General features: G+C 62.1%; 55 protein-coding genes and 1 other RNA gene (2 of these 56 cut by a window edge). 28 read left to right on the top strand and 28 right to left on the bottom strand.

From position 1 onward, the window contains the following. Window positions 1-1,110 carry the 3' portion of a prolyl oligopeptidase family protein gene (locus SJY33_RS01890; protein ID WP_379920821.1) on the top strand. It extends 987 nt beyond the left edge of the window, so the window shows 1,110 of its 2,097 coding nt (coding positions 988-2,097); its start codon lies off the left edge, out of view; the stop codon is at window positions 1,108-1,110. A gap of 249 nt (window positions 1,111-1,359) precedes the next feature. Continuing rightward, the gene (locus SJY33_RS01885) at window positions 1,360-1,602 is read left to right on the top strand and encodes a DUF1153 domain-containing protein (RefSeq protein WP_379920820.1); all 243 of its coding nucleotides are present in this window, start codon (window positions 1,360-1,362) and stop codon (window positions 1,600-1,602) included. A gap of 194 nt (window positions 1,603-1,796) precedes the next feature. On the opposite strand, the gene SJY33_RS01880 is transcribed toward SJY33_RS01885, so the two are convergent. Both SJY33_RS01880 and glmU read right to left on the bottom strand, forming a co-directional pair. Then, on the bottom strand, window positions 1,797-2,063 hold the full coding sequence (locus SJY33_RS01880) for an HNH endonuclease (protein ID WP_379920818.1): 267 nt from the start codon (window positions 2,061-2,063) through the stop codon (window positions 1,797-1,799). Continuing rightward, window positions 2,060-3,436 carry a bifunctional UDP-N-acetylglucosamine diphosphorylase/glucosamine-1-phosphate N-acetyltransferase GlmU gene (glmU, locus tag SJY33_RS01875; RefSeq protein ID WP_379920817.1) on the bottom strand — a complete coding sequence of 459 codons (1,377 nt, stop codon included), beginning with the start codon at window positions 3,434-3,436 and terminating at the stop codon, window positions 2,060-2,062. Before glmU ends, SJY33_RS01880 begins: the two co-directional genes overlap by 4 nt. Window positions 3,437-3,511: 75 nt before the next feature. Here glmU and SJY33_RS01870 point away from each other — a divergent pair, with 75 nt between their 5' ends. Then, window positions 3,512-4,207, top strand: coding sequence for an HAD-IA family hydrolase (locus SJY33_RS01870; protein WP_379920816.1), 696 nt, complete (start codon window positions 3,512-3,514; stop codon window positions 4,205-4,207). A gap of 125 nt (window positions 4,208-4,332) precedes the next feature. Beyond that, window positions 4,333-5,262, top strand: a complete 930-nt coding sequence (locus SJY33_RS01865) for an SDR family NAD(P)-dependent oxidoreductase (protein WP_379920815.1) — start codon at window positions 4,333-4,335, stop codon at window positions 5,260-5,262. Between the two features lie 63 nt (window positions 5,263-5,325). Here SJY33_RS01865 and SJY33_RS01860 read toward each other — a convergent pair whose 3' ends face one another. The 4 genes from SJY33_RS01860 to SJY33_RS01845 are packed head-to-tail and all read right to left on the bottom strand — an operon-like array spanning window position 5,326 to window position 8,492. Further along, entirely contained in the window at window positions 5,326-5,694 is a 369-nt protein-coding gene (locus SJY33_RS01860; protein ID WP_379920814.1) for a DUF2794 domain-containing protein, read from the bottom strand. Between the two features lie 4 nt (window positions 5,695-5,698). After that, window positions 5,699-6,442: a serine O-acetyltransferase EpsC gene (gene epsC, locus SJY33_RS01855; protein ID WP_379920812.1), complete on the bottom strand. Its 744-nt coding sequence runs from the start codon at window positions 6,440-6,442 to the stop codon at window positions 5,699-5,701. A gap of 47 nt (window positions 6,443-6,489) precedes the next feature. Continuing rightward, window positions 6,490-7,146: an ATPase gene (locus SJY33_RS01850; RefSeq protein ID WP_379920811.1), complete on the bottom strand. Its 657-nt coding sequence runs from the start codon at window positions 7,144-7,146 to the stop codon at window positions 6,490-6,492. A gap of 11 nt (window positions 7,147-7,157) precedes the next feature. Beyond that, entirely contained in the window at window positions 7,158-8,492 is a 1,335-nt protein-coding gene (locus SJY33_RS01845; protein WP_379920810.1) for a heavy-metal-associated domain-containing protein, read from the bottom strand. 55 nt (window positions 8,493-8,547) lie between these two features. On the opposite strand from SJY33_RS01845, the gene purM reads away from it, so the two are divergent. Genes purM through SJY33_RS01830 form a run of 3 tightly spaced genes read left to right on the top strand, consistent with a single transcriptional unit; the run spans window position 8,548 to window position 11,832 of the window. Next, window positions 8,548-9,669 (top strand): phosphoribosylformylglycinamidine cyclo-ligase, encoded by a 1,122-nt coding sequence (gene purM / locus SJY33_RS01840; protein WP_379920809.1) that lies wholly within the window; start codon window positions 8,548-8,550, stop codon window positions 9,667-9,669. After that, the gene (gene purN / locus SJY33_RS01835; protein ID WP_379920807.1) at window positions 9,662-10,627 is read left to right on the top strand and encodes a phosphoribosylglycinamide formyltransferase; all 966 of its coding nucleotides are present in this window, start codon (window positions 9,662-9,664) and stop codon (window positions 10,625-10,627) included. Before purM ends, purN begins: the two co-directional genes overlap by 8 nt. Further along, window positions 10,627-11,832, top strand: a complete 1,206-nt coding sequence (locus SJY33_RS01830) for a sulfotransferase (RefSeq protein WP_379920806.1) — start codon at window positions 10,627-10,629, stop codon at window positions 11,830-11,832. Before purN ends, SJY33_RS01830 begins: the two co-directional genes overlap by 1 nt. Before the next feature lie 57 nt (window positions 11,833-11,889). Here SJY33_RS01830 and ndk read toward each other — a convergent pair whose 3' ends face one another. The 5 genes from ndk to SJY33_RS01805 form a co-directional block, all read right to left on the bottom strand. Further along, the gene (gene ndk, locus SJY33_RS01825; RefSeq protein WP_379920805.1) at window positions 11,890-12,312 is read right to left on the bottom strand and encodes a nucleoside-diphosphate kinase; all 423 of its coding nucleotides are present in this window, start codon (window positions 12,310-12,312) and stop codon (window positions 11,890-11,892) included. 153 nt (window positions 12,313-12,465) lie between these two features. Then, window positions 12,466-12,978: a hypothetical protein gene (locus SJY33_RS01820; RefSeq protein ID WP_379920804.1), complete on the bottom strand. Its 513-nt coding sequence runs from the start codon at window positions 12,976-12,978 to the stop codon at window positions 12,466-12,468. A gap of 62 nt (window positions 12,979-13,040) precedes the next feature. After that, on the bottom strand, window positions 13,041-13,475 hold the full coding sequence (locus tag SJY33_RS01815) for a DNA polymerase III subunit chi (RefSeq protein WP_379920803.1): 435 nt from the start codon (window positions 13,473-13,475) through the stop codon (window positions 13,041-13,043). Then, window positions 13,472-13,621 (bottom strand): DUF2256 domain-containing protein, encoded by a 150-nt coding sequence (locus SJY33_RS01810; RefSeq protein ID WP_379920802.1) that lies wholly within the window; start codon window positions 13,619-13,621, stop codon window positions 13,472-13,474. The genes SJY33_RS01815 and SJY33_RS01810 overlap by 4 nt, the downstream gene beginning before the upstream one ends. A 44-nt stretch (window positions 13,622-13,665) precedes the next feature. Continuing rightward, window positions 13,666-15,126 carry a leucyl aminopeptidase gene (locus tag SJY33_RS01805; protein WP_379920801.1) on the bottom strand — a complete coding sequence of 487 codons (1,461 nt, stop codon included), beginning with the start codon at window positions 15,124-15,126 and terminating at the stop codon, window positions 13,666-13,668. A 122-nt stretch (window positions 15,127-15,248) separates the two neighbouring features. Here SJY33_RS01805 and SJY33_RS01800 point away from each other — a divergent pair, with 122 nt between their 5' ends. From SJY33_RS01800 to rsmA, 4 genes are all read left to right on the top strand, one after another. Further along, a complete protein-coding gene (locus SJY33_RS01800; protein ID WP_379920799.1) occupies window positions 15,249-17,555 on the top strand; it encodes an LPS-assembly protein LptD in 2,307 nt (768 codons plus the stop codon). Between the two features lie 177 nt (window positions 17,556-17,732). Further along, window positions 17,733-19,106: a peptidylprolyl isomerase gene (locus SJY33_RS01795; protein WP_379920798.1), complete on the top strand. Its 1,374-nt coding sequence runs from the start codon at window positions 17,733-17,735 to the stop codon at window positions 19,104-19,106. Then, entirely contained in the window at window positions 19,103-20,134 is a 1,032-nt protein-coding gene (gene pdxA, locus SJY33_RS01790) for a 4-hydroxythreonine-4-phosphate dehydrogenase PdxA (protein WP_379920797.1), read from the top strand. The genes SJY33_RS01795 and pdxA overlap by 4 nt, the downstream gene beginning before the upstream one ends. Then, window positions 20,127-20,951, top strand: coding sequence for a 16S rRNA (adenine(1518)-N(6)/adenine(1519)-N(6))-dimethyltransferase RsmA (rsmA, locus tag SJY33_RS01785; protein ID WP_379920796.1), 825 nt, complete (start codon window positions 20,127-20,129; stop codon window positions 20,949-20,951). The genes pdxA and rsmA overlap by 8 nt, the downstream gene beginning before the upstream one ends. Before the next feature lie 169 nt (window positions 20,952-21,120). Here rsmA and SJY33_RS01780 read toward each other — a convergent pair whose 3' ends face one another. Beyond that, a complete protein-coding gene (locus tag SJY33_RS01780; protein WP_379920795.1) occupies window positions 21,121-23,220 on the bottom strand; it encodes a malate synthase G in 2,100 nt (699 codons plus the stop codon). Between the two features lie 124 nt (window positions 23,221-23,344). Between SJY33_RS01780 and SJY33_RS01775 the strand changes: the two genes are divergently transcribed. The 4 genes from SJY33_RS01775 (at window position 23,345) to SJY33_RS01760 (ending at window position 27,163) form a co-directional block, all read left to right on the top strand. Next, window positions 23,345-24,556 (top strand): hydrolase, encoded by a 1,212-nt coding sequence (locus tag SJY33_RS01775; protein ID WP_379920794.1) that lies wholly within the window; start codon window positions 23,345-23,347, stop codon window positions 24,554-24,556. Beyond that, the gene (locus tag SJY33_RS01770; RefSeq protein WP_379920792.1) at window positions 24,553-25,569 is read left to right on the top strand and encodes an arginine N-succinyltransferase; all 1,017 of its coding nucleotides are present in this window, start codon (window positions 24,553-24,555) and stop codon (window positions 25,567-25,569) included. The genes SJY33_RS01775 and SJY33_RS01770 overlap by 4 nt, the downstream gene beginning before the upstream one ends. Then, the gene (locus SJY33_RS01765) at window positions 25,566-26,816 is read left to right on the top strand and encodes an N-succinylarginine dihydrolase (protein WP_379920791.1); all 1,251 of its coding nucleotides are present in this window, start codon (window positions 25,566-25,568) and stop codon (window positions 26,814-26,816) included. The genes SJY33_RS01770 and SJY33_RS01765 overlap by 4 nt, the downstream gene beginning before the upstream one ends. A 95-nt stretch (window positions 26,817-26,911) precedes the next feature. Further along, window positions 26,912-27,163, top strand: a complete 252-nt coding sequence (locus tag SJY33_RS01760; protein WP_379923500.1) for a hypothetical protein — start codon at window positions 26,912-26,914, stop codon at window positions 27,161-27,163. 119 nt (window positions 27,164-27,282) lie between these two features. Here SJY33_RS01760 and ssrA read toward each other — a convergent pair. Both ssrA and mscL read right to left on the bottom strand, forming a co-directional pair. Further along, window positions 27,283-27,660: a transfer-messenger RNA gene (gene ssrA / locus SJY33_RS01755) on the bottom strand. A gap of 8 nt (window positions 27,661-27,668) precedes the next feature. Beyond that, window positions 27,669-28,091: a large conductance mechanosensitive channel protein MscL gene (mscL, locus tag SJY33_RS01750; RefSeq protein WP_379920790.1), complete on the bottom strand. Its 423-nt coding sequence runs from the start codon at window positions 28,089-28,091 to the stop codon at window positions 27,669-27,671. Window positions 28,092-28,271: 180 nt separating this feature from the next. Here mscL and SJY33_RS01745 point away from each other — a divergent pair, with 180 nt between their 5' ends. From SJY33_RS01745 to SJY33_RS01725, 5 genes are all read left to right on the top strand, one after another. Next, window positions 28,272-28,874, top strand: coding sequence for a LemA family protein (locus SJY33_RS01745; RefSeq protein ID WP_379920789.1), 603 nt, complete (start codon window positions 28,272-28,274; stop codon window positions 28,872-28,874). A 5-nt stretch (window positions 28,875-28,879) separates the two neighbouring features. Then, the gene (locus SJY33_RS01740; RefSeq protein WP_379920788.1) at window positions 28,880-29,710 is read left to right on the top strand and encodes a TPM domain-containing protein; all 831 of its coding nucleotides are present in this window, start codon (window positions 28,880-28,882) and stop codon (window positions 29,708-29,710) included. A 2-nt stretch (window positions 29,711-29,712) separates the two neighbouring features. After that, window positions 29,713-30,387 (top strand): TPM domain-containing protein, encoded by a 675-nt coding sequence (locus tag SJY33_RS01735; RefSeq protein WP_379920787.1) that lies wholly within the window; start codon window positions 29,713-29,715, stop codon window positions 30,385-30,387. 102 nt (window positions 30,388-30,489) lie between these two features. Next, the gene (locus tag SJY33_RS01730; protein ID WP_379923499.1) at window positions 30,490-31,011 is read left to right on the top strand and encodes an NUDIX hydrolase; all 522 of its coding nucleotides are present in this window, start codon (window positions 30,490-30,492) and stop codon (window positions 31,009-31,011) included. Between the two features lie 3 nt (window positions 31,012-31,014). Then, window positions 31,015-31,797, top strand: coding sequence for an SDR family oxidoreductase (locus SJY33_RS01725; protein ID WP_379920786.1), 783 nt, complete (start codon window positions 31,015-31,017; stop codon window positions 31,795-31,797). 88 nt (window positions 31,798-31,885) lie between these two features. On the opposite strand, the gene SJY33_RS01720 is transcribed toward SJY33_RS01725, so the two are convergent. The 3 genes from SJY33_RS01720 to SJY33_RS01710 are packed head-to-tail and all read right to left on the bottom strand — an operon-like array spanning window position 31,886 to window position 32,403. Beyond that, the gene (locus SJY33_RS01720) at window positions 31,886-32,101 is read right to left on the bottom strand and encodes a PspC domain-containing protein (RefSeq protein ID WP_379920785.1); all 216 of its coding nucleotides are present in this window, start codon (window positions 32,099-32,101) and stop codon (window positions 31,886-31,888) included. 33 nt (window positions 32,102-32,134) lie between these two features. After that, the gene (locus tag SJY33_RS01715; protein WP_379920784.1) at window positions 32,135-32,248 is read right to left on the bottom strand and encodes an enoyl-CoA hydratase; all 114 of its coding nucleotides are present in this window, start codon (window positions 32,246-32,248) and stop codon (window positions 32,135-32,137) included. A gap of 41 nt (window positions 32,249-32,289) precedes the next feature. Then, window positions 32,290-32,403: an enoyl-CoA hydratase gene (locus tag SJY33_RS01710; protein WP_379920783.1), complete on the bottom strand. Its 114-nt coding sequence runs from the start codon at window positions 32,401-32,403 to the stop codon at window positions 32,290-32,292. A 242-nt stretch (window positions 32,404-32,645) separates the two neighbouring features. Here SJY33_RS01710 and recF point away from each other — a divergent pair, with 242 nt between their 5' ends. Then, entirely contained in the window at window positions 32,646-33,734 is a 1,089-nt protein-coding gene (gene recF / locus SJY33_RS01705) for a DNA replication/repair protein RecF (RefSeq protein WP_379920782.1), read from the top strand. Here the strand turns inward: recF and SJY33_RS01700 are convergent. Continuing rightward, entirely contained in the window at window positions 33,731-34,486 is a 756-nt protein-coding gene (locus SJY33_RS01700; protein WP_379920781.1) for an arylesterase, read from the bottom strand. The two genes, recF and SJY33_RS01700, sit on opposite strands and share 4 nt — an antisense overlap. Window positions 34,487-34,545: 59 nt before the next feature. On the opposite strand from SJY33_RS01700, the gene SJY33_RS01695 reads away from it, so the two are divergent. Together SJY33_RS01695 and SJY33_RS01690 are read left to right on the top strand one after the other, a co-directional pair. After that, window positions 34,546-35,244 (top strand): ABC transporter ATP-binding protein, encoded by a 699-nt coding sequence (locus SJY33_RS01695; RefSeq protein WP_379920780.1) that lies wholly within the window; start codon window positions 34,546-34,548, stop codon window positions 35,242-35,244. Next, window positions 35,241-37,766: an ABC transporter permease gene (locus SJY33_RS01690; protein ID WP_379920779.1), complete on the top strand. Its 2,526-nt coding sequence runs from the start codon at window positions 35,241-35,243 to the stop codon at window positions 37,764-37,766. Before SJY33_RS01695 ends, SJY33_RS01690 begins: the two co-directional genes overlap by 4 nt. Here SJY33_RS01690 and SJY33_RS01685 read toward each other — a convergent pair. Both SJY33_RS01685 and SJY33_RS01680 read right to left on the bottom strand, forming a co-directional pair. Continuing rightward, the gene (locus tag SJY33_RS01685) at window positions 37,763-38,611 is read right to left on the bottom strand and encodes a hypothetical protein (RefSeq protein WP_379920778.1); all 849 of its coding nucleotides are present in this window, start codon (window positions 38,609-38,611) and stop codon (window positions 37,763-37,765) included. The two genes, SJY33_RS01690 and SJY33_RS01685, sit on opposite strands and share 4 nt — an antisense overlap. 259 nt (window positions 38,612-38,870) lie before the next feature. Next, window positions 38,871-41,546, bottom strand: coding sequence for a TonB-dependent receptor (locus SJY33_RS01680; RefSeq protein ID WP_379920776.1), 2,676 nt, complete (start codon window positions 41,544-41,546; stop codon window positions 38,871-38,873). A 415-nt stretch (window positions 41,547-41,961) separates the two neighbouring features. Between SJY33_RS01680 and typA the strand changes: the two genes are divergently transcribed. Continuing rightward, a complete protein-coding gene (typA, locus tag SJY33_RS01675; protein ID WP_379920775.1) occupies window positions 41,962-43,797 on the top strand; it encodes a translational GTPase TypA in 1,836 nt (611 codons plus the stop codon). Between the two features lie 126 nt (window positions 43,798-43,923). On the opposite strand, the gene SJY33_RS01670 is transcribed toward typA, so the two are convergent. Then, complete coding sequence (locus SJY33_RS01670; RefSeq protein ID WP_379920774.1) at window positions 43,924-44,769, bottom strand: outer membrane protein; 846 nt, start codon at window positions 44,767-44,769, stop codon at window positions 43,924-43,926. A 241-nt stretch (window positions 44,770-45,010) separates the two neighbouring features. Here SJY33_RS01670 and putP point away from each other — a divergent pair, with 241 nt between their 5' ends. Together putP and SJY33_RS01660 are read left to right on the top strand one after the other, a co-directional pair. Beyond that, window positions 45,011-46,480, top strand: coding sequence for a sodium/proline symporter PutP (gene putP / locus SJY33_RS01665; RefSeq protein ID WP_379920772.1), 1,470 nt, complete (start codon window positions 45,011-45,013; stop codon window positions 46,478-46,480). 96 nt (window positions 46,481-46,576) lie between these two features. Beyond that, window positions 46,577-47,296 (top strand): extensin family protein, encoded by a 720-nt coding sequence (locus SJY33_RS01660; protein WP_379920771.1) that lies wholly within the window; start codon window positions 46,577-46,579, stop codon window positions 47,294-47,296. Window positions 47,297-47,391: 95 nt separating this feature from the next. Here SJY33_RS01660 and SJY33_RS01655 read toward each other — a convergent pair whose 3' ends face one another. The 7 genes from SJY33_RS01655 to SJY33_RS01625 all read right to left on the bottom strand — a co-directional run bounded on the left by SJY33_RS01655 (window position 47,392) and on the right by SJY33_RS01625 (window position 53,793). Beyond that, window positions 47,392-48,012: a response regulator transcription factor gene (locus tag SJY33_RS01655; RefSeq protein WP_379920770.1), complete on the bottom strand. Its 621-nt coding sequence runs from the start codon at window positions 48,010-48,012 to the stop codon at window positions 47,392-47,394. Window positions 48,013-48,160: 148 nt separating this feature from the next. Further along, window positions 48,161-48,901, bottom strand: coding sequence for a peptidase (locus SJY33_RS01650; protein WP_379920769.1), 741 nt, complete (start codon window positions 48,899-48,901; stop codon window positions 48,161-48,163). Between the two features lie 88 nt (window positions 48,902-48,989). After that, window positions 48,990-49,865, bottom strand: coding sequence for a transglutaminase domain-containing protein (locus tag SJY33_RS01645; protein ID WP_379923498.1), 876 nt, complete (start codon window positions 49,863-49,865; stop codon window positions 48,990-48,992). Between the two features lie 5 nt (window positions 49,866-49,870). After that, window positions 49,871-50,815 carry an alpha-E domain-containing protein gene (locus SJY33_RS01640; protein ID WP_379920768.1) on the bottom strand — a complete coding sequence of 315 codons (945 nt, stop codon included), beginning with the start codon at window positions 50,813-50,815 and terminating at the stop codon, window positions 49,871-49,873. A gap of 1 nt (window position 50,816) precedes the next feature. Then, window positions 50,817-52,247 carry a circularly permuted type 2 ATP-grasp protein gene (locus tag SJY33_RS01635; RefSeq protein WP_379920767.1) on the bottom strand — a complete coding sequence of 477 codons (1,431 nt, stop codon included), beginning with the start codon at window positions 52,245-52,247 and terminating at the stop codon, window positions 50,817-50,819. Between the two features lie 98 nt (window positions 52,248-52,345). After that, window positions 52,346-53,170, bottom strand: coding sequence for an esterase/lipase family protein (locus tag SJY33_RS01630; RefSeq protein ID WP_379920766.1), 825 nt, complete (start codon window positions 53,168-53,170; stop codon window positions 52,346-52,348). Between the two features lie 89 nt (window positions 53,171-53,259). After that, on the bottom strand, window positions 53,260-53,793 hold the full coding sequence (locus SJY33_RS01625) for a DUF3617 domain-containing protein (RefSeq protein WP_379920765.1): 534 nt from the start codon (window positions 53,791-53,793) through the stop codon (window positions 53,260-53,262). 122 nt (window positions 53,794-53,915) lie between these two features. Between SJY33_RS01625 and uvrB the strand changes: the two genes are divergently transcribed. Further along, window positions 53,916-56,111, top strand: coding sequence for an excinuclease ABC subunit UvrB (gene uvrB / locus SJY33_RS01620; protein ID WP_379923497.1), 2,196 nt, complete (start codon window positions 53,916-53,918; stop codon window positions 56,109-56,111). Window positions 56,112-56,157: 46 nt separating this feature from the next. Beyond that, window positions 56,158-56,850, top strand: partial view of a S10 family peptidase gene (locus SJY33_RS01615; RefSeq protein WP_379920764.1) — the 5' portion only. 816 nt of this gene lie beyond the right edge of the window; 693 of the gene's 1,509 nt are visible here — the first part of the coding sequence; its start codon is at window positions 56,158-56,160; the stop codon falls past the right edge of the window.

The following is a 56,850-nucleotide window of genomic DNA, read 5'->3' as shown; positions in this document are numbered from 1 at the left end:
CCAGCTGACCGCCAGACCAAGCTTGGTGCGGCGACGACCAAAAACAGCCTGTTCGTCAACCTGCTGGACAATGTGCGCGGACGGGTGCTGAAGTTCGATTATGCGGATGGCCAGTGGACCAGCACCGCGCTGGCCCTGCCCGACAATGCCACTGTCGGCATAGCGGCATCGTCGGACGAGACAGACGAGATCATGTTCACGTCGACCGATTTCCTCAGCCCCGGCACCTGGTATTACGCCAAGGATGGCACCACGCTGGAACAGGTGAAGCGCGGGCCTGAGTATTTCGATCCCGCCGGCATGGAAGTCGAACAGCACGAGGCGACCAGCAAGGATGGGACCAAGATCCCGTACTTCATCGTCAAGCCCACGGGCATGGCGCTGGACGGTTCCACCGCCACGCTGCTGACCGGCTATGGCGGCTTCCAGGTGCCACGCCTGCCGGGCTATCTCGGTTCCACGGGCAAGCTGTGGGTCGAAAAGGGCGGCGCCTATGTGCTGGCCAACCTGCGCGGTGGGGGCGAATTTGGTCCCGGCTGGCATCAGACCGCGATCCGCGAGAACAAGCAGCGCACCTGGGACGATTTCATCGCGGTGGGCGCAGACCTTGTGAAGCGCGGCTTCACCTCGCCCGAGCATCTCGGCATCCAGGGCGGCTCGCAAGGGGGGCTTCTGGTCGGCACCTTCTTCACCCAGCGGCCCGACCTGCTGAACGCCGCGATCGTCCAGATCCCGCTGTTCGACATGCTGCGTTACCACCTGATCGGGCGCGGGGCTTCGTGGATCGGCGAATATGGCGATCCGCGCATTCCCGAACAGCGCGCATGGATTGAGGGCTATTCGCCGTATCAGAAGATCGTGGCAGGGGTTGAATACCCTGCACCCTTCCTGTGGGCGTCAACGGCCGATGACCGCACCCACCCCGCACATGCGCGAAAGGGTGCTGCCAAGCTGAAGGCGCTTGGCCAGCCCTATTACTACTTTGAAGACACCACCGGGGGCCACTCCGGCGGTGTGGACAACGACCAGCGCGCCAAGCTGCAGGCGTTGCAATTTGTCTACCTGATGCAGCGCCTGATGGGCGATGGCGCGGCCGATACGGCCGAATAAGCCACACGCTTTTTCGCGTTCGAACAACAGGGGCGGCTCCGGCAGGGGTCGCCCCTTCTTGCATCGGCGCACTGCAGATTACGCCGCAAGTTGTAAAACAGTCCGACACTATCGCTCGGCTCATCGCAGACGAGGCACGGGGCGTTTCATCAACCCCGGATTAAGGAACCGCGTTAGGATTTCGTTAACTATTGAGGGCAAGTGTTGGTGCATCGGGGGCGATGAGCACAACTGACAAGGAGCAAATTGATGGCCTACCCCAGAACGATTTCGATCGCCGATGCGATCAAGAGCTACAATGCCTTGCCCAAAACGCACCGCGTCCACTGGTCCAAAGCCCGCAAGGATGATGTCGTTCGCGCCGTGCATGACAAGTCGATCAGCTTTCACGAAGCCCGCAGCCGCTACCTGCTGAGCCGCAGCGAGTTTGAACAGTGGGAAGCCGATTATCTCGCCTCGGGCGGCAACAGCACACAGATGGCAGACGCCTGAAGTCGCTGCTCCAAGACCCTTTGGGCGCATGTTGGAGACACATGAGACACTGTCCAGAAGCCAAAACAATCTGACCCTGTCCGCTGCCTTGTGCGACACGGGGTCAGAAATGCCGATCGACTGGGTCATGTCCGCAACGCTGACACGGTGAGCCGCTGTAGGAAATCCCACCTTCTACCGGACGATGGCAGCGATCAGCGTGTAGGCGCGTCGAAATCGGCGGGTTTGTTCGCTACCCAGGCGACGAATTTTGCGATGGCGGGGTTGGCCCGCACCACATCCGGTTGATCCCCGATCCGCGCCAGTTCGTTGTTCGTGAAGTTTGCGTGAATTGTCTTGTGGCAGATCGGGTGGACAGGCACCTTGACCTTACCCTTCTTCGATTTGGGCACGGGATGGTGCCATTGCACGATCTCTCCCAAAGGACGCTCGCACAGCCAGCAGGTTTGGTGGTCGCTCACTTCTTGTCCGCCGCTTTCTTCTTCTTCATCGCATCGTGGAAGCGGTCGGCCCAGCCGTCCTTTACCAGCTGTTCGGCGCGCACCATCCTGAGTTCGCCGGGCGCGACATCGTGGCTCACCGCCGATCCAGCCGCGACAATCGCATCCGCGCCAATCGTGACAGGCGCGATCAGTGACGAGTTGGAACCGATGAAAGCGCGGTCGCCGATGGTGGTGCGATATTTGAAATAGCCGTCGTAATTGCAGGTGATAGTGCCCGCACCGATATTCGCGCCCGCGCCGACAGTGGCATCGCCCAGATAGGTCAGGTGGCTGGCCTTGGCCCCGGCGTGGAGCGTGGCGTTCTTCACTTCGACGAAGTTACCGATGAAGCTGCCCTCTTCCAGCACTGTGCCGGGACGCAAGCGGGCGAACGGGCCAACCTTCACCCCGGTTGCCAGCGATGCGCCTTCGATATGGCTGTTGGCGCGGATCAGCACCTTGTCCGCCACGGCGACGCCGGGGCCGAAGAAGACATTGGGTTCGATCGTCACGTCGCGGCCCAACCGGGTATCCCAGCTGAAGAACACCGTATCCGGCGCGATCAGCGTGGCGCCTTCGTCCATGGCCTGCTGACGCCGGGCCGCTTGCCAGCGCGCTTCGGCAACGGCCAGTTCGCTGCGGCTGTTGATTCCGGCCACTTCGTCCGCGCCGGTTTCAATCACCATCACGGTGTCGCCTCGTGCAATCGCATTGGTCGCAACATCGGGAAGGTAATATTCGCGCTGGGCGTTATCATTCCCCACCGCTTCGAGCAGCGGCCACATGTCATCCGAATGGGCGACGATCAGGCCCGAATTGCACAGGTCGGTCGCACGTTCTTCGGGGCTGGCGTCCTTGTATTCGACCATCTTGCGCACCCGCCCATCGGAATCGGCAATGATGCGGCCATAGGCAAGCGGATCAGCGGGACGGAAGCCCAGCACCGCAACCCTGGCACCGCCATCCAGCGCGGCGAACAGACGGCGCACGGTATCGGCCTTCACCATCGGGCAATCGCCAAAGCACACCAGCACAAGACCGGTAAAATCGGCAAGCGCATCCCGGGCTTGCAAAGCGGCGTGCGCGGTGCCGAGCTGCGGTTCCTGCAACGCCACCGTCACCTCGCGCCCAGACAAGGCCTTGTCCAGCTGTTCATGCCGGTCGCCCGCCACGACCACAGTTCGCGCAAGGTCGGCTTCGGTCAGACTGTCGAGCAGGTGCAGCAACATCGGCTTGCCCGCAATCGGGTGCAGCACCTTGTGCGTGTCGCTCTTCATCCGAGTACCCTTGCCCGCGGCAAGGATGATGGCAGCAAAGGCCTGAGCGGGAGAATGTATCGAAGTGCTGGTCATGATAGCCCCTGTAAGCAAACCATCGCCTGCCAGCAAATGCTTGCGGTTTGAAGAACCATCGGCCACCGATCCGGGATGAAAACCATTCCTTTTGACGCCATCGGCTTTGATCTTGACGGCACGTTGCTCGACACGTTCCACGATCTGGGGGCGGCAGTGAACCATGCGCTGGTGCTGGGCGGATTTGCCGCGGTGTCGGTGGAATCGTCAAAAGACCTGATCGGCGGCGGCGCAAAGATCATGCTGGCCCGCGCGCTTGATGCCCAAGGCGGCGTTGGCGATGATGAATTTCGCCGGCTGTACAAGGCGATGCTGGCTTTCTACGAACAGAACAACGCAGTCCACACCGCCCCCTATGCCGGCGTGCGCGAAGGGCTGGCAGCGTTTGCGGCGCAGGGAATCCGCATGGCGGTTGTGACCAACAAGTTCGAAGCCTTTGCCCGCAGCGTACTGACGCAGCTTGGCATGATCGATATTTTCGAAACCGTCATCGGCGGTGACAGCATGGGCAGGGGCGAAGACGGACAATACCTTGCCAAACCCCACCCCGCCCCGGTTCTTGCCGCTCACGCGGCGCTGGGCGGCAGGCGTTTCGTGTTTGTCGGCGATTCCACCTATGACGTGCGCAGCGCCAAGGCGGCTGGCGTCCCGGTGATCGCGGCGGCCTATGGCTATTGCGATATGCCTGCGCAGGCGATGGGCGCTAACGCGGTGATCGATTCGTTTGACGACCTTATCCCGGCGCTCAACGCGATTGCGCCATCTGTCTGACCCTACGGCATAGCCTCCTGTCAGTTCGGATGTTGCAACCGGCCTGCGAAAGTGCCACGCAGCGCCCGCGAAAAGGCTTTACGCAGGCGTAAACCGCGCCGCATGTTTGGACAGGAGAAACACCCATGACCATCAGCTTCAAGGACAAGGTTGCCATCGTCACCGGCGCAGGCGGCGGGCTTGGCAAGGCCTATGCACTCGAACTCGCCCGTCGCGGCGCCAAGGTTGTCGTCAACGACCTCGGCGGTTCGCGCGATGGCACCGGCACATCGGACGCAGCGGCGCAGGTCGTTGCCGAAATCGAGGCGATGGGCGGCGAAGCCATGGCGAATGGCGGCAGCGTGACCGAATTTGACCAGATGGAAAAGATGGTTGCCGACGCCAAACAGAAGTGGGGCGGCGTCCATGTCCTCATCAACAACGCCGGCGTGCTGCGCGACAAGACCTTCGTCAAGATGGACCCGGCCGACTTCGAATTCGTGGTCAAAGTCCACCTCACCGGTTCGGCCTTCGCCACCAAGGCGTGCTGGGAACTGATGCGCGAGCAGGGCTATGGCCGCATCCTGATGACCGCGTCCTCAACCGGGCTGTTCGGCAATTTCGGTCAGGCGAACTACGGCGCGGCCAAGCTGGGCCTGGCCGGGCTTACCAAGACGCTGGCATTGGAAGGCGCGAAGTACAACGTGCGCTGCAACACGCTGTCGCCGGTTGCAGGCACCCGCATGACCGAAGATCTGTTCCCCGAAGAAGCCTTCAAGCTGTTCGCACCGGAAAACGTGGTCCCGGCCGCGCTGTTCCTCGTCAGCGAAGATGCGCCGAGTAACGCCATCGTCGGCGCGGGCGCTGGCGGGTTCCACTCGTCGTGGACCGTGATGAACGATGCCGTGTGGCTGAAGGACGAAGACCGCACGGTCGAAGGCTTTGCTGCCCGCTGGGACGAAATCAACGCCTTCACCAACCTGATCGCGCCGCAGTCCGGTTCGGAGCAGTCGGGCAATATTCTGAAGGCGATGCAGAAAGTCACCGGCACCGGCCCGGACAGCGCCCGCGGTTAAGCCGCAGCGAACTGACAACAAAAAGGCTCGGTCCGGCAATCGGATCGGGCCTTTTTTTATGGGTTAATCGTCCACCGCTTTCAGCAGCCTGCGCTCCATCGGGGCCAGCACACCTGCCAGATCATGACCGCGCTTCAGTACTTGCCCATGCTCCCCAAACAAGGTCCACATGCCCTGCTTGGACCGCAATGCGGGGCGTTTTTCCAGCCGTGCCTGCGGGCGTTCCGCGGCGCGGCGGAAGGCAGCAAACGTGGCGGCGTTGGCATCGAAGTCCATCGCGTAGTCACGCCATTGTCCTGCCGCCACCATGCGGCCGTACAGATCGAGAATGCGCTGCAATTCGGCCCGTTCGAACCCGACCTGACCAGCCGCGCGTCCGGGAAACGACAGCACCTGTCCCGATACAGCGGGGGTCTGCGGACTGCCTTTCAAACGATTATTCCTCCGCCGAACGCTTGTGAAGATGCACAGGCTCGGGCGCGAGGGGCATCGGCGCGGCACGATCTGCCAGCATCGCCTTCATCTGCACCATTTCCTGGCGCATGATCGCCAGCTCAGCTTCCAGCCGTTCCACACAATCGCCCCGCGACCGGCCCTGATCGTCACACGGCGGTTCATCGCAGGGCGTGCCATAAGGGATGAATTCGCGCAGCCATTCTTCGGCGGGAACCAGCGTGGATCGGGCCTTCAATCCAATCATGGTCGCGCCTGCCGGGACATCGTCTGTCACCACCGCATTGGCGCCGACCCGCGCGCGTTCGCCCACCACGATCGGCCCGATGATCTGCGCCCCCGAACCGATGATGACGTTGTCCTGCAAGGTCGGGTGCCGTTTTCCCCCCTTGCCATTGGTCGGGTTCGATCCGCCCAGCGTGACACATTGATAGATCGTCACATTGTCGCCAATTTCGGCGGTCTCGCCAATCACGGTGAACCCGTGATCGATGAAGAAATTGCGGCCAATGGTCGCGCCGGGGTGAATGTCGATCGCGGTCAACACGCGCGAGACATGGTTGACAAGACGCGCAAGGAAATAGAGCCGCGCCTCGAACAGCCAATGCGCGACGCGGTGAAAGCCCAGCGCAAGCACGCCGGGATAAAGCAGGATTTCCCAGCGCGAGCGCGGCGCAGGATCGCGCGCGTGGACGGAATCAAGATAGCTGATCAGCCGTTCAAACATGGCCTGTCACATTCCCACCAAAACCTGCACGATGCAATGCACAGCGCCTAGAACAGTCGCTGCTGTTCGGGACCGTGCAAAGCCTCGAGCGCGGCGCGCCACACAGACATGGTGGCAGGCGCCTGACGTTCAAGGGAGATCCGGTCAATAGCCGCCACCAAAGCTTCGATCGCGGCAAAGCTGCGTTCGGTCCGCGGAACGAGATATTCGGCTGCCCCCGCCGCCAGGCTCAGCCCACGCTGTTCGGCATGGGCATGGATCAGTTCGGCGGCCATGTCATCATCGGGCGCGCCGATTGCGATCGGTAACGAGCCTCCGATCCGGGAGGCAAGGTCCGGCAGCGTGATACGCCAGCCCGCGTTGCCAGCACGATCGCGGTTGGCGATCAGAAGCAGCGCCCCGCCTTCGCGGCTGCCGCCTTGCTGCACCGCATTCCAGCGGTGAAACACCGCAGTTTCGTCCATCGTTTCAGCGTCGTCGATCACATCCAGCGCGCCATCACCGTGATAGCTGCGCGCCCAGCGGCCCAGCAGGCTCTTGCCGGATCGCGCCGGCCCGGTGAGCACCGCGACATGAAACGGCCAGCGCGCGGGGGCCTGCAAGGCTTCGATCGCGGCTGCGTTGGCGGCGCCGATGACGATTCGCTGCGATCCGGCAGGGGTGCGCGTCGCCAATGGCAAGGCGATCTGCGAAGGCTCGGCCACGGCCGGATGCCTTAGCGGCTGATGGCGAGCGCGTTCGCCCCGCGCCGCACCGCAAACCCGCGCGCTTCCAGGGCCCCGGCCAGTTCTTCGAGCGATCCGGCATAGGTGACAGCCATCACCGATGTGCCGCCGATAGCGGTGCTGGTCACGCCGACGCCGCGAACGCCGCCTGTTGCCCGCACCGCACCAAGCGCGCTGTCGAACGTGCCCGCATCGGGCGTTGCAAACTGGACGGTGATGACGCGCACCGCCGCTTCGCCAGGTTCGGCGCCGGTAAGAGGCGCAGCTTCGATCCGCGGATCTGCGCCGCTGGCCGCTGCCGCGGCGGCCGCAGCGGCGGCGGACTTGCGCTCCCGTGCCGCCCGGCCAATGTCGATCAATTGCTGAATGGCAGGATCGATTTGCCCCCCTGCCCCCAGCCGCAGACTGGGATCAGGCCGCAGCTTGCCGGAATTCAACGCTGCGGTGAAAACGCCGTCCATCCGCTCCACCGCCTGCGCCATCATCGCAGGAAGCGCATCGGGACTGTCGGCCTTCAAGGTGAATGTATCGAGTGTCAGGCTGTCGGGGCCATAAGCGGCGGTGAAGGTGCCAGCCACCGGGCCGCCGGGAAATTCATGATCCAGCCGCGCAAAGGCCATCAACACATCGGTTGCGCCATACTGGTCCAGCATGGAACGCCACCATGCGCGGCTGCGCCGGCCAGCCTGCCCGAAATTGACCAGCAACGAATCGCCCCCGCCGCCCGACAGGCGCACGTAATCGATCCGGCTGGCACCGGGATTGAATTCGGCCCAGGCGCGCTGCCACGGCGTGCGCTGTTCAAAGGTGATGTAGGCCCCGCCCGATTCCTGCACCGGAAGAAGCAGAAGCGGCGCCGATCGCGCCTGCTGCGCCGCACCGCCCAGATAACCGCTGGCCCGCTGACGATCGAACACTACGCCCAGTGTCGCGATATAGCGCCGGGGGCCCAACCGTTCGCGTTCGATAACAATGGCGGACACGATGCCCTGAAGCTGACTGTCGGACAGCTTGGGCCCTTTCAGCTTTTCCCACGCCTTGCGCTGCGCCTCACGCCAGCCGTTTGCGCGCGCATCTTCCGCGCTTTTGCCTTGGACATCGACCGTGATGCCTTTGACTTCGATATCGGAGCTGGCCGCGACCGGCGCGATGCCGCGTTCCCCGGCGACCTGCGCCACCAGCGCATAACCGCCGCCCAGCAATACTGCAGCAAGCACTGCCGCGCCCATACCGGCACGACCAAACACCCGCCGCAGCGGGGTTTGCAAGGGGGCCGCACCGCGGCCGGGAGGGGGAAGCAATACGCTCATGGGGAAAAAGTGCATGTCCTTTGCCCAAAGGCGAGTGGAATTCCAAGCGCGAAAGGCTAAAGCGACGTGCATGACTTCGGGGACAAATGACAAGAACGTGCCGCAGGGCACCGGTTACACCTACGCTGATGCGGGGGTGTCGATTGCTGCCGGCAATGCGCTGGTCAAGGCGATCGCACCGCTGGCGAAGGCGACCGCACGCCCCGGTGCGACCAGCGAACTGGGCGGTTTCGGCGGCTTTTTTGACCCCAGGGCCGCGGGCTACACGGATCCTTTGCTGGTTGCGGCAAATGATGGGGTCGGCACCAAACTGAAGCTGGCGATCGATCATGACCGGCACGATACGGTCGGGATCGATCTGGTGGCGATGTGCGTCAACGATTTGATCGTTCAGGGTGCAGAGCCCCTGTTCTTCCTCGATTATTTCGCAACCGGCAAACTGGAAAACGGCGTGGCGGAACGGGTGGTTGCCGGCATTGCAGAAGGTTGCAAGATCGCTGGCTGCGCGCTGATCGGCGGCGAGACCGCGGAAATGCCGGGAATGTATGCGCCGGGCGATTACGACCTTGCCGGTTTCTGCGTCGGTGCGGTCGAGCGCGGCGAGCAGTTGACGGGCGACAAGGTTGCGCCCGGCGATGTGCTGCTGGGGCTGGCGTCTTCGGGTGTGCATTCCAACGGGTATTCACTGGTGCGCCGTCTGGCGGCGGACAAGGGCTGGAAAATGAACCGCCCTGCGCTGTTCGATCAGGACCAATTGCTGATCGACGTCCTGATTGCGCCGACGCGCATTTATGTTTCAAGCCTGCTGCCCTTGATCCGCGAAGGCCATATCAACGCACTGGCCCATATCACCGGCGGCGGATTGCTCGAAAACATTCCGCGCATCCTTCCGCAAGGTGCACACGCCCATGTCAATGCCGACCTGTGGGCGCAGTCGCGCCTGATGGCGTTCCTGCAAGCGCAGGGGCATATCGAGCCTGAGGAAATGGCGCGCACCTTCAACTGCGGTGTCGGCATGGTGCTCGCCGTGAGTGCGGACAAGGTCGCAGATGTGACCGCGCGGCTCGAAGCGGCAGGCGAAACCGTGGTGACGGTCGGACGGATCGAAGCCGGTGACAAAGGCTGCACCGTGCGTGGATCGGCCGAGACATGGTCGGCCAAGAGCGACTGGAGCGCCACGCACCTTGGCTGAAAAGGCCAAAATCGCAGTTCTTATATCCGGCGCCGGGACCAATATGGCGGCGCTGACCTATGCTAGCCGGATCGGCGATTGCCCCTACGATATCGTGCTGGTTGCCAGCAACGACCCAAACGCTGCGGGATTGACGCTTGCCGCCGCTGAAGGGATTCCCACCTTCGCCCTGCCCCACCGCGGCATGAACCGCGAATCGCATGATGCCGCGATGGAAGCCGCCGTTATGGAGGCCAGCGCCGACTATATCGTGCTTGCTGGGTACATGCGCATCCTGTCGGACGGCTTTGTCAGCCGCTGGGCGGGCCGGATGCTTAACATCCATCCTTCGCTGCTTCCGAAATACAAGGGGCTCGACACGCACGCCCGCGCCATTGCAGCGGGCGACAGTCACGGGGGCACCAGCGTCCATATGGTGACGCCGGAACTCGACGCAGGCGAGGTGCTGGCACAGGTGAAGGTGCCGATCGTGCCGGGGGACACACCCGATAGCCTGGCAGAACGCGTGAAACTTGCCGAACATCAGCTCTACCCGCGCGCCGTGGCCGATTATGTCTGCCGCTGGCGCGATCCGGCGGCGTTGCTCGCGCGCGTCCGCGCCCTCGCCCTCGCTCTTCCCGAAACAGACGAACGGACAAGCCACGGCAGCCCCGGCTTCCGCGTCGGCGGAGACAAGAGCGGCAAATATTTCGCCTACTTCGCCGATCAGCACCACGGCACGCCGCACATCGCATTGCTGGCGCGCACGGGATCGATGGACGAGCTTTTGCACCTCGTCGAAAGTCAGCCTGAAGCCTATTTCAAGCCTGCCTATTACGGTGCGAGCGGATGGGTGGGCATCATCCTCAACCGTGCCGATGTCGATTGGGACGATGTCGCCCACTGGCTCCAGCGCAGTTGGCGCAGCGCTGCGCCCCGGCGATTGACCCGGATGCTGGATATTGCAGACAGCTTCTGATGGCTCGGCTGCGCACACATCTGCTGGCCCGCGGCCCCTTGGCCGAACAGGCCAGCACGTTTCTTGGCAGGGCATGGTCCAAGGGCTGGCTTCCCCCGCCCGATCTTGATCCGGCAGCGTTATGGGCCTTGGCCGCCAAGCCCTATGGCGCCAGCGCCGAAGCCGCAGAACATGCCGGTCGCAGCGATGAAGACGTCGCCGATTTTCGCGAGCGGTTGGCGCGGCTGATTGCCAGCGTCGAGGCTGAAGCCGATCTCAACCCCCTGGGCCGCACCATGGCTTGGGGGCAATTGGCCCGTGTGGTGAAGAACCGCCTTGCCTTCGGGGCGCTGTGGCGGGAACGGCGCGATTTTCTCGACACCCGCCTAGCCCCGCCGATCATCGTTATCGGCCACATGCGCAGCGGCACCACGCGCATCCACACGCTGCTCGCCGCTGATCCGGCGCATTCCTACACCCGCTATTGCGATGCCTACCACCCGGTGCCCGTCCCGCTGGGTCTGAATCGGATCAAGGCGACACTGGAGCTCGCTATGCTCGGCGCGCTCAACCCCTGGATGCAATCGATCCACCCGATGACGCCGGGCGGGGTCGAGGAAGAACTGGCGTGGATTTCGGCGGCGCTGCACCATTCGATCTACGAATCGCAGTGGCACATCCCCAGCTATTCCGCGTGGAGCGAAGCGCGCGATCCGGCGCCTATCTACCGCGAATTCGCCCGCATCTTGCGCACCGATGCAGCCCACCGGGGCATTGCCGACCGTCCCCGCGTGATGAAGATTCCCGCCTTTGCCGAAGATTTGCCCGCTTTGCTGGCGCAATTCCCCGAGGCCCGGCTGGTGCTAGCGCAGCGCGATCATCATGCGGTGCTGAAAAGCGCCGTATCGCTGGCGGCGAACCAGATGGCGATACAGTCCGACAGCTGCTGTCTCACCGCCATAGAGACGCGTTGGCAGCACAAGATTGCCTTGCGCGAAGCCCGGATCGAATCTGCGCTGGCGAAGTGGCAGGGCCCGGTGGCTGCGGCGCGCTTCGATGATCTCAACACCGATTGGCGCAGCGCTGTGGCCCGCATCTATCACGATCTTGGTCTGACCCTGACCCCGCCCGCGCTGGCGGCGATGCGCAGTGTCATCGCGGCCAGCGAAGGGGGCCGCCACAAAGCTCACGCTGCGCAGCTGACCCGTTTCGCCAAGGCCACCTGAATACAAAAAGGCCGCCCCGAACGGGACGGCCTTTTCACTTTTCGACAAGCGAAAAAATCAGCCGACAAGTTCGTCGTCGTTGAAGAAGTAGGCGATTTCGATCGCGGCGTTTTCTTCCGAATCCGAACCGTGGACGGTGTTTTCACCGATCGACAGCGCCAGTTCCTTGCGGATCGTGCCCGGCGCGGCATCGGCGGGGTTGGTCGCGCCCATCACTTCGCGGTTCTTGGCGACGGCGTCTTCGCCTTCGAGCACCTGCACAACCACAGGCTCGCTCATCATGAATTCGACGAGTTCACCGAAGAAGGGGCGTTCCTTGTGTACCGCGTAAAAGCCTTCGGCCTGTTCGCGGGTCATGTGAATGCGCTTTGATGCAACGACGCGCAGGCCGGCGTCTTCCAGCATCTTGGTGACAGCGCCGGTCAGGTTGCGACGCGTTGCGTCGGGCTTGATGATCGAAAAGGTGCGGGTGGCCGCCATGATAATGCTCCTGTGAACGTCTTTTTATAAAGCGGGGATATTGGCCGCGCCCCGTAGATGCTGCGCTGCAAAATGGCAAGCACCCGCACGCGCAGTACGGCTGCGCATTGCGATGGTGTTCGCTGGAAGGGAGTGCGCGGAGCGCGGGCGGCGTTATTCGCCTGTTTTCGTCCCGATGATGATTTGCCCGGTGGTTGCGCTGTCATTGCCGGCGGTCGCAGTGACGGACATCGACGAACCATCAGCCGCACGCTCACCGCCGATCATCATCGTCCCGTTTGCATTCATTTCCAGCTGAATGTCGAAACCTGCATCCTTCGCCTGTTCGCGGAAATGCGCAATCACCGTGTCAGCCGGTGCGCTGGCTTCAAAAGCGACCATCGTGCCTTTGCCGTCGGGCTGATTGACGACGGTGTTGGTGATGACTTTCGAACCCGGCACCAGGCTGAACCCGTCAGGCAGATCGACCGGAACATCCGCGCCCGATCGCAAGGTGGCGGTGCCATCCTTGCCATTGATCGTCATGCTGGTTTCGCCGGTTTCCTGGTCCACGGTGTATTCGGCATCTTCGCCGTCCGCCGTGGTGAATTCCCCCGACGTTTCCGATCCACAGGCCGACAACATCAAGGCCGCGCCGCTTGCAACAATCAGACCCATGCGTGCCATAGACCACCCCTTGTTCCGTAACCGGAAAGAGCATCCCTTATCGCAGGCGCAGTTGCAAGCCCTCAGCCCTTCTGCACCCAGCGTCCGTCTTCCTGTGCGAAATAGGCGCGCGTCACATCCTCGCGCCCGTCATGCGCCCGCCATGCCGTGCGCGCTGCGGGCGCAGCATCGGGCCCAAACAGCAGGAAGACGCGGGCAAAGCCCGATGATTCGCGATATATGCCATCGGCCAGGATCAGATGGCTCGCCCCGTTCAACGGCGCAATTTCAACGGAAAGCAGCACCGGATGACGTTCTGCCCCCGGTGCATCGGCTTCGCCGTTGGCAAGAAAGGTGTCCGGCCCTGCCTGCCACAATGCGCGGGAAACAAGCGCGCGCTGATCCGGATCAGCCGACACAATCAGCACCCGCTCCCCCTCGCCCAATGTTCGCCGGGCGATCAGCGCGGCGACCTTTTCGACCGGGTCGTGCGTGTATTGCCAGAAATCGAGCTTCACGAGGCACCTTTGGAGCGGCGGCAGCGGTCTGAACAATATTTAACGTTGTCCCAGTCCCGCTCCCACTTCTTGCGCCACGCAAACGGCAGACCGCAGGCCAGGCAGGTCTTGCTGGGCAAGTCCGACTTCTTGCGCATCTTCGGCATGCCAGGCCTACCGCTTTGCTACTTGAGGCCGGACAGGCACGGCGTCAGCCTTCGATCACATCCCGCACGAACTGGTCCAGCAGACGCACGCCGTAACCGGTCGCACCCTTGTCCCATGTGTGGCCGGGCTTGTTCGACCAGACCATCCCCGCAATGTCGAGGTGCGCCCACGGCGTCCCGTTGCGGATGAAACGCTGCAGGAACTGCGCGGCGGTAATCGAACCGGCTTCACGCGGGCCGACGTTCTTGATGTCGGCGATCGGCGAATCGATCAGCTTGTCGTAATTCGGGCCAAGCGGCATTCGCCACAGCTTGTCACCGCTGGTCTTGCCTGCTGCGGTAAGCTGTTGGGCGAGCGTATCGTCATTGGCGAACATTCCGCCATGTTCGTTGCCCAGTGCAATGATCATGGCGCCGGTCAGCGTCGCCAAATCGACGATCCGCGCTGCATCATACTGTTCCTGTGCCCAATGCAGTGCATCGCACAGCACCAGCCGGCCTTCGGCATCGGTGTTGAGCACTTCGACGGTCTGCCCGCTCATGGTGGTAATGACATCGCCGGGGCGCTGCGCCTTGCCATCGGGCATGTTTTCGACCAGCCCCATCACGCCGATCACGTTCGCCTTGGCCTTGCGTGTTACAAGCGACAGCATCGCGCCGGCGACCGCACCGGCACCGCCCATGTCCCACTTCATGTCTTCCATGCCCGGCCCGGGCTTCAGCGAAATCCCTCCGGTATCGAAGGTCACCCCCTTGCCGACGAACACCGTTGGTCGCTCGCCCGCTTCGCCGCCGTTCCAGCGAACGGCCAGCAGTTTTGATTCGCGTTCCGATCCGCGACCAACGCCCACCAGCGCGCCCATGCCAAGCGCCTCCATCTCGGCCTCGCCCAGCACGGTGATTTCTGCACCGGTGCCGGCAAAGGCTTCTTCGCACGCGGCCACAAAGCTGGCGGGGTAGATGATGTTGGCAGGCTCTGTCACCAGACCGCGGGTAAATTCGACGCCCTTGGCGACAGCGGCTTCCCGCTCCCAGGCAGCATTGGTGCCTTCGGGCATACCTGTGACATGGACATTGACGAGAGAGGGGCGTTTGTCCGACGCCAGCTTGGTGCGGTACTTGTCGTGCCGCCAGCCGCGCAGACGCAGGCCCAGCAGCACTGCCGCTGCATCGTCCGCCGACAGCCCGGCATCGGCCAGATCGACCACCATCGCGGTTTCACCCGACACCAGATACTTCGCGGTTAGCGCGGCGCCGGCGCGTTCCAGATTGGCGCGGCGATCCGCGGCATCCGGCTCGCCTGCACCCACCAGCACCACCCGCCGGACTGCACCATCCACTGTGGCAAAGCCTTCAAACACCTGCCCGGTTCGTCCGGTAAAGCGCGATGCGGCGGCACCTTCGACCAGTGCCGAATCGATCCCGGACAGCGCCGCGCCCTGATTGACGAGGCGCGCGCGAACGCGGACATCAGAGGTCGGGGCGGCGGTAAGATGAATTTGCATGGGTTCTCCGAAGCAACATATGGCCGGGCTCGAACACACAGCGTCAAGCCTGTGCAACAAGCCGCGCACAAGGGGCGCAAACGCGATTGCGATTAGGCCCGAGCGGTGCAATAGGCAAGGCCATGTCGGAAGGCTTGTCAGACGGATCGCGGGACGGCGCGTACCACGCCCCGCGCGTTCCAGCGCGGCTTTCAGCGTCGCGCGCAGTGCTGGCTTTTGCGCTTTTGTGGCTGGGCGCACCTGTCGCTGCGCAGGAAAAAACCGTCGCACCGCAGCAAACCGACACCGAAGCATCGGCGCCGCAAGCAAGCACGCCGGACGCGCCGCGACAGATCGATTTCGAGGCGCGCGAACTTTCCTATAACAATGAAACAGAAACGGTCACCGCGCGCGGCAATGTGATCCTTCGGTCCGAAGATCGATCGGTTCGCGCTGACGAAGTCACGTGGGATCGTACCACGGGGCGTATCCTTGCCACCGGCAATATCCGGATGGTGGATGACGCGGGCAACCAGCTGTTCACCGATCAGGTCGAACTGACCGAAGAATTCGAAACCGGCGCAATGAGCGAGCTGTTGATCGCTTTGCGGGCTGGCGGAAGGCTCGCCGCGCGTTCGGCGGAACGCAGCGCCGATGGCAACGCGGTGCTTACCGATGCGGCCTATACCGCCTGTCCGGTTGTGGACGGCGAAGGCTGCGCGGTGGACCCAAGCTGGCGCGTCACGGCCCGGCGCGTGATCTACGACCAGGGCGCAAACCGCGTACGATTTGAAGGGGCGCGGCTTGAACTGTTCGGCGCCAGCATCCTGCCACTGCCCGGCCTTGCGATCCGCACAGATGGCGGCGCGGAAAGCGGCTTTCTGGTGCCCGATGTCCGCATCACGCAAGTCAACGGCCTTGAACTGAGCGGCGAATATTACTGGCGCATGGCCGACAATCGCGATCTGACGCTGGGCGCTTATGTCTTTTCCAACGCTGCTCCGATGGCGAGCGCGAAGTGGCGCCACCTGACGGAAATGGGTGCGTACCAGATTACCGGGTATGGCACCTTCAGCGACCGTTCGACCGATTTCACCGGCGCCGAAGGTTTCCGCAGCGACCCGCGCGGCTATCTGGATGCTAATGGCACCTTCCAGTTTTCACCCGACTGGAGCTTTACCAGCTCGCTTCGCCTCGCCAGCGACCGCACCTTTCTGCGCCGCTACGATATCAGCCGCGATGACCGGTTGCGTTCGACCGTCAATCTGGAGCGGATTACCAATCTATCCTATCTGTCGATTGCCGGCTGGGCGACGCAGACGCTGCGCCTGAACGCCGATCAGGGGCAGATACCGCTGGCTTTGCCCGCAATCGATTACCGGCAGAAGCTGGCAAACACTGTCTTGGGCGGCAATGTGCAGTTTCAGGCCAATTCGCTCGCGCTGCTGCGCAATGATGGGCAAGACACCCAGCGCGCTTTTGCCGGAGCGCAGTGGGATCTGAAGCGGCTGACCGGAATGGGTCAGGTCGTCACGTTGACAGCCTTGGTGCGCGGCGATGTGTACAACACCAGCAATATCGCTGCCACCGCCACGCCAAGCTACCGCGGAACCGAAGGCTGGACCACCCGCGGCATCGCCACGGCAGCCATTGATGTGGAATGGCCTTTCGTGGGGGAAGCCTTTGGCGGAACGCAGGTGTTCAAGCCGCGCCTCCAGTTCGTTGCCAGCCCGCCTGTACGCAATCTGGCCGTCCCCAACGAAGATGCACGCGCGATCGATCTGGAAGACAGCAACCTGTTCGCGCTCAATCGGTTTCCCGGTTATGACAGGGTCGAAGACGGCAGCCGTCTGACCTGGGGCGTGGATTGGGAATTGCAGCGCCCCGGATGGCGCGTCACGGCCACCGTGGGCCAGTCTTTCCGGTTGGGATCCCCCGATGCCGAACTTTTCCCGGAAGGCTCTGGCCTGTCTGATCGGGTGAGTGATTTTGTTGGCCGCACCGAAGTACGCTTCCGCAACCTGGTCAGCTTTACGCACCGGTTCCGGCTCGACAAGGATAACCTTGCCGTGCGCCGCAATGAAATCGATGCGACCATCGGTTCACGCCGAACCTATCTGGAATTCGGCTATCTCAGACTGGATCGCAACATCGCCACGGTTGAGGATCTTCGCGATCGTGAAGAACTGCGCGCCGCGGCTCGCGTTGCGATCGGGCGCAAATGGTCGGTGTTCGGCTCAGGCGTGTTCAACCTGACCGATGCCGATGAAGACCCCGTATTCCAGCCAGACGGTTTTCAGCCGATCCGTACCCGGCTCGGCGTGGCTTATGCCGACGACTGCATCGAATTTGGCGCAACCTGGCGGCGTGACTTCATTGATGCAGGCGATGCCCGACGCGGCAATGCCTTCCAGTTGTTCTTCGCGCTTCGCAATCTCGGCTTTCGGTAATCCTTGCTGATTGCGCTGGCGAATTGGCACGGCACGCAAATCGCGTTACAGGAGCCGCCTGGGGGCCGCACCCAACTCAGCTTGCGTTCAGCCGGTGCAAGCCATCGACGAAGCAAGGCGTGAAGGACCACGCAGTATTTCGGGCCGCAAATCGGGCCAAACGACAGGAATGAACGAGTGAGTGTAAAGCTGTTTTCCAAGGCATTGTTTGGCAAAACCGGAACCGCTCTGGCAGCGGCCGGGCTGGTTGGTCTCGCGTTGATGCCGGTAGCGGCCCCGGCGCAGACCGTGGCGGTGCCCACGGCTGACAATCCCTTCGGCCTGCCGCAGGACATCAGCCTGTTTGGCAAGGCGGACCCTGATCGCCGCACGGCAACAGCGGTCGTCAACGGCTTTGTCATTACCGGCACCGACATCGATCAGCGCGTTGCATTGGTGACAGCGGCATCCGATGCACCGATCTCTCCTGAAGAAATGCTTCGCTTGCGGGTACAGGTACTGCGCAATCTGATTGATGAAACGCTCAAGATCCAGGCGGCTGAAGCTGCCGAAATGAAGGTGGCCAGCGAACAGGTTGAACAGACCTATCAGCAGCTGGCCGCGCAGAATTTCGGCAATCAGCCCAAGAAGATGGACGAATATCTTCAGTCGATCAATTCGTCGCCTGCCTCGCTCAAGCGGCAGATCGAGGGCGAAGCGGCGTGGGACAACCTGCTGCGCCGGAACATCATGCCCTTCGTCAACGTCTCGGCTGAAGAGGTCAACGACACGCTGAAGCGCATGAACGAGGCCAAGGGCACCGACGAATACCGGCTGGGCGAGATCTACCTTTCGGCCACCACCGAAAACCGTGAAGCCGTGCTCAGCAACGCGCAGAAGATCATGCAGCAGTTGCAGCAGGGTGGCAGCTTTGTCGCCTATGCCCGGCAGTTTTCCGAAGCGACCACCGCAGTCGTCGGCGGCGATCTGGGTTGGGTGCGGCTTGGCCAACTGCCGCCGCAGCTTGCAGATGCTGCGCGCACCATGTCCACTGGACAGTTGATCGGTCCCGTCGAAATTCCGGGCGGATTTTCGATCCTCTATCTCATCAACAAGCGCCAGGTCCTCATGGCCGATCCGAACGAGGCGGTGTTGAACCTGAAGCAGATTTCGATCGCCTTTGCGCCGGGTGTCACGCAGGCACAGGCCGAATTGCGGGTGGCAGAGTTCAGTACCTTCGTCGATGGCCTGCGCGGCTGCGCGGATGTGGATGCCGGCGCGGCGCGGATTGGCGCAGAGGTCGTGACAAACGACCAGATCAAGGCCGAAGCATTGCCTCCGCAGTTGCGCGATCTTATCCTCACGCTCCAGATCGGTCAGACCACGCCTCCCTTTGGCAATGTGCAGGAAGGCGTGCGCGTATTCATGCTGTGCGGCCGTGACGATCCCAAGGATGCAGGCGCACCGACGTTCAACGCGGTGATGGACCAGATCGAACAGGAACGGGTGAACAAGGCGGCCCAGCGTTTCCTGCGCGATCTTCGCAGCGACGCATACATCGAATACAATTGACCCCCGGCGTCGTGCCCCCGGCCGCGCCGCTGGCGATCACGCTTGGCGATCCGGCGGGGATAGGGCCCGAAGTGATCCTTGGCGCGTGGCTGCGGCTGCGCGCTGAACGGCGAGCGCCGCCGGCCTTTGTCGTGGGCGGTCCGCAATTGCTGGGGGCGGTGGCCGAACGCCTGCGGATCGATTGCCCGATCGTGCCGATTGCCGACCCCGCCGAAGCCAGTCAGGCCCACGCGGCCGGTCTTCCCGTCTTGGCGGGGCTTGACGGGGCTGCAACCGCTTCGGGCCCGACAGCCGATGGCGCGCGGCTGTCGCTGGCTTCGCTGGAATGGGGCACACGCCTCGCCGTATCGGGCGCGGCGTGCGCGCTTGTGACGGCGCCGGTGTCGAAAGGGGCACTGGCTAATATCGGGTGGAACTATCCCGGACAGACCGAATTCCTCGCCGAAGCTTGCGGGCGGCCGTACCGCGATGCGGTGATGATGCTTGCCGGGCCAAGCCTGCGCACGGTTCCCCTGACCGTACATGTCGCGCTGGCTGACGTGCCGGCGCAGCTTTCCGCTGACCTTATCTGCCACAAGGCGCGGATCGTCGTTGGGGGCTTGCGCCGGGATTTCGGCATTCAGCACCCCCGACTTGCGGTGGCCGCGCTCAACCCGCATGCCGGGGAAGGCGGCAAGTTCGGCGATGAGGAAGCGCGTATCATCGCCCCTGCCATTGACGCCCTGCGCGCCGAGGGCATTGACGTGTCCGGCCCGGTTCCGGGCGATGCCCTGTTCACCGCGCGCGCGCGGGCCGGTTATGATGCGGCGCTGTGCATGTATCATGATCAGGCGCTTATCCCGCTCAAGACGCTGGAATTCGATGAAGGCGTCAACGTGACGTTGGGGCTGCCCATCATTCGCACCTCGCCCGATCACGGCACGGCGTTCGACATTGCCGGGCAGGGTCTGGCCGATCCGGGTGCAATGGCGGCAGCAATCGTCATGGCAGCAGACATGGCAGCAGTGCGGGAGGCTGCGCGTGGTTGATCTTCCCCCAATTCGCGATGTCATTCAACGACATAACCTTGCCGCCTCGAAGGCGTTGGGGCAGAACTTCCTGCTCGACGAACAGCTGCTTGCGCGCATTGCCGCGCTGCCGGGGGATCTTGCCGGGCAACAGGTGCTTGAAGTTGGCCCCGGCCCCGGTGGGCTGACCCGAGCCTTGTTGCGTGCGGGCGCCAAAGTCACTGCGATCGAAATGGACCGCCGCTGCCTTCCCGCGCTTGCCGAACTGGGCGAGGCCTTCCCCGGCCAGCTCACCGTGATCGAAGGCGACGCGCTGAAGATGGATCACGGTGCGCTGATGGGCGGGGAGCCGTTCCATGTCCTCTCCAACCTGCCCTATAATGTCGGCACGGCACTGTTCGTACGCTGGCTGGGCGGGGAGAGTTGGCCGCCCCTGTGGCAGTCGCTCACCCTGATGTTCCAGCGCGAGGTCGCCGACCGGATCGTCGCTTCGGCGAGCGAGGACGCGTATGGCCGCCTCGCCGTGCTCGCCCAGTGGCGGGCCGAGGCACGGCTGGCGATGAAGGTGCACCGCAGCGCCTTCACCCCGCCGCCCAAGGTGATGAGCGCGATTGTCCATGTGACCCCGTCGCCAATGCCCGAAGCGGTATCGGCCCGGATGCTCGAACGCCTGACTGAAGCCGCCTTCGGTCAGCGGCGCAAGATGCTGCGCCAGAGCCTCAAGGGCGTACCCGGCGCGCTGGAGGCGCTTGCGATGCTGGGGATCGATGAAACCCGCCGCGCCGAAACGGTCAGCGTGGCGGAATTCGTGGCATTGGCGCGCGCGCTTACGCGCTGATTTGCACCGCCCCTGTGCACCCGGCTCCGCCCCCGTGTTGGAGACACATGAGACACTGTTCAGGAACGCAAAAACCCCCGCCCCGACCGGCCCAATCCGAAAGTCCAAAAAGGGTGCGCGGCAGGCCATGGGGCAAGCCTGCCGCGATCAGGGCGCGTAGGAAAGAACGCTAGCCCGCTTTCTTCTTCAACCGCCAAGCGTGCAGCAGCGGTTCGGTATAGCCACTGGGCTGCCCAACGCCTTGGAAGATTAGCGCTTTTGCCGCGCTGAAGGCTGCGCCGTCCTCGTTCCCGGTGAGCGGTTCGTAAAGCGCGTCGCCCGCGTTCTGCGCATCCACTTTGGCGGCCATGCGGGCGAGCGAGGCCATTACCTGCGCCTCGTTCACCACCCCGTGCAGCAGCCAATTGGCGATGTGCTGCGATGATATGCGCAAGGTGGCGCGGTCCTCCATCAGGCCGACATCGTTGATATCGGGCACCTTGGAACAGCCGACGCCCTGATCGATCCAGCGCACGACATAGCCGAGCAGGCCCTGACAATTGTTGTCAAGTTCCTCTGCGATTTCGGCCTCCGACCAGTTCACGCCGTCTGCCAGCGGGATCGAAAGCAGTGCGTCGAGCCCCATGGGTTCGGGCAACGTCTTTTGCACTGCGTACACATTTTCTTGATGGTAATGCAGCGCGTGCAGCGTCGCAGCGGTGGGCGACGGCACCCATGCGGTGTTGGCACCAGCGCGCAGGTGGCCGATCTTCTCGACCATCATCTGCCCCATCAGATCGGGCGCAGCCCACATCCCCTTGCCGATCTGCGCCCTGCCCGACAAGCCGTGCGCAAGGCCGATGGCGACATTGCGCGCCTCGTAAGCCTTGAGCCAGTCGCTGCCCTTCATCGCCCCTTTGCGCAGCATGGGTCCTGCCCGCATCGAGGTGTGAATCTCGTCTCCGGTGCGATCGAGGAAGCCAGTGTTGATGAACACGATTCGGTCCTTCACCGCATGGATGCACGCGGATAGGTTGGCACTGGTGCGGCGCTCCTCGTCCATAACGCCGACCTTGATCGTGTGGCGCGGCAAGCCGAGCAGGTCTTCCACCGCATCAAACAGGTCGTTGGTAAAGGCGCATTCTTCCGGACCGTGCATCTTGGGTTTGACGATGTAGATCGATCCGCAGCGCGAGTTGCCGAACTTCCCGTGCCCTTCGACATCGAGCGAGCTGATCGCGCTGGTGAAGACCGCGTCCATGATGCCTTCGGGAATCTCGCTGCCATCGGGCAGGCGGATCGCCGGGTTTGTCATAAGGTGGCCGACATTGCGCACGAACATCAGGCTGCGGCCCTTGAGGGTGTGCGTCGTCCCATGGTTATCGGTATAAGTCTTGTCGCCAGCGAGGCTACGGGTCAGGGTCACGCCGCCTTTTTCAAAGCTCTCAGACAGATCGCCGCGAATGATACCGAGCCAGTTGGTATAGGCCAGCAGCTTGTCCTCGGCGTCGACAGCGGCAACCGAATCCTCGCAATCGGCGATGGTGGTGAGCGCGGATTCGACGATAATGTCGGCGATGCCGGCCTTGTCGGTTGCGCCGACAGGGGTGCTTCCATCGAACACCACTTCGATGTGCAAGCCATTGTTCCTGAGCAGCACGCCCTTTTCGGTCTTGCCGACATGCTGCGCCGGATCGGCGAGTGTGATAGCATCGCGGCCGGTCAGATCGGCCCAGCTGGCCCCGCTTGCCAAGGGGAAGGTGCTATCGAGAAACTGCCGCCCCCGCGCAATCACCGCCGCACCGCGCGCCTCGTCATAACCGCCGGGCCGCGCTGGCGGCGCATCCAATGCGTCGGTGCCGTAGAACGCATCATACAGGCTCCCCCAGCGCGCATTCGCGGCATTGAGCAGGAAGCGCGCGTTGAGGATTGGTACCACCAGCTGCGGGCCCGCCATCGTGGCGATCTCGGGATCGACGTTCTGCGTGCCGATCTGGAAGTCGCCCGGTTCGGGGACGAGATAGCCGATCTCGGTCAGGAAGGCCTTGTAAGCCGCTGCATCATGCGGCTGTCCTGCGCGTTCACCATGCCACGCGTCGATCCGCGCCTGAAGCGTCTCGCGCTTCGCCAGCAGTTCACGGTTGCGCGGCGCGAAATCGTCCAGCAGCGCAGCAAAACCCTGCCAGAAGGATTCGCAGTCGCGCCCGAGCGGTGCCAGCACTTCGGTTTCAAGAAAGGTCGCCAAGCGGGAATCGATGGCAAGGCCGGTGCGGGTGGTCATCTCAGTCATGTATGTCCTCATGGGGCTAGCTGGGGGCATGACCTGGGGAGGAGAGGACGCGTCGCGCTATGACGCAGGCAAACCGCGATTGCAACGGGTTGGACAGGCGCGCAGGCGCGGCTAGAGGAATAGGATGAGACAGGATGCAACCAAGGCCGCGATTGATGGCACTGCCATGCTCGCACAGGTCGAAGCGTGGTGCGCGGTCAACACCGGGACCGCCAACCTCACCGGGCTGGCGACGCAAGCCAAGGCGCTGGCAGAAGCGTTCGCGGTGCTCCCAGGCACGGTCGAACTGGTGGACCCCGCCCCTGTCACCGCGATCGCGGCAGACGGCAGCGCGGTGGAAAAGCCCCACGGCCAGCATCTGGTCGTCCGCGTGCGCGCGCAGGCCAATCGCCGCATCCTGCTGACCGGTCACATGGATACGGTCTTTCCGGCGGATCATGCGTTCCAGCGTCTGCACTGGCTCGACGCCGACACGCTGAACGGCCCCGGCGTTGCCGACATGAAGGGCGGAATTGCCGTGATGCTGCACGCGTTGATGGCGTTTGAGCAGACCGCCAGTGCCTCGGCCCTTGGTTATGACGTGCTGATCAATTCGGACGAGGAAACCGGATCGCTTGCCAGCAGCGCGCTGATCTCCGAACTGGCAGCGGGCAAGCTTGCGGCGCTTACCTATGAACCCGCCGCGCTGCCCGATGGCACACTGGCGCATGAACGCGGCGGGACGGGCAATTATTCGATCATCGTCACCGGCAAGAGCGCCCACGCCGGGCGCAACCCGCACGAAGGCCGCAACGCGATTGTCGCCGCGGCCGATCTGATCCTGCGGCTGAAGGCGCTGGAGACGGGCGAGATCACGATCAACCCCGCCAAGCTTGAAGGCGGAGCGGCGAACAATGTGGTGCCCGATCACGCCGTGCTGCGCTTCAACATCCGTCCCAAAACGGTCGAGGCCGGCGCCGCCTTCGATGACGCACTGGCGCATCTGTTGTCCGCGATCGAGGCGGATCACGGCGTCACGCTGCACCGCCACGGCGGCGTTACGCGCCCTCCCAAGAAGGTGGATGAAAAGGCGCAGCGCCTGTTCGATCTGGTGCGTGCCTGCGGGGCAGAACTGGGTGAGGACATCCGTTGGCAATCCACCGGCGGTGTGTGCGATGGCAACAACATCGCAGCTTGCGGCGTCCCCGTGGTCGACACCATGGGCGTGCGCGGCGGCGCGATCCATAGTCCTGATGAATATCTGATTGTCCCAAGCCTCGTCACACGTGCGGCGCTATCAGCCCGCGTGATCGAGCGTCTTGCCTTGGGCTATTTGCAAGAGGGAACCTTGTCTTGACCTTTCGTTTGCGTGCCGCCCGGCCTTCCGATCTGGAGGCTCTTTACGAAATGGCCAAGCTGACCGGGGGCGGCTTTACCAACCTGCCGCCCGATCGCGCCGCGCTGAAGGCGAAGCTGGAACGCGCCGAAGCCTCGTTCGCGCATGACAGCGAAACGCTGGCGGATGAATTGTTCGTGCTGGTGCTGGAAGACGCCCGTTCGGGCGCGGTGCGCGGAACGTGCCAATTGATGAGCCAAGTGGGGCAGCGCTGGCCGTTCTATTCGTACCGATTAAACACGCTGACCCAGTATTCGCAAGAGCTGGACCGCACGGTGCGCGCCGAACTGCTCAGCCTTGTCACCGATCTCGAAGGGTCGAGCGAAGTCGGCGGGCTGTTCCTGCACCCCAATGAACGCGCCGGGGGCCTTGGCCTGCTGCTCGCCCGGTCGCGCTATCTGTTCGTGGCGATGCACCGCAGGCGCTTTGCCGATCGCATTCTGGCCGAACTGCGCGGCATCATCGACGAACGCGGCGGATCGCCGTTCTGGGATGGGGTCGCGGGCCGCTTCTTCGGTATGAGCTTTCAGGACGCGGACTATTTCAACGCGATCAACGGCAACCAGTTCATCGCCGACCTGATGCCCAAGCACCCGGTCTATATCGCGATGCTGAACGATGATGCGCGCAGCGTGATCGGTGTCCCCCACCCCACGGGCCGCGCCGCGATGCGAATGCTGGAAGACGAAAACTTCCGCGCCGAAGGCTATGTGGACATCTTTGATGGCGGGCCGACGATGGTGGCACGCACGGACACCGTCACCAGCATCAAGAACGCCAGCGAACGCCGCATCACCGCGCTTGACGCCAGCGAGGGCGAACGTGCGCTTCTGGCAACCGGCAGGCTGGGCACGTTCCGCGCCTGCTTTGGCGCGCGCGTCCTGGGCGATGATGGCGGCATTGCGATCGATTCTGCCAGCGCTGATCTGCTCGATGTGTCTACAGGCGACACTGTGTGGAGCGTCGCGCGATGAGCATGGTGGAAATCAATTTCGACGGCATTGTCGGACCGTCGCACAACTACGCGGGGCTCAGCCTTGGCAATATTGCCAGCGCCAGCCATGCGGGCGAACCGTCCTATCCGCGTGCGGCCGCGTTGCAGGGCGTGGCAAAGATGCGCGGCAATCTGGCCCGATTGGGGGTGCAGGGCTTTTTGCTGCCCCTGCCCCGCCCCAACGTTGGCTTGCAAAAGGCGTTCGCGCTGGACGGAACCGAACTGCCGCAATTACGGGCAGCGGCCTGGTCGGCTTCATCGATGTGGACCGCGAATGCGGCAACGGTCAGCCCTGCGCCCGATACCGCGGACGGACGTTGTCATCTGACGCCGGCCAACCTTGTCACCATGCCGCACCGCGCGCAGGAATGCCAAGATACCAAAGCGCAGCTGTCACTTGCCTTTGGCGATACCCGCCACTTCGTCATCCACGATGCCGTGCCGCCCAGTTTTGGTGATGAAGGCGCGGCCAATCACATGCGCCTGTGCGAAAGCCACGATGCGCCCGGTGTGGAGGTGTTCGTCTATGGCCGCACTGGAGGACGTTTCCCCGCGCGCCAGCATGAACAGGCCAGCCGCATCGTCGCCCGCGCGCACGGGCTGAACCCGCAGCGTACAGTGTTCATCGAACAGAACCCTGATGCGATTGCAGCGGGCGCATTTCACAATGATGTGGTCGCGGTGGCCAATGGGCCGGTGTTGTTCACCCACGCCGAATCCTTCGCCGATCAACAGGGCGCGTATGACGCGATCCGCGCCGCCTTTCCCGCGCTTGAAGTGGTGGAGGTGCCATCGTCGGCTGTGACAGTGCAGGAAGCGATCCGCACCTATCTGTTCAACGCGCAGCTTCTGACGCTACCCGATGGCACGATGGCATTGATCGTCCCTGATGAATGCCAGGACAGTCCCAGCGTATGGGGATGGTGCGAAGACATGGTCGCAGGCAATGGTCCGATCCGATCGGTCATTCCTGTCGATGTGCGGCAATCGATGGCAAATGGGGGCGGCCCCGCCTGTCTGCGCTTGAGGGTTGTGTGCGATCCGGCGACGGTCGACCCGCGGTTTCTGCTTGATGATACCAAGGCGGATCTCATCGAAAGGGTCATCGCAAATAACTGGCCTGAACAGATTGACCCGTCCGATCTTGGGTCACCTCGCCTGACGACAGCCGTGATTGCTGCACGTTCCGCCCTGTTGGATGCGCTCGATCTGGGACAGCTTGGTTAACGCGTTTGGCGCAGGGCCTGACATGCAGGTAATATCGTTAGGCAGATCAGCGACTCACCTGAATGACAGGCGAGCTGATCCAGACGGGAGCACCCATGCTGCGCAAGGTGAAAAGGTTGTTTGTGATCAAGACGCGCTTTGAAGCGTTTCTGATCATCTACGCCTTGGCCCTGGGCGCGACCGCACGCGGTAGCGCCTATCTGGCGCAGTATCCGGGCATGGGCGGTAAATTGCTGTTCCTTGCAACGACAGGCGCAGTGTTTCTGGCGGGCGCCGCTATCCTCGACGGTTTGAGGGCCAAGGCCGAGCTTGAACGGCTGACCTTTGGTGCCAACGACAAGCCTTAACGCATCAACTCGCAGCATTCGCCGGGTGACGTTTGAGGGGGACAGCATGACGTCCGCAGCGCAGCTATCAACGGCAGGAAGGTGGGGCGGTTCTGTTGCTAGGCCCGCCCCGGGCCCCCGGTATCCGATTCTGTTGCCCGGTTCGGTCCAACCGCGCTTTTTAGCCTAATAAAAGAAGGGCGTTAGCCCATCAATTACGCAGCGATTGCGAGTGCTTCGTTATCGTTGGCACTTATGGTTTTTGAGCCTTATGCGGGTTACTCAGCCCGGGCAAAAACTACGTCTTTCAACACACGTCGATCCTAGTTCGGCCCCATCAGCTGAGCCGTCCGGTCAGCACGTCTTAAGTGCGCCAACCGTATTGCTCGGCCCAAGTGGTGGAGCCGCCGGGTACTGCCCCCGGGTCCGTTGCATCTATTTCACGCAGCCATTTATCGCCATATCCGGTCGAAACCGGCACCCAGCGATATAGCGCGGCAATCCTGAATGTGAAGTGATCGCGTTGCTACTTCTTCAAGGCATCGCGAATTTCGATCAGCAGTTCGACCTCGTTCGGACCGGCGGGCGCTGCGGCCTCTTCTTTCTGGGCGAACTGCGCTGTGACCTTGTTCACGTAACGCACCAGAAGGAAGATGATGAAGGCCAGGATCAGGAAGTTGATGACTACCGAAGCAAACGCGCCGAACCCCAGCACGTTCGCACCCGCCTCACGCGCGGCGGCAAGTGGTGTTCCGGGTTCAACCTCGCCCGACAAAACGATGTACCGATCCGAAAAATCGATGCTTCCCACAATCCAGCCAATCACCGGCATGATGATGTCATCGGTCAGCGACTTCACGATTGACCCGAATGCCGCCCCGATGATGACCCCTACCGCGAGATCAATGACATTGCCCTTGGCGATGAACGCCTTGAATTCCGAAAACATGGTAGTCCCCTTGTTGCATGCTGTTTACCATCTTCTGGCACCCAGTCCGGCGCGTGCCAAGCGGACAAGCTGCACCATACCCCGCTGAACCGGCGCTTGAAGCGGCCTTTTGGTGTGCTATATGCGCAATACAGGATCAGGACGCCGGGTCTGGCCCGTGCGATCAGGAGGGATCGATCTATGACATTTGCTACCATGTTGCGCGGCAGCTTCGCCGCGATTGCCGCGATGAGCCTTGCCGCTTGCGGGATCAATTCGGTTCCCACCGCAGAAGAAGAAGCCAAGGCAAAGTGGGCCGACGTGGAAGCCCAGTTCCAGCGGCGTGCCAACCTCATCCCCAACCTTGCCGAAATCGTGAAGGGCGCAGGTGCGAATGAACGCGGCATCCTGACCGAAGTGACCGAGGCCCGCGCCCGTGCAACCAGCGTGAACGTAACCGCCGACAACCTCGACGATCCTGCCGCAATGGAACAGTTCGCGGCTGCGCAAGGCCAGTTGAGCCAGGGCATCGGACGTTTGCTGGCCAGCTTCGAAGCCTACCCGCAAATCCAGTCGAACCAGAACTATCTCGCATTCCAGAGCCAGTTCGAAGGCACCGAAAACCGCATTGCTGTGGCCATCCGCGATTATAACGAAGCCGTGCGCCAGTATAACACCACGATCCGCACCTTCCCGGATTCGATCGGTGCCAACATCATCCACGGGGCCGACCCGATGGTGCCCTATTCGGCTGTGACCGAAGGTGCCGAAGTTGCACCCACGATCGACATGACGGCGAATTGATCGGCGTGATCCGCACCCTGCTTTTGGTGTTGGCGCTGGCGGGCGCATGGCTTGCCGCGCCGCTCGCCGCGCAGCCGCAGTTCCCTGCGCTGTCCGGGCGCGTGGTCGACAGCGCCGATATCCTCTCGCCAGAGGATGAAGCTGCGCTGACGGCCAAGCTTGCAGCATTGGAGACCCAGTCGCAGCGGCAGTTGGTCGTGGCTACGGTGCCCGACCTGCAGGGCTATGACATCTCCGATTACGGCTATCAGCTGGGCCGCGCATGGGGCCTTGGCGATGAAACCCGCAATGATGGCGCGCTGTTGATCGTGGCGCCCAATGATCGCAAGGTGCGGATCGAGGTCGGCTATGGGCTTGAAGGCTACCTGACCGATGCGCTGTCGGCGCTGATTATTCAGAACCAGATCCTGCCCGCATTTCGTGACGGCGATTTTGCTGGCGGGATTACGGCAGGCACTGATGCGATCACCGCGCAGCTGCAGTTGTCGCCAGAAGAAGCCGCCAGGGTCGCAGCCGAAGCGGGCGAGGCACGCGAAAGCGGCGGGTTCCCGTTCGGTATGCTGATCTGGCTTGCGTTCATGTTCTTCTTCTTCGTCCTGCCAATCCTTGCCGGACGCGGACGGCGACGGAAATATCGCGCCAAGGGTTCGGGCCCATGGGGCAAGCGCGATCTGGGTGATACGGCGCGTGATGTCATCCTGTGGGAAGTCGGCAGCGCGATTGCGCGTGGCATGATCTCGGGCGGCGGCCGTGGCGGCGGCGGCTTTGGCGGCGGCGGCGGATTTTCTGGCGGCGGCGGCTCCTTCGGGGGCGGCGGCGCTTCGGGGGGGTGGTAACAATGGCTTATCTTGATGAAGCCGGCCACCGGCAGGTCAGCGCCGCCGTCACCGATGCAGAACGTGAAACGTCCGGGGAAATCGTCACCGTGCTCGCCGATCGGTCGGATGGATACACCGATGTTGCGCTGCTGTGGGCGGCAGGTGCAGCATTTACCGTGATGAGCGTGTTTGCAGCGGTTCCCCAGCCCTTCCTCAACGCATGGGATGCAGCATTCGGCGGCTGGGATCACGAATGGGCCACGGGCGAGCTGGCCAGCCTGGTCATCGCGCTGGGGCTTGTCACCTTTTTCGCCGTGGTTTTGATCCAGCAGTGGGAGCCGCTCAAATTCGCGTTGATCCCCGGCCCCACCAAAACCATTCGCGTGCACGATCAGGCCGTGCGCCAGTTCAAGGTCGGCGCGGAACGCCGCACCACGGGGCGCACGGGGGTGATGATCTATCTGTCGATGCGCGAACACCGTGCCGAAATCGTCGCGGATGAAACCATCGCGGCGCAGGTTCCCGCCGAAGTGTGGGGCGAAGCGATGGGCGACATGCTGGCGTTAATTCGCAAGGGCGATATTGCCGAAGGGCTGGCGGTGGGTATCCGCGATGTAGGCTTTCTGCTCGCCCAGCACTTCCCCCGCGGGGCAGACGACATCAACGAACTGCCCGATCGGCTGATCGAGGTTTAGGGCTTGACCCGCTGCCTGTGACCTTGTCGAAGGGCCCTTCCCTTTTGCCCGACGGAGCCTCTCTTGCAAAAAGACCGCGATGCCGATCTGCCTGAAGAGGTCATGTGGGAAGGACGTTTCATCACCGCAAAAAAGCGCGGGCGGTGGGAATATGTGGGCCGCGCGCGGGGCATTCGCGCAGCGGCGATCATCGCGCTGGATCACGATGCCGACGGGACACGGCACGTTATCCTTGTCAGTCAGTACCGGGTGCCGCTGGGCCGCTTCAGCCTTGAAATTCCGGCAGGCCTTGTGGGCGACAATGCCGGCAGCGCGGGGGAAAGCGCTCTGGTCGCGGCCGCACGCGAGCTCGAAGAAGAAACCGGCTACCGCGCCGCGGCGCTGGAGGTGCTTGGCGAATTCTACTCTTCCCCCGGCATGGTATCGGAATGCTTCACCCTGCTGAAAGCAACGGGGCTTGAACGGGTCAGCGATGGCGGCGGCACCGCTGGCGAGAATATCACCGTTCACCGGATCGCCCTGCGCGATCTGACGCGCTTCGTGGCGGAATGGCGGCGCGCAGGCCATGCGGTCGATGTGCGCATCGCCATGCTTTTGACACCGGGTTATCTGGGAGAGGATTGAATTATGGCAGGACGTGTGGCGGGCAAGATGGCCCTTGTAACAGGCGGTGCGCAGGGCCTTGGACGCGCCCATTGCATCCGTCTGGCACAAGAAGGTGCGCGGGTGCTGGCCACCGACATCAACGGCGCCGGTGCAGAAGAAACCGCCAGTATCATCAATGCCGAAATGGGCGAAGGCACCGCATTCGGGATCGCGCATGACGTGACCGATCCTGCGCAGTGGGAAGCCGCCGTTGATGCGGCCAGAATGCACCTTGGCGGGCTGAATGTACTCGTCAACAACGCCGGCATCGGCGTTCCTGGCAATATCGAAGCGTGCGATTTTGGCGATTGGCAACGCTGCTTCGATATCAACGTCAATTCGATCTTCCACGGCTGCCAGAAGGCGCTGCCGCTGATGCGCGAACACGCGCCCGGATCGATCATCAACATTTCCAGCATTGCCGGACTGATCGCCAGCGACACGATGCCGGCCTACAATTCGTCCAAGGCGGCGGTGTGGATGCTGTCGAAGTCGATCGCGCTGCACTGCGCCAAGAAGGGCATGAATATCCGCTGCAATTCGGTGCACCCGACCTTTGTCGACACGCCGATCCTGGACGGAACGGCCCGGGCCGCATCGCTCGACAAGGCCGTGCTGCTGGAAAAGCTGGCGCGGCAGATCCCGCTCAAGTTCGTGGGCGAACCCAACGATATCGCCAATGCGGTGCTGTATCTGGCAAGCGACGAAAGCCGCTTCATGACGGGTGCGGAACTGAAGCTGGATGGCGGCATCAGCGCCATGTAAAAAAAAGAGGGGCCAAGCTGGCCCCTCCCGGTTGTTCAGATCGGTGTGCAGCGGCCCGAAAACCGGGAACCGCTTTTCGTCGCTGCACTCAATCCGCGATCAGCGCGATCGCCAGGTAGATCAGAATGAAGCTGCCGAAGCCGAGCAGCGCGCCGGCGACAAAACCGATCCGCACCAGCATCGTATCAATCCCGAAGTAATCGCCGATCCCCGCGCAGACGCCGAAAATCTTGGCGTTCGACTTGTTGAGGCGGAACTGTTCGCGGGGAGGCTTTCCGCCGGAATTGCCTGTGATGTTATTCATGTCATGCAATCTTTCGATGGAGCAATTGGCAGGTCAGGCGATCATGCCGGGGCTGGCAGGAACGATGGCGTATGCAAAGCTGGCAACTGTCAAAACGACAGCGAAGGCAGCAGAAGCAAGGCGAGCAACAGAGTCAGAACGGAACATGGCACGGTGTCCTTTGGTTGAATATTGCGGGAGATTAATGATCAAGCCACAAGGTTCGGGCTGGCGGGGATGATCGCGTAGGCAAAGAACGCGGCCGACAAGACGACCGAGAATGCGGCGGCGAACAGACGGTTTGACATTTCGATGGCGAACATTTGCTATCTCCTTGGTGGTAACTTTGTGTCGTTCCGAGACCATCCCGGGGACATCAGACCTATTGCAGGAGGCGTGCCAAAGTCGAAAAACGGCAGAAAACTGCGGTTCAGTACCTTTCAAACCGCAAACAGCTTATTCAGCAAACCGAAAGGTTGGGATTTTTCGCCAAGGTTTGGCTTCTGCGCTTCGACGGTCTGCGCTCTGGTCAAATCCGGTCGCTATCGCTACCCGCGCAAGAGCCATGGGCCTCAGCCGCATCAGCCTTGAAAATTTCCGCAACCATGCCGCCACCACGCTGGGTGATACGGCGCATTTCAATCTGCTGGTGGGGGAAAACGGTGCGGGCAAGACCAACCTGCTGGAAGCCCTTTCGTTGCTGGGGCCGGGCCGGGGATTGCGCCGCGCCAATCTTGCCGAACTGCCGCTGAAGGATACGCCCGGCGGTGCGCCGCTGCCTTTTGCGATTGGCGCAAGCCTGACCGAAGCGGGGACGGTATCGGCGCGGATCGGCACTTATACGGACGCCGGACAGCCCGGTCGGCGGCTGGTGCGCGTAAACGGGACGAACGCAAGCGCGGTCAGCCTTGCGGAATGGCTCGCCATGAGCTGGCTGACCCCGTCGATGGACAGTCTGTTTACTGACAGCGCCGGCACGCGGCGTCGCTTCATGGATCGTATGGCCTTGGCGATTGCCCCCGATCATGCGCGGCGGGTCAATCAACTGGAAGTCGCGCTACGCGAACGCGGCAAGCTTCTTGAACACAACGGCGATCCGCGCTGGATGGATGCGATCGAAGCGCAAGCGGCCGATCATGGCGCAAGCGTTGCCCGCACCCGCGCCGAATTGGTGCTGCGCCTTATGGACGAACTGTCCGCGCTGCCGCCAGAACCTTTCGCACGTCCATCGCTGACATACCGCCCCGGCGGTCCACTTGATGAAATCGCCTTGCGCGCCGAACTTGCCCGTGCGCGCCCGCGGGACCGCGCTGCGGGACGCGCGCTGATCGGACCGCAGCGAGACGAGATGGAGGTCGAAATGGCCTCCACCCGGCAGCCTGCCGCGTCCTGTTCCACTGGCGAGCAGAAAGCGATGTTGATCGCCATCACCCTTGCGCACGGCGTTCTGGCCGCTGCGGGTCGGCCCAGCGTGCTGTTGCTGGACGAAGTCGCCGCGCATCTCGACCCGGTTCGCCGCACCGAACTTTTTCGCCGCTTGCGCGAAGGGCGCGCACAGGTCTGGATGACCGGCACCGAACTTGCACCCTTCGATGCGATCCGAAACGAAGCCGCGATCTGGCGGGTCGGCGCCGGCCGCGCCGAACGGATCTAGTTTGCCGCCGGCGCGGTCTGGCTGCTGTCGGGCGCGGGTATGGCTTCTTCGACGTCGCCCAAGGTCGATGCGACCAGCCGTTCGATGCCGTCAGCCGTAGGATGGATACGGTCAGACTGGAACAGCGATGCGTCGCGGTAGATATCTTCCAGCCAGAACGGGATCAGCGCGGCGTCGTATTCCTCCGCCAGATTGCGATAGAGCGCATCGAACTGCGACTGAAATTCCGGGCCATAGTTTGGCGGAGCGCGCATTCCCATCAGCAGCACTGGTACATTCTGATCGCGCAGGATCGTCAGCATCTTTGCCAGATTGGCCTTGGTTTCTTCGGGCGACAGGCCGCGCAGCAAATCGTTGCCGCCAAGTTCCAGAATAAATAATGCAGGCGGCGCATCCTGCGCTGCCAGCGTGAATTCCAGGCGGTTTAGACCCGCTGCTGTCGTATCGCCGGAAACGCCCGCGTTGATGACATCCGCGTTCACGCCCTTGGCCCGCAGCGCGTTTTCCAGCTTTTCGGGATAGGAATCGCGCGGGTCGAGATTATAGCCGGCAAACAGGCTGTCTCCGAAAGCGATGATCTTTCGTTCCGGCCCCATTACAGGCACCGCGGGCAGCACAGGCTCGCCATCGGCGGCGACCCTGGCAGCGGGCGCGGCATCGTCTGGCGCATCCCCGCACGCCGCCAGCATCAATGCCAAAGCCAGCGGCGCTCCACCAACCACGCCTATATTCGACCAACCGCGCTTGTGCATCCGCACACCATCCTTAGCTGTAGCTTGTTGCTGCCTCTCACCTATGCCATCGGAACCGTGTGACAAGTCCCTCTCTCGCAATCAGCGCCCGCAATCTGACCCTCACCCTTGGCAGCACGGCTGCGCCGATCACGATCCTGCGGGGTATCGATCTCGACATCGAAGAAGGTCAGGTGGTCGCGCTGCTCGGACCGTCAGGGTCGGGCAAAAGCTCGCTTATGGCGGTGCTGTCGGGGCTGGAGCGCGCCAGCGGCGGAACGCTGACGGTGGCGGGCGCGGATTTCACCAATCTCACCGAAGACGGCCTAGCCGCCGCACGGCGCGGGCGGATCGGGATTGTGCTGCAGGCCTTCCATCTGCTGCCCACCATGACCGCAGCAGAAAATGTCGCGACGCCGATGGAGCTGGCTGCCATGCCGGACGCCTCCGCTCGCGCCGTTGCTGAGCTGGAGGCGGTCGGCCTTGGCCACCGCACCGGCCATTACCCCACCCAGCTTTCAGGCGGCGAGCAGCAGCGCGTCGCCATCGCCCGCGCAACCGCGCCGCGTCCGGGCCTGATCTTCGCCGATGAGCCTACCGGCAATCTTGATGCCGCCACGGGCGAAGAGATCATCAACCTGCTGTTCGCCCGCCGCGCCGAGACAGGGGCCACGCTGCTGATCATTACCCACGACGCCAGCCTTGCCGCGCGGTGTGAGCGGGTGTTGACGATGGCGGACGGGGTCATCGTTTCGGACATGGCCGGCGCGCTGGCATGAGCCTTTCATTACCGACAGCATGGCGCATTGCCCGCCGCGATCTCAATGCGCGCTTCAAGGGGCTTCGGCTGCTGCTGGTGTGCATCTTTCTTGGCACGGCAGCGCTGGCTGCAATCGGCACACTGACCAACGCGATCGCGCGCGAACTGGAATCGAGTGGGCAGGAACTGCTTGGCGGCGATCTTGAGGTCGAAGTGTGGCAACGCGATCTGCGCGACGATGAACGCACGGCGTTGGGTCAATATGGCACCATCTCCAGCGGCTACCGGATGCAGGCGATGGCCAGTACACCGAATGCGGCCGCCCCGATCGAACTCAAGGCCGTGGACGCCAAATGGCCGATGTTCGGTACATTGGTTCTGACCGACGGGCGCAGCGTCAGCGCGCCTCGCGGCAATGACGCATGGATTGCACAGACCGCGCTTGAAAGGCTTGGGATAGAGGTGGGTGACACCTTCACCGTGGGCACCGCTCCATTGCGGGTTGCGGGTATCATTCAGGACGAACCTGATCGTCTGTCGGAAGGTTTCCAGCTTGGTCCGACGATCATCGTGGCGCAGGATATTCCTGCACAGGCCGGACTGCTGGAACCCGGCGCGCTTTATCAAAGCAAGCATCGCATAGCCTTTGCTGATCCCGAACGCGACCCTGCAGCCGTGGAAGAGGCGCTGACCGATGCCTTCCCCACAGCCGGATTCGACATTCGCACCCGCGACCGTGCCTCACCCGGCGCGGACCGTTTCGTGCGGCAGATGAGCGATTTCCTGACCCTGGTGGGACTTGCCGCATTGGTGATTGCGGGGATCGGCATTGCGGGGGGTGTATCGTCCTACCTTGACCAGCGCCGCTCCAGCATCGCGACCCTGAAGGTGCTAGGCGCGACATCGGGCGATATCGTGCGCATTTATGCGATGCAGATCGGTGTCGCGGCGCTGGCGGGCAGTGCCGCAGGGCTGGCGGCCGGCGTGCTAGTCACTCCACTTTTGGCAAGCGCGTTACAAGGATTGCTACCCGTTCAAAGCGGCTTTATCATCGCGCCCGGCGCCTTGCTGCTGGCGGCAAGTTACGGCCTTTTGGTGGCCTTTGCGTTTGCCGCGGCACCGCTGCTGCGGGCGCGCACTTTCCCGGCGATGGCGTTGATGCGTTCGGGTATCGTGCCTTTGGCGCGGGACAAGCGGGCAATTCTGGCGACCGGTGTGGGTCTTGCTGCCATCTGCGCGTTGGCTTTGCTGACCACTGATCAGCCCTTGCTTTCGGGCGGTTTTCTGATCGGCGCTGGCGGCGCCCTGTTGCTGCTGGCCGGGCTCGGTTGGGTTATCCGGACCCTCGCCCGCCGACTGCCGCGGCCGCGCAACCCCTTGCTGCGCAGCGCGCTTGCCAACATCCACCGTCCCGGCGCCCCCATCGGATCGCTGGTAACAGCGCTTGGCTTCGGGCTGGCCGCGTTCGTGCTGCTTGCTGCGGTGCAAAGCGCCATTGACGGCAACATCGCCCAGCGCGTGCCGAAAGCGGCGCCCGATTATTTCGTGCTTGATGTGCCTCCCGCCAAGGAACCGCGATTCTTCGAGCTGATCCAGAAGGAGTTCCCCAAGGCACAAATCCGCACCGTGCCAACGATGCGCGGCGCCGTGTTGGCATACGGCGCCAAGACGCAGCTGGTGCGCGTGGCCGATCTTGAAGAAATTCCTGAAGGCGCATGGGCGCTGCGCGGAGAACGCGGGCTGACCTACGCCGATACCCTGCCCGAAGGCAATCGCGTTATCGAAGGCGCGTGGTGGAGTCCGTTCCACAACGGTGAACCGCTGGTATCGGTCGATGCCGATTTTGCGCGCGCGGTTGGGTTGGAGGTGGGCGATTACCTCACCATCGGCATCCTCGGCGTTGAACGCACTGCGCGGGTTGCCAATCTACGTGAGATTGATTGGGAGAGCATGGGGTTCAACTTCGCGCTGGTGTTCAGCCGCAACGCGATCAGCGATGCGCCGCACAACCTGTCAGCCACCATAGACTTGCCCGAAGGCGCGGACACCGCGGCGCGGGGCCGACTGCTGCGGGCGTTGGTGCAGGACATGCCATCGAGCTCCGTAATCGAGGTGGGCGGTATTCTGGTCGAGGCGCGCAAATTGCTTGAACAGGTGAGCCTTGCAACGCTGGCTGCAGCGGCTGTGACGGTGCTGGCGGGGCTCGCCGTGCTCATGGGCGCCATCGCTGCGGCGCGGGCATCGCGCACTTACGACACGGTCATGTTGCGCGTGCTGGGGGCCAGTCGCAGGCAGATCCTGCTGTTGCAGCTGGCTGAATACAGCCTTCTGGCCGGTGTTCTTGCGCTGGTCGCATTGGGGCTTGGCGTCGGGCTGGCATGGGTTGTCATCACGCAGCTGTTCGAGTTCGACTGGCTGCCCGACTGGGGCGAGGTGCTGGGGGTGCTGGGACTTGGGATAGCCGTCGTAATGGCCTTTGCCCTTGCCGGTTCGCTGCCGCTGCTGCGCGCCAAACCCGCGCAGGCGCTGCGCGAACTTTAAGCGAACACATCCTCCAGCCTATCGGCCCGGCCCCCGGTCGCTTCGCTATGCAGCGCCGCGATGAATGCCGATGCGTACATCATGTAGGCGATCAGCAACGGGATCATAATGGCAAAGCCCAGCGCCGCCATCCCGCCTGCGGATTCAGGATTGCCCTGCCCGACCAGCGCGGCGCTGCCCAGGATTGCAGCAGGTATCCCCAGAACGACGAGCGACCCTGCCACAAAAATAAGCATCGCAACCAGTATCGCCATCACCTTTCCTCGCGTGGCGGACCAACTGCGCGCCAGCGCTGCAAAAGGATTGAGCACCCCGTCCACCGCCACGACTGGGATCAGAACAGCAAGGCGGCATGCCAGATAGACCGACACGATCGTCATCGCCAAAGGCCCAATCGCTCCCGCTGCCTCTGCCCCCGCACTAATCGCTGAAACAATCACGGACACGGCAAGCAGGCCGATGACGGCAAGGATCGCCAACACCAGAAACGGCAGCGCGCTTTTGAAGCCTCGCACCATCGCGCCTCCAAAGTTCGGCTCTTCCAGCGGTGATGCTATCGCGACCATTGCCGCCTGCTGCGCAAGCAGGATCACAATGTATCCGGTATAAAACAGGATCATCGTCACGATCATGCCAGCGCCCAGCCCGGCCATGGCCATAGGATCATCGAGGCCCGCGCCGATCCCGGCGGCGCCGGCTGTGCCCAGACCCAGCAAAATAACGAACATCGCCGCCGACGTGCCCAGTTGGATCACAAGGAACACCAGCCACATCCCCAGCAAGCGCCAGAAGCGCTGCCGGAACATCAGGAAACTGATTGAAAACACACGGCCGATCTTCAACACTTTGCCAAGCCCCCTGCCAGCCGACTGCCGGGCTGGATCCCGAAAATGCACAGACAGCAGGCACGGCGCAATTTCAAGTCATCGCAATCTGTTCCGCGAAAATGGAGGCCTTGCTGAAAGATTGCGGCATCGGTGCGATCATGCCGCACCATCGTTGGCAGCAAGGTACGATACAAGCGCCGCCTGCCTGATGCGCACCAAGAAAAAGGGCCCCGCACCAACCGGTGCGAGGCCCTTTTTCCTTAAGATGGCGTCACGCTTAGAAGCGGAAACGCACCAGGCCACCATAGGTGCGCGGCTGGTTGGGATAGCCCGAAATCGACTGTCCCTGCGCCACCGACGGGAAGATCGTCGTGATGTAACGATCATCAAGCAGGTTGCGTGCCCACAGCGTGAATTCGAGGCCCATTTCCATCGCATAGGTGATCGATGCGTTGGCATTGTTGACTTCGCGGGTGAAGGCACGTGCAGCGGCACGGCCAGCTTCGAAGTCAGGCGAACCATCGGGGTTCACGCCGACAAAGTTTGTGAGCCCGTCGAGGATCTGCACCGGCGCTTCGTACTGATAATCACCGCGCACGATGAAGCGATCGCCGTTGCCAAGGTCCTTGTCCCAGGCCGCGCCGAACGACGCGCTGAGCGGGTGCACACCGGCCACTTCCTGGCCCGACAGATCGCCCACGGGCGAACCGACGAAGCTGTTATACTTGGCATCAAGGTAGGTGACTGCCAGCGACAGGGTCAGCTCGTCGGTCGGCTTGACGAAACCGTCGAACTCGATCCCGAAGGTTTCAAGCTCGCCCGCGTTGGCCAGCACGAACGAGCTTCCCACGAAGGTGTTCGACTGGAAGTCTTCAAGCGTCTGCTGGAAGAACGTCAGGTTGGCAGCAGCCCGGTCCCAGCTGGCCTTGATCCCCAGTTCGTACACCGAAGACGTTTCGGGCAGCGCAAAACGCGTGCCGGGACGCAGGTTGGGAACTCCCAGACCCTGATCGATGATGCGGGTGAAATCGCCCGGAAGCGGACGCGAATCGCGCGACAGGTTGAACGAGCTTGCCTTGAACCCGGTTGCGTAGCTTGCGTAGACATTGACCGTATCGGTCAGTTCAAAGTTCGCACGCGCCAGATAGGTGACTTCGTCGTCCCGGGTCCGTCCATCTTCGACAGCGTTGGGAATGTTGACGATCGGCGGCAGGAACTGGAACGAGCGAAGGCCATTGAACGGGTTGGCGGCCGGGTTGTTCTGGTTGGCGGTCGCGAAGGCTTGCGCGCCTGCGCTGATCTGACCGAAGGCTGCCGGATTGGCGCCAGCAAAGGCACCGATTTCAGCGGCACTTGCCGAACGGCCAAGACCCAGAGCATTGCCGACCGTCTGCGCCAAGGCACCCTGGAACAGCAGCAGGTTGCGCGAAGGTGCGAACTGCGCCGCATCCAGATCAACCTGCGAGAACCCTTCGGTGGTCCGACCGTTCGACACCACGTCCTTGGCGTCCTTGGTGTAGTTTGCGCCGACTGTCAGCGTCAGGCGATCGGAAACCTCGAAATCCAGCTGACCGAAGATCGAATAGGCTTCGTTGTCTTGCGTGAAGTTGCTGAAGAAGCCCTGTCCGTTACCGAAGAAGGCGCCGCTCGGCGCGCCCAGCAGTGCTTCAAGCGATGCCAGGTTCAACGCACCGCCGCTGCCTGCCGAAATCAGGCCGTTGGCATAGGCGCGGAAATCTTCGCCGAAGACGATCTGATCGGACACTTCAAGATCTTCGTTGAAGTAGTAACCGCCAACGAGGAAGTTCACGATCCCGTCGAAATCCGATGCCAACCGCAGTTCCTGCGTGAAGGTGGTGATGTCCGACTGGCCGATCTGGGCACCGCTCGCCAGTGCCGCACTGGTGAAATCGACGTCCTGATTGGCAGCGATCTTGGTGTCACGATAGGCGGTGATCGATGTCAGCGTAACATCGCCGAATTCATAATCGGCCTGACCTGACACGCCCCAGTTCTTGACACGGTTGAAGGGCACGACGTCCGAGAACACGACATCATCAAGTTCTGTGCCCGGCGCATTGATCTGTCCGCCGATCAACTGGATGAGGCCGGTTTCCGCCGAAGGACGGATATTGACGACACCGCAGCACTTTTCGTTCAGTTCATCATAATCGCCGATGACCCGGAAGGTGAAGTTTTCGGCATTGTCATACAGCAACTGGCCGCGGGCGAACCAACGATCGCGATCGTTCAGATCATCGCCGTTGAACCCGTTGGTGATGAAACCATCGCGCTTGTTGATGCCGGCTGCAAGGCTGGCTGCGATCGTATCGGTGATCGGGCCAGTGATGTAACCGCGTGCGACAACGGCGTCATAATTGCCGTAGGAAATTTCGGCATTGCCTTCGAGATTGAAGGACGGCGCCGAGCTGACAAGCGAAATCACACCTGCGCTGGCGTTCTTGCCGAACAGGGTCGACTGCGGGCCGCGTAGAACTTCGACCCGCTCAAGGTTGGGAAGGTCGGAAATCTGCGAGATCGCACGGCTGCGATAGACGCCATCGACGAACACGGCGACCGAGGGCTCAAGACCAAGGTTGTTGCCATCGGTGCCGAAGCCACGAATCGAGAACGTGGTCGCAAAGGCGCTTTGCAGCTGCGAAACCCGCAGCGACGGGACGACCGACTGAAGATCGGCAATGTCGCGGATCTGTGCCTGTTCGATCGTTTCGCCCGATGTCACCGAAACGGCGACCGGGGTTTCCTGAAGAGTCTGCGCACGCTTGGTAGCGGTGACGATGATGTCGTTGGAGGTTGCGGGCTCTTCGGTTTCGACCACCTCGGCCTGATCCTGGGCGAAAGCTGCGCCCGGCAGCGCCAGGGCAAGCCCGGCTACACCTGCAAGCAGGGTGAATCGATGTGCGCCGGCAATGCCGGTGAAGGTCGAATGCATGAAAGCTCCTCTCAAAATATCCCGCGACCCCGGCGCCCAGTGGGCACGCACGTGTCCGTGCGCTCTCTCCCGTGATCGTGCGGGCCTGCTGATAAGGCAGTGTTGCGCCCCCTACAAGCGGCTCCGTCCAGCTTTTTCCGTGCCTTCATCGGAATTGTTGCCCCAGAGGCACACTGATAAGGTACAAGAATTGTCATGCAATGCGGCCCGCGCTTGCCCCGGACGCCGTGTTGCGCTAGGCGCCGCGGCGATGTTGCAACGCAGCACTTGGACGCAACCGCGGCGCTTGCCGTAGCGTCCGGCCGCTGTCGCTAACCTGCCATGAACATTGCCTAACGCAGCGCCCCCACCGCGTTGCCTGTCTTTCTTGCCCCGGATGCGACCTGCGTCCGGCTTTTCACCGGAAGTTCCCCGCATGTCGTCCGCCCTTAGAAATATCGCGATTATCGCCCACGTTGACCACGGCAAAACCACGCTGGTCGATCAGCTTTTCCGCCAATCGGGCACCTTCCGCGAGAATCAGCGCGTTGAAGAGCGCGCGATGGATTCAGGCGATCTGGAAAAGGAACGCGGGATCACCATTCTGGCCAAGTGCACCAGTGTCGAATGGCACGGCACCGATGGCGAAACCACGCGCATCAACATCGTCGACACCCCGGGCCACGCCGACTTCGGCGCCGAGGTGGAGCGCATTCTCTCGATGGTCGATGGCGTGATCCTGCTGGTCGACAGCGCCGAAGGCGCGATGCCGCAGACCAAGTTCGTGACCGGCAAGGCGCTGGCGCTGGGCCTGCGCCCGATCGTGGTCGTCAACAAGATTGACCGTCCCGATGGCCGCCCGCAGGAAGTGCTCGACGAAGTGTTCGACCTGTTCGTCAGCCTCGATGCCGCGGACGATCAGCTTGAATTCCCCGTGCTCTACGCATCGGGCCGCGATGGCTATGCCAGCGAAGATCAGGAACGCCGCGAAGGCACGCTGGCCCCGCTGTTCGAAAAGATCATCGAACACGTTCCCGCGCCGGGCCTGGACCCCGATGCCAAGTTCAGCTTCCTTGCCACGCTGCTAGACCGCGACAATTTCATGGGCCGCGTCATCACCGGCCGCGTGCAATCGGGCACGATCCGCGTCAACGATCCGATCCACGCGATCGACATGGACGGCAAGGTCGTCGAAGTCGGCCGCGCCACCAAGCTGATGAGCTTTGACGGGCTTGAGCGCGTGCCGGTGGAAATCGCACGCGCTGGCGACATCATTGCGCTGGCCGGTCTGGAAAAGGCGACCGTTGCCAATACGATCTGCGACCCTTCGGTCAGCGAACCGATTGCCGCTCAGCCGATCGATCCGCCGACACTGGCGATGCGCTTCTCGGTCAATGACAGTCCGCTCGCCGGGCGCGAGGGCAGCAAGGTCACCACCCGCATCATCCGTGATCGCCTGCTGCGCGAAGCCGAGACCAACGTCGCCATCCGCGTCACGGAAAGCGAAGACAAGGACGCCTACGAAGTCGCCGGTCGCGGCGAATTGCAGTTGGGCGTGCTGATCGAAACGATGCGCCGCGAAGGCTTCGAGCTGGGTATCAGCCGCCCGCGCGTGCTGTTCCGCGAAGAAGGCGGCAAGCGCATGGAGCCTTACGAGACGGTTGTGATCGACGTCGATGACGAACACTCGGGCACAGTTGTCGAGAAGATGCAGCGCCGCAAGGCCGACTTGACCGAAATGCGCCCCTCGGGCCTCGGCAAGACCCGCATCACCTTCTCCGCCCCGTCACGCGGGCTGATCGGCTACCACGGCGAATTCCTGTCCGACACGCGCGGCACCGGGATCATGAACCGTTTGTTCGAGAAGTATGACGTGTACAAAGGCCCGATCGAAGGCCGCATCAACGGCGTGCTGATTTCCAACGGCGATGGCGAGGCCAACGCCTATGCGCTCAACATGCTGGAAGAGCGCGGCGAATTGTTCGTTGGCGCCCAGATGAAGGTCTATCAGGGCATGATCATCGGCGAAAACGCCAAGCCGGACGATCTGGAGGTCAACCCGATGAAGGCCAAGCAGCTTTCCAACGTGCGTTCGAGCGGCAAGGACGAGGCGATCCGCCTCACCCCGCCGCGCCGCATGACGCTGGAACAGTCGATCGCCTATATCGACGATGATGAAATGGTCGAAGTGACGCCGCTGTCGATCCGTCTGCGCAAGGCCGAGCTTGACCCGAACGAGCGCAAGAAAATGCGGCGCAAGAAGGACAGCTGAAGGCCTATGCCCTGATGACAGGGTGTTGCCGCAACGGCATGAAAAAGCCCCGCGCCGGTTATCCGGCGCGGGGCTTTTTGTATTCTGGCTGTCGTCACCGCTCCGAAGAGCGGTGACGATTGCCGATTAGAAGCGCAGGCTCACCGATGCGCGAACGGCGTGGTAATCGAAGTTCTCGTTCGAACCGCGAAGGTCCGTGCCGCCCGAAACAAGCAGGAACGGATTGGTCGCCGGTGCCGTACCCTGGCCTACAGCGACGCTGTAATCATCGTCGTTGTAGCGCGAGTACAGGTACTCAAGACCCAGGCCGAGGTTTTCGGTAATCATCACTTCGGCACCGCCGCCAGCCTGCCAACCGAATTCCCAGTCACCCGAATCAGTCGGAGTGAAGGAGTTCGCGCCATTGCTAGTGGTAAAGGTGTGATCGATCTTGGCGAAGCCGACACCGCCGGTGGCATAGAACAATGCGCGGCCGGCACCCGGTGCAACACCGATGCGACCACGGACGTTAGCGGCCCAATCGATTTCGCGGCCGATTGTGTACGACGCAGGAGTCGTGCTGAAACCGGTCGTGAATTCTTCAACACCGGGACGCGAACCTTCGATCAGCAGACCGGCAACAACCGGACCATTGCCGAGGTGACGGTCATAACCGATCCGCAGCGAATAGCCTTCGTTCAGCTCATTGCCGCGGCAGCCAGCCGAAGCAGCGCTAACCGCCGAACCAGCGCAGAAACCGGGCGAAAACGCATCAGCGCCAGCAACGGTTGCAACAGTATTGTTGAAGTCGCCATCACCGTTGGTATCGAATACCAGGCGATCATTACCGCTGTCGTCAGGTGTTTCCAAACCAACTGAACCAGCAATGTACGGGCCATCGAAGAAACGGTCTTCGGTTTGTGCGAAAGCTGCGGTTGACATTGTCAACGCTGCCACGCTGGCGCTGAGAGACATAGTTTTAGCGAGGTTCATTTTAAACTCCAGGTCATAGGGATTCCGTGCAACGTTCTTGCAATTGCAAGCGCACAATCACACCCCCGCATCATTGTTCCAAAGAAATGAAACGTTTTTGCAATTGCGCAGGGATGCGCACCACTTCGTCCCTGAGTTGTGTCCCATTTGAGACGAGGCTGCCGCGCTGGGCGCCGCGCCGAAGTAGGTAATTCCCTGCGACGGGTGGATATCCGCGCCGTCGCTTGTTACCCCGCTCCACATGAACGCTTACACACTCGCCGCCCTTGGGGCCTATTTCGTCCTGATGATCGCGATCGGCCTGTACGCCTGGCGCAAATCCACCGAAGATAGCGCGGGCTATCTGCTTGCGGGGCGCAACCTCCCCCCTTCGGTTGCGGCGCTCAGCGCGGGTGCGTCCGATATGTCGGGATGGTTGCTTCTGGGCCTGCCCGGCGCGCTGTACACCGCGGGACTGGTCGAGGCGTGGATTGGTATCGGCCTGTTCGCCGGCGCGCTTGCCAACTGGATCATTGTGGCGCCGCGCCTGCGCGAACAGACCGAACGGCTGGGCAATGCCCTGACAATTCCACAATTCCTTGCCAACCGTTTTCCGGAACGTAGGATCATGCTGCGGGTGACATCGGCGGTGATTATCGTTGCCTTCTTCACGGTGTACACTGCCGCCGGACTGGTGGGCGGCGGCAAGCTGTTCGAAACCGCCTTTGCGGGGATCCTGCCGAATACAGGCATGTCCGATTACATGCTGGGCATCTTCATCACAGCCGGGATTGTGCTTGCCTATACGATGGTCGGCGGCTTTCTGGCGGTCAGCCTGACCGATTTCGTCCAGGGGCTGATCATGATGGTGGCGCTTATCATCATGCCGCTTGTGGTGATGTTTGGTCCCGGCGGGTCTGCCGGTGGTAGCCTTCAGGCAGTGCCGGTCGAAGGCTTTCTGGATCTTACCCAAGGACTGACAGCAATAGGCTTTATCAGCGCCGTGACCTGGGGCCTGGGCTATTTCGGCCAGCCGCACATCATCGTGCGCTTCATGGCGATCGACAAGGTCAAGAACGTGCCGCGTGCGGCCGCCTATGGCATGGGCTGGATGGGCATCGCGCTGGTTGGCGCGTTGGGCCTCGGATTGGCGGGCCGGGCTTACGTGGAGCGCAACGGGCTCGTGGTTGAGGATCCCGAAACGATTTTCATCGTGCTGGCGCAGCTCTTGTTCCACCCGGCAGTGACAGGCTTCCTCTACGCAGCGCTTCTGGCTGCGATCATGAGCACAATTTCCTCGCAGCTTCTGGTGTCCTCATCGTCGCTGACCGAGGATTTCTACCGCCTGTTCCTGCGCCGTAATGCGTCCGAACGCGAGGCGGTGAATGTCAGCCGCGTTGCCGTGGCCGTGGTGGCCGCTGCCGCGATGGTGATTGCCGCCGATCCGAACAGCGAAGTTCTGGGACTGGTCGCAAACGCATGGGCCGGATTTGGGGCTGCGTTTGGTCCCCTGATCCTGCTGGCACTCACCTGGAAACGGATGACAGGGGCTGGTGCGGTTGCCGGTCTAGTCACAGGCGCAGCGGTTGTGGCCGGTTGGATTGCAATGGGTTGGAACAAGGCATTCCTTGGTGGACCCGGATTGTATGAGATTGTCCCTGGGTTTGCGGCGGCCTTGGCGGCGATCGTGGCTGTCAGCATGATGACCCGTAAATCGGCTTTGCGCGCTTGATGGAGGCAGTCTGGCGGCGCTGTTCTTGATAGACAATCCGTATCCGTTTCCGTGCTGTTAACCATTTTTGTGCGATAAAATGTACATATGAGACGGATGGGCAAGATTCGCGCAACAGCGCTGGCGGCCGCCACCCTGGCACTTGCGGGATGCGGTGCGTTCATCCCGGGGGGAAACGGCACGGCTGCGCCCGGCGCCGCAAGCCAGAGTGGCCGTTCACCAGCGCGCCCTGCGACATCGGTAGCCGCCACTGCATACAGTCCAGCACCCCGAGCCGAAGACGCCCGCTGCCTTGCTGACCTTGGTGCCAGCGGTGCCCGCTTCGATCCGTTGCCCGATACCTATGCCGCGCCGGGATGCAACAAGCTTGGGACTGTGAAATTGATGGCGCTTGCGGGCGACCGAGCGCCGCTGAGCCTTGCCAATCTGGGACCGGTGCGATGCGGGGTCGCCAAGGCGTTCGGAGACTGGGCCCGCTTCGGCGTCGATCGCGCTGCGCGACAATTGCTCGGCAGCCCTGTGGCGCGCATCGAAACCATGGGATCATATTCATGTCGCAACGTCGCCGGTACCGAGCGCCGTTCGGCGCACGCTCGCGCCGAAGCGATTGACGTTTCCGCTTTTGTCTTGGCAGACGGACGCCGCATCGTTCTGCGGCGCGACTGGAACAGCGGCGACGCAGCGACACGCGAATTTCTGCGGGTGGTTCATCAAAGCGCCTGCAAGCGCTTTGGCACGGTTCTAGGCCCTGAATACAACAGCGCGCACGAAGACCACTTCCATCTCGAAGGGACCGGCGCGCGTTTCTGCCGTTAAAGTGCTGCTGTTATCTGCCCCGGCTTGCTTAATCATCAGTGCCGGGGCCGCGTGCGGGTTAATTTGCGACAATCCCAAGGTGCCTGCGGTTGCCGCTATGCCAGCATCTTGGGTTCAAGCTTTGCTTCCAACTTCAAACGCACGGCTTCTGCCGCGTGGCGTGCGCCCAGTTTCGTCATCATATTGGCGCGATGGATTTCGACCGTACGAGGACTGATATCGAGTTCGCGGGCGATGGTCTTGTTGCTGCTGCCTTCTGCCAGCCAGTCCAGCACTTCACGTTCGCGCGTTGAGAGGGTCGATATCCGATCCCGCGCCTCGATCATGCGGCGGCGTGCCGCGCCGAACTGTTCGGCTTCCTTTTCGATCCGCATGAGACAGCGGGTGAAGCGTTCCGGATCAAGGGGAAGCGCCATATAATCCAGCGATCCTGCCTTGATCGCTTCGACAATCCGTCCGGGGCGCGGTTGCACATCAACTGCGATCAGCGGCAGCCAGATGCCCAGCCTTCCCAGACGATCCAGGATCATCCCCACGCCGCCATCTTCGGCGGTGTCGCGCGCAATGATGATACCCTCTCGCGGCGGGTGCACGGCGAGTTCGGACAGATCGCCGTATACCTCGCAATGGTGGCCCAGCGCAAAACCCACTCGGGCAAGTTCTGCGCGTTGGCGGCTGCAGGAATCGATGAAGTGAAGGGTTGCTTTGCGTGTCATGCCACGGTGTCTGCGCCAACCCATAAGAGTTTTCACGCAAGAGCGCCGCCAATCCGGAGGATTTACCATCTCAGTTAGGCATTAAGCCAATGACAAACCTCGACTAATTTGCTCCGGATCGGACTTAGAAGTCGGTGATGGTTTAAATTCAGTCATCGAACCTGTACGGCGGCAAAGAATGGAACGCCGATCGCAAGGCGTTCCCCCAACCCGATGAGATCGCTTCAAAATATGCATCATCCGATGTCACGCGGTGTTCGTGAAGCGCAGTAAATTCGTTCTTGCCGATTACCAGCAGATCCAACGGCAATCCCACCGACAGGTTCGCTTTCAAGGTTGAATCGAAACTTACCATCAACAGCTTGACGGCGTCTTCGAAGCTCATGTCCCTGTCATACCCGCGTAACAAGATCGGTCGGCCATACTTGGTCTCGCCAATCTGGAAGAAGGGTGTGTCCCAGCTTGCTTCAATGAAATTGCCTTCAGGGTAGATCATGAATAGCCGCGGCTGCATTCCGGCGATCTGCCCAGCGACTATCATCGTTGCCGTAAAGCGCCCCTTGCCGCTTTCGCCGTTGACGCTCTGGGCGGTATCGATGGTGGAGCGCAGCAGCCGTCCGATTTCGGTCACGACCTGAAACATGGTCGGCCCCTTAAGCAGCGCATTGTCGCGTTCGGACGGGGTCTTCGTACGTTCATCCAGCTGGCTGATGACAGCCTGCGTTGTCGCAAGGTTTCCCGCGGTCATTACCGCGATCATACGCTCACCCGGGACGCACCACTGGAACATCTTGCGGAAGGTCGAAATGTTGTCGACGCCCGAATTCGTGCGCGTGTCGCTCATGAGCACGAGGCCCTTTTCGAGCACCATGCCAACGCAATAGGTCATGCCGACGTCCTTCCTTGCCCGCCCGTTCCGCAGCCCCTAGCCCGAAGCAGACGACTGCGCAAAGTCTGCGGGGAAAAGACTTTCGTGCTTATTGGGTCGACTGGCTTTGCGTTTGCGACCTGCCCTGGCTCTGGCTTTGCGACTGGGCGCGGGGGTCAAGGGCTTCGACTGACAGCCCCACGGTCAGGACATCCTTCGATGATCCGCCAAAACTGATGCCGGTGATGGGGGCCGCGTCGCGGTAGTCGCTGCCTGTGGCCACCCGCACATAACGCGGATCGGGAGAGATACCGTTGGACACATCAAAGCCCACCCAGCCCAGTCCTTCGACATGCGCTTCGGCCCACGCATGGGTCGCTTCCTGTTCGATGCGATCGTTCATCATGAGGTAGCCGCTGACGTAGCGTGCCGGTATGCCGCCCGCCCGCGCCGCGCCGATAAAGATATGGGCATGGTCCTGACATACGCCTGCGCCCTGCCCCATTGCCTCTTCAGCGGTCGTACCCGCATTGGTCCGACCGGTTTCGTAGGCGACCCTTTCCCGGATCAAACGCGACAGGGCGTGGAGAAATTCAAGCGGCGCGGCGTCCGGCGCTCCTGCGACATCGCGCAGCAGACCGCGCAGCTTTGTGCCTGGCCGGGTCAGCGGAGTCTGACGCATGAAACCCCATAGCGGAAGATGTCCCGAATGGCGGCCGATCACACCGGCATTATCCTCGGTCTCGACCTCGCCTTCGCACGTCACCGTCACCTCGCTCGCGCCGGAATCAAGGCCGATCAACGTCACATGATTGAAGTGCTGGTCATCATATTCGAGTTCGACGTGCGCGTTTGCGAATGTCATGGTCCAGTCGATAATCCGCTGACCCTGGGTTTCCTTGGGTGTCAGCCGCACACGTTGCAGCGCATGAACGACTGGCTGTGCAAAGGCATAATGGGTGGTGTGCCGGATCTTGAGGGTCATCGTGCTCATAGCTGGAAACGGTAATCCTCTGCGATGGCCTGACTGATACTGGCATTGCGCGAAAGGAAGTCGATCAGGAACTCATGCAGTCCGTGCTCGAAGATCTGATCGACGCAAAGGTGGCTGATGCGGGTGTCCGAATTGCGCATCAGGGCGTTGCTGCGACCATCCACGCCATGCATGCGCGCCAAAGCGGCCAGTGAATCACGCAGCGCATTGCGGCAAAAGGCAAGGCTGCGCGGAAACCGATCATCAAGCACCACAAATTCCACGATCCCGCGCGCTTCGATCTGGCCGGCGTTCAGCCAGCTGTACACCCGCGCACCGGCGACCGATCGCAGCACCTGTTCCCACTGTCCGGTATCGAGGCTTGATCCCACATAGGACAGCGACGGCAACAGCAGAAAATACTTCATGTCGAGGATACGCGCCGTGCTGTCACCGCGTTCGATAAAGGTGCCCGCACGGCTGAAATGATAGCCTTCGTCGCGCAGCATCGATCCGTCGAACGCGCCATGAACCTGCGTTCCGGCACGGCGGATCGCGGTCAGCGCTTCTCCAACCGCCATCTGCCCCACCGGGCGGGTCAGCAACGTGTCGAGCTTCATCCAATTTTCGTTGACCGCTTCCCACAGGTCGGACGAAATGTTGGTGCGCGCTGTCCGGGCATTGCTGCGCACCGCGCCGAACATCTCGCGCACATTGCCGGGGTTGGACGGCCCGCGCAGCACGAAATTCCAGACCTGCATGCCGTCATAGGTGTCATGCAGCGCTTCATAGGCGTGCTGCAGGCCCAGCGTGGCGATAACTGACCGCCATTCCGCCTCTGCTGTTGCCAGATCGCGTGTCAGCGCCATGCGCAGCGCCGCTTCCAGCAGGCGTGCGGTGTTCTCCGCCCGCTCAAGATAGCGGAACATCCAGAACAATCCGTTGGCAGTGCGGCCCAGCATATCAGTCTTTCAGCACCCAGGTGTCCTTGGTGCCGCCCCCTTGCGAGGAATTGACCACCAGCGATCCCTTTTTCAGCGCGACCCGCGTGAGGCCGCCGGGCGTAATGTCGATCTTGTCCGGCGACACGAGAACAAATGGCCGCAGATCGAGATGCCGCGGGGTCAGGCCCTTGGCGGTGTAGATCGGACAGGTCGACAGCGCGAGCGTGGGCTGCGCGATGTAATTTTCGGGCCGCGCGATCAGCTTTTCCCGGAACGCCGCAATTTCGCGTTTCGTCGATGTCGGCCCGATCAACATGCCATACCCGCCAGAGCCGTGTACTTCCTTGACCACCAGTTCGGCAAGATTGTCGAGCACATAGGCCAGCGAATCCTTGTCCGCGCATCGCCACGTCTGGACATTGGGCAGCAGCGGCTTTTCACCAGTATAGAATTCGACGATGTCGGGCATGAAACTGTAAATCGCCTTGTCGTCGGCAACCCCAGTTCCGGGTGCATTGGCGATGGTGATACCGCCTGACCGATAGACATCCATGATACCGGGAATGCCAAGAGCGGAATCGGGATTGAACGTCAGCGGATCGAGAAAGTCATCATCGACGCGGCGATACAGCACATCGATCGGCTTATAACCACGCGTCGTGCGCATCTGGACACGCCCATCAACGACGCGCAGGTCGCTGCCCTCCACCAGTTCTGCGCCCATCTGATCGGCCAGAAACGCGTGTTCGAAATAGGCCGAATTGTAGATGCCGGGGGTCAGCACCGCGACGGTGGGCTTCCCGCCCGAAAAAGCAGGGGGGAGGCATGCGGCCAGACTGCGCGCCAATCGCCTTGGATAATCCGACACGCTTTCCACCGCGACCCGGCTGAACAGATCGGGGAACATGCCCATCATCGTTTCGCGATTTTCGAGCATGTAAGATACACCCGACGGCGTCCTTGCGTTGTCTTCGAGCACGAAGAATTCGTCCGGCCCGGTCCGCACCAGATCGATCCCGACGATGTGGGTGTAAATCCCGCCTGGCGGCGTAAAGCCGACCATATTGGCAAGCCATGCATCGTTGGTTCGCAGCAGGCGTTCGGGCAAGCGCCCTGCCCGCACGATTTCCTGACGGTGGTAAAGATCATACAGAAAGGAATTGAGCGCCCTTACCCGCTGTTCGATACCCCGCGACAGACGGCGCCATTCGTTCGCGGTGATGATCCGCGGGACCATGTCGAACGGGATAAGGCGTTCTTCGGCCGTATCCTCTCCGTAAACGTTAAAGGTGATCCCGGTACGGCGGAAGGTGTCATCCGCTTCACGGTTCTTGCGGCGCATCAGCTCTGGCGGCTGTTCGGCATACCAGCGGCAATATTCCGCATAAGCGGGACGGGTCCCGCCCTGACTGTCGAACATTTCGTCAAAGGTGTTGGTTTGCGCCTGCATCGACCCCCACTTGTCCTTGTATGCAGTGCAACAATGTAGCCCCCCTTTTGCAAAAGGAAAGCGGTTGCATGTGTTTGCTTGCTGTCTCCACGCCGGGTTCAGGTCGGCGTGGCTTCCAGTTCGTTCAGAAGGGTTTCGATGACCTGCGGATCATAGGTGAACCCCATGTGCGTGCAGCGCAGCGGAATGGCGCGGTCACGCTCACCCGGTCGCCCGGCCGCGCAGCGCGGCGCAATTACGCCGTCGTTGGCACTCCACAGCGCGACTGTTTCAACCGGCGGCTTGACGGCCAGTTCCGCCGCAACGGGCGGTGCATCGACCGAATGGCCGGTGATGAACTGATAGGCGCGCCAGACGTTGTTGGCGCGGGGGCTGCCCGAAAAAGGTGAACCCATGGTCACAACCTTGGCCACCGCATGCGGCTGGCGCTTGGCGATTTCACGCGCGTAAAGCCCGCCCAGACTCCACCCGACCAACGTGACCGCGCGGCCATGGCGCGCATGCAATTCCAGCAACCGCGCTTCCAACTGGTCGAACCGATCGGGGTCAGGGCCCCAGTTGCGACCAAGCCCCCAGCGTTTCGTAATGTGTCCAGCAGCTTCAAGCTGGCGCGCGAGATACCGCATCCGCACCGGGTTGGCACCAAAGCCGGGAAGGATCATGACGACCTGCGGATTGGCGGTCAGCGTGATCGTTGCTCTGCGCTTGGAACGACGAAACGGTTCAAGCAGCCATTCAGCCTCCGCAAGCAGCCGCAGAAAGCGCGGTTTGCCCGCTTCGTGTTCCTGCGGGCATTCTTCCCGTGCCAACGCCACACGACGGGCCAGCGCGGTTCCCGCATAGGCCTCCTGCGCCTGCGCACTCGCAGCCAGAAGCGGCGCGGTCAGCCGAGCAAATTCAGGAAAGAAGCGCGGGGACGACATATGACACTTTAAGCATCAATACCCATTAATGTTCCCTGAAATGTCACAATTGGATCTGCGCGCGGTGCTCGCCCTGTTTCTCCGCAATACTACTGTGCCGGACATTCACCGATCCGTTCATGTGTGCCGGAAAAACGCAACGTTGCCTCGCCCATGCCTTCGAAGTTCATGATGCTTTCCGCGGTGAATTCGGCCTTGGTGGAGGTGGTGGTTCCGGCCATCGTCATGCGTGCTTCACCCTCGGGTGTCTTGCAGACCATAACCGCATCCAGCTTTCCTCCGGTAAGATCAAAGCGTTCATAGCTGCATTCGCCATTCTGGCCCTGCTTCATCAATTGCTCAAAGCCCTGATCGACTTCAGCCTGGGTCAGGCAATCTTCGGTCGTGACGGTTTGCCCGGCGCCATGCCCCTTCATTTCCGGCGGCAGACCGGGAACATCGATCCCGGTCATCACCACGGTCGATCTGTACAGGCCGGGCTGCGGCTTCACCCCTTCGGCCTTGGCCAGCGCGGCCGCTTCCTTGACGCTGACACCGTCTGCGCGATCGGTTTCAGCATCGCCGCCCGAACAGCCGCCTAGCAGCGCAGCGCCCGCGGCAGCGATAAGAATGAAACGCGTCATTGGTCTGTCTCCTGCTGCGGGCCTGCCCCGTATATGCTCAATGTAACGCAAAACCTGTCCGAATGGCCCCAGATAATCGTCCGGCCCTTCACATTCGCGGTGCCGATCCGCATATATTCGGCATGGCTCAACTCGTAATCCGCCGCGGACTGGACGAACCCCAGACGGGTGACGACTTCACTCCGCATCGCCCCGCCCGGCCCGACAAGTCGATGGGCGGCATCCCGTTCAAACTGGTTTCGGAATACGAACCCGCAGGCGATCAGCCCACGGCCATAGCCGAACTGACGCAAAGCGCGCTTGAAGGCGAAAAGACCCAAGTGCTGCTGGGCGTCACCGGATCGGGCAAGACGTTCACCATGGCCAAGGTGATCGAAACGCTGCAACGACCGGCCCTGATCCTTGCCCCGAACAAGATTCTGGCCGCGCAGTTGTATGGGGAATTCAAAAGCTTCTTTCCTGAAAACGCAGTCGAGTATTTCGTCAGCTACTACGATTATTACCAGCCCGAAGCCTACGTTCCGCGGTCCGATACCTATATCGAGAAGGAATCGAGCGTGAACGAAGCGATCGACCGGATGCGCCATTCGGCCACCCGTGCGCTGCTGGAACGCGATGATGTGATAATCGTGGCGTCCGTGTCATGCCTTTATGGCATCGGGTCGGTCGAAACCTATTCGGCGATGATTTTCGACATCAAGCAAGGTGAGACGGTCGACCAGCGCGAACTGATCCGCAAGCTTGTCGCACTGCAATACAAGCGCAACGATGCCGCCTTCACCCGCGGCTGTTTCCGCGTGCGCGGCGACAGTCTGGAAATCTTCCCGTCGCACTATGAAGACATGGCGTGGCGCATCAGCTTCTTTGGGGATGAGATCGAAGGCATCGCCGAATTCGATCCGTTGACGGGCACCAAGGGCGCCAGCCTCGAAAAGGTGCGGGTCTACGCCAATTCGCACTATGTCACCCCCGGCCCGACGATGAAGCAGGCGGCTGCTGCGATCAAGTTCGAGCTGGAAGAACGCCTCAAGGAGCTGGAGATCGAGGGCAAGCTGCTCGAACGTCAGCGGCTGGAGCAGCGCACCCATTTCGACCTCGAAATGATCGCGGCGACCGGTAGCTGCGCAGGGATCGAGAATTATTCGCGCTTCCTCACCGGGCGTCTGCCAGGCGAGCCGCCGCCGACCTTGTTCGAATATCTCCCCGAAAACGCGCTATTGTTCGTCGATGAAAGCCACCAGACCGTGCCGCAGATCGGCGCGATGGCGAAGGGCGACCACCGCCGCAAGCTGACGCTGGCCGAGTACGGCTTCCGGCTGCCGTCCTGCATCGACAACCGCCCCTTGCGGTTCAACGAATGGGACGCGATGCGGCCGCAGACCTTTGCGGTCAGCGCGACACCCGGACACTGGGAAATGGACCAGACCGGCGGCGTCTTTGCCGAACAGGTCATCCGCCCCACCGGGCTGATCGACCCGCCGGTCGAAATTCGCCCGGTCGAGGATCAGGTGCAGGACTGCATCGTCGAATGCAAAGCAACCGCGGCCAAGGGTTATCGCACGCTCGTCACCACGCTGACCAAGCGTATGGCGGAGGATTTGACCGAATTCATGCACGAAGCCGGCGTGCGGGTGCGCTACATGCACTCGGACGTCGAGACGCTCGAACGCATTGAGCTGATCCGTGACCTGCGGCTCGGCGTTTATGATGTGCTGATCGGGATCAACTTGCTGCGCGAAGGGCTCGACATTCCCGAATGCGGGCTGGTGGCGATCCTCGATGCGGACAAGGAAGGCTTCTTGCGGTCGGAAACCTCGCTGATCCAGACCATCGGGCGCGCCGCGCGCAACGTTGATGGCCGGGTGATCCTCTATGCCGACCGCATCACCGGCAGCATGGAACGCGCGCTTGCCGAAACAGACCGGCGCCGGTCGAAGCAGGAAGAATACAACGCCGAGCACGGCATCACGCCGCAGACCATCAAGCGCGACATTCACGACATCGTTGCGCACTCCGCCGCGCAGGATGGGGTTACGGTCGATCTTGGCGATGATCAGCGCAACAATCTGGTGGGTCATAACCTGCGCGGCTACATCGAAGACCTTGAAAAGCGGATGCGCAATGCAGCCGCCAATCTTGAGTTTGAGGAAGCAGGCCGACTGCGTGACGAAATCCGGCGGTTGGAAGCCGACGAACTTGGCCTTCCCGATGACCAGAAGCGTGCGCCGATTGTTGGCCGCTCGAATGAAGGCAAGCCGGGAACCCGAAAAACCCGGTATGGCAAGACGCGGTACAAGAAGATGGGTGGGAAGCCGTAGGCGCGCCTCTTGAACAGGGCTTTCAACCCTGCCACCCCGCTACGCCATGAACGTCCGATTCCTCGCTGTGCTGGCATCCGTCAGCACGCTCGCCCTCAATGTCACCGTTGCCGCACAGGGCCAGCCTGACAATTCTGCTGTCCAGCCTGAAACAGCCGTTACGCCGCAGGTGCGCACCCGTGACCTGTCCGGCACCTTCGGCGGACAGAGCATAAGCTACCGTGCGACCATTGCGGACACGGTGCTGGAAAGCGATTCCGGAAAACCCGAGGCGGTGATTGTCACCACCTCGTACGTCAAAACCCTCGCCGATCCGTCGCGCCCGGTGTTTTTCATCTACAATGGCGGGCCGGGTTCAGGTTCGGTTTGGCTTCAGATGGGAGCATGGGGGCCCAAGCGTGTGGCGATCCCCGCCGACGCCCGCGATGATGGCGCGCCGCCCTATCCCCTGCGCGACAACCCCGACAGCCTGCTGGACGTTGCCGACCTTGTCTTCATCGATCCGCCGGGCACAGGCTTCAGCTATCTGACCCCCGGCACCGATCCCCAGAAATACTACGGCTTGCGGCAGGATGGCCGCGCCGTTGCGCAGGTGATCCGGCGCTGGATCAATGACAACGGGCGCTGGAACAGCCCCAAATATCTCGGCGGCGAAAGCTACGGCACCACGCGCACGGCGATGGTGGCTGATGAACTGGAAGGCAGCACCTACAATGATGTCGGGCTGAACGGACTGGTG

The sequence above is a fragment of the Erythrobacter sp. R86502 genome (assembly GCF_042466465.1).
GTDB lineage: Bacteria > Pseudomonadota > Alphaproteobacteria > Sphingomonadales > Sphingomonadaceae > Erythrobacter.
Note: the sequence above shows the minus strand (reverse complement) of the source record. Positions and strands in the feature narration are given on the sequence as shown.

Bases quoted from the DNA above. Each gene is read 5' to 3' on its own strand.
- SJY33_RS01885 (WP_379920820.1), top strand. From the start codon at position 1,360: ATGGCCTACCCCAGAACGATTTCGATCGCCGATGCGATCAAGAGCTAC.
- glmU (WP_379920817.1), bottom strand. From the start codon at position 3,436: ATGACCAGCACTTCGATACATTCTCCCGCTCAGGCCTTTGCTGCCATC.
- SJY33_RS01870 (WP_379920816.1), top strand. From the start codon at position 3,512: ATGAAAACCATTCCTTTTGACGCCATCGGCTTTGATCTTGACGGCACG.
- SJY33_RS01865 (WP_379920815.1), top strand. From the start codon at position 4,333: ATGACCATCAGCTTCAAGGACAAGGTTGCCATCGTCACCGGCGCAGGC.
- epsC (WP_379920812.1), bottom strand. From the start codon at position 6,442: ATGTTTGAACGGCTGATCAGCTATCTTGATTCCGTCCACGCGCGCGAT.
- SJY33_RS01845 (WP_379920810.1), bottom strand. From the start codon at position 8,492: ATGCACTTTTTCCCCATGAGCGTATTGCTTCCCCCTCCCGGCCGCGGT.
- purM (WP_379920809.1), top strand. From the start codon at position 8,548: ATGACTTCGGGGACAAATGACAAGAACGTGCCGCAGGGCACCGGTTAC.
- SJY33_RS01830 (WP_379920806.1), top strand. From the start codon at position 10,627: ATGGCTCGGCTGCGCACACATCTGCTGGCCCGCGGCCCCTTGGCCGAA.
- ndk (WP_379920805.1), bottom strand. From the start codon at position 12,312: ATGGCGGCCACCCGCACCTTTTCGATCATCAAGCCCGACGCAACGCGT.
- SJY33_RS01820 (WP_379920804.1), bottom strand. From the start codon at position 12,978: ATGGCACGCATGGGTCTGATTGTTGCAAGCGGCGCGGCCTTGATGTTG.
- SJY33_RS01810 (WP_379920802.1), bottom strand. From the start codon at position 13,621: ATGCCGAAGATGCGCAAGAAGTCGGACTTGCCCAGCAAGACCTGCCTG.
- SJY33_RS01805 (WP_379920801.1), bottom strand. From the start codon at position 15,126: ATGCAAATTCATCTTACCGCCGCCCCGACCTCTGATGTCCGCGTTCGC.
- SJY33_RS01800 (WP_379920799.1), top strand. From the start codon at position 15,249: ATGTCGGAAGGCTTGTCAGACGGATCGCGGGACGGCGCGTACCACGCC.
- SJY33_RS01780 (WP_379920795.1), bottom strand. From the start codon at position 23,220: ATGACTGAGATGACCACCCGCACCGGCCTTGCCATCGATTCCCGCTTG.
- SJY33_RS01775 (WP_379920794.1), top strand. From the start codon at position 23,345: ATGAGACAGGATGCAACCAAGGCCGCGATTGATGGCACTGCCATGCTC.
- SJY33_RS01765 (WP_379920791.1), top strand. From the start codon at position 25,566: ATGAGCATGGTGGAAATCAATTTCGACGGCATTGTCGGACCGTCGCAC.
- SJY33_RS01760 (WP_379923500.1), top strand. From the start codon at position 26,912: ATGCTGCGCAAGGTGAAAAGGTTGTTTGTGATCAAGACGCGCTTTGAA.
- mscL (WP_379920790.1), bottom strand. From the start codon at position 28,091: ATGTTTTCGGAATTCAAGGCGTTCATCGCCAAGGGCAATGTCATTGAT.
- SJY33_RS01745 (WP_379920789.1), top strand. From the start codon at position 28,272: ATGACATTTGCTACCATGTTGCGCGGCAGCTTCGCCGCGATTGCCGCG.
- SJY33_RS01735 (WP_379920787.1), top strand. From the start codon at position 29,713: ATGGCTTATCTTGATGAAGCCGGCCACCGGCAGGTCAGCGCCGCCGTC.
- SJY33_RS01730 (WP_379923499.1), top strand. From the start codon at position 30,490: ATGTGGGAAGGACGTTTCATCACCGCAAAAAAGCGCGGGCGGTGGGAA.
- SJY33_RS01725 (WP_379920786.1), top strand. From the start codon at position 31,015: ATGGCAGGACGTGTGGCGGGCAAGATGGCCCTTGTAACAGGCGGTGCG.
- SJY33_RS01720 (WP_379920785.1), bottom strand. From the start codon at position 32,101: ATGAATAACATCACAGGCAATTCCGGCGGAAAGCCTCCCCGCGAACAG.
- SJY33_RS01715 (WP_379920784.1), bottom strand. From the start codon at position 32,248: ATGTTCCGTTCTGACTCTGTTGCTCGCCTTGCTTCTGCTGCCTTCGCT.
- SJY33_RS01710 (WP_379920783.1), bottom strand. From the start codon at position 32,403: ATGTTCGCCATCGAAATGTCAAACCGTCTGTTCGCCGCCGCATTCTCG.
- recF (WP_379920782.1), top strand. From the start codon at position 32,646: ATGGGCCTCAGCCGCATCAGCCTTGAAAATTTCCGCAACCATGCCGCC.
- SJY33_RS01700 (WP_379920781.1), bottom strand. From the start codon at position 34,486: ATGCACAAGCGCGGTTGGTCGAATATAGGCGTGGTTGGTGGAGCGCCG.
- SJY33_RS01690 (WP_379920779.1), top strand. From the start codon at position 35,241: ATGAGCCTTTCATTACCGACAGCATGGCGCATTGCCCGCCGCGATCTC.
- SJY33_RS01680 (WP_379920776.1), bottom strand. From the start codon at position 41,546: ATGCATTCGACCTTCACCGGCATTGCCGGCGCACATCGATTCACCCTG.
- typA (WP_379920775.1), top strand. From the start codon at position 41,962: ATGTCGTCCGCCCTTAGAAATATCGCGATTATCGCCCACGTTGACCAC.
- SJY33_RS01670 (WP_379920774.1), bottom strand. From the start codon at position 44,769: ATGAACCTCGCTAAAACTATGTCTCTCAGCGCCAGCGTGGCAGCGTTG.
- putP (WP_379920772.1), top strand. From the start codon at position 45,011: ATGAACGCTTACACACTCGCCGCCCTTGGGGCCTATTTCGTCCTGATG.
- SJY33_RS01660 (WP_379920771.1), top strand. From the start codon at position 46,577: ATGGGCAAGATTCGCGCAACAGCGCTGGCGGCCGCCACCCTGGCACTT.
- SJY33_RS01655 (WP_379920770.1), bottom strand. From the start codon at position 48,012: ATGACACGCAAAGCAACCCTTCACTTCATCGATTCCTGCAGCCGCCAA.
- SJY33_RS01650 (WP_379920769.1), bottom strand. From the start codon at position 48,901: ATGACCTATTGCGTTGGCATGGTGCTCGAAAAGGGCCTCGTGCTCATG.
- SJY33_RS01645 (WP_379923498.1), bottom strand. From the start codon at position 49,865: ATGACCCTCAAGATCCGGCACACCACCCATTATGCCTTTGCACAGCCA.
- SJY33_RS01640 (WP_379920768.1), bottom strand. From the start codon at position 50,815: ATGCTGGGCCGCACTGCCAACGGATTGTTCTGGATGTTCCGCTATCTT.
- SJY33_RS01635 (WP_379920767.1), bottom strand. From the start codon at position 52,247: ATGCAGGCGCAAACCAACACCTTTGACGAAATGTTCGACAGTCAGGGC.
- SJY33_RS01630 (WP_379920766.1), bottom strand. From the start codon at position 53,170: ATGTCGTCCCCGCGCTTCTTTCCTGAATTTGCTCGGCTGACCGCGCCG.
- SJY33_RS01625 (WP_379920765.1), bottom strand. From the start codon at position 53,793: ATGACGCGTTTCATTCTTATCGCTGCCGCGGGCGCTGCGCTGCTAGGC.
- uvrB (WP_379923497.1), top strand. From the start codon at position 53,916: ATGGCTCAACTCGTAATCCGCCGCGGACTGGACGAACCCCAGACGGGT.